The sequence below is a fragment of the Pseudomonas sp. MEJ086 genome (genome assembly GCF_030209025.1).
Classification (GTDB): Bacteria; Pseudomonadota; Gammaproteobacteria; order Pseudomonadales; family Pseudomonadaceae; genus Aquipseudomonas; species Aquipseudomonas fulva_A.
Genome location: NZ_JARVSV010000026.1, coordinates 222,697 through 280,367, shown reverse-complemented (window position 1 = coordinate 280,367; position 57,671 = coordinate 222,697). Strand labels below are relative to the sequence as shown.

General features: G+C 62.8%; 44 protein-coding genes (1 of these 44 running past the window's edge). 25 read left to right on the top strand and 19 right to left on the bottom strand.

The genetic code is table 11. The features are described from left to right. The 6 genes from QRN22_RS18330 to glpT all read left to right on the top strand — a co-directional run. On the top strand, positions 1-4,672 hold part of the coding region annotated (locus tag QRN22_RS18330; protein WP_285403610.1) for an Ig-like domain-containing protein (this coding region is incomplete at its 5' end). 7,558 nt of the annotated region lie to the left of the window's left edge; 4,672 of 12,230 annotated nt are visible. Beyond that, the gene (locus QRN22_RS18325) at positions 4,614-6,287 is read left to right on the top strand and encodes a tryptophan halogenase family protein (protein ID WP_197077061.1); all 1,674 of its coding nucleotides are present in this window, start codon (positions 4,614-4,616) and stop codon (positions 6,285-6,287) included. The genes QRN22_RS18330 and QRN22_RS18325, both read left to right, overlap by 59 nt. Positions 6,288-6,700: 413 nt before the next feature. Next, positions 6,701-7,525 (top strand): energy transducer TonB, encoded by an 825-nt coding sequence (locus QRN22_RS18320; protein WP_042556164.1) that lies wholly within the window; start codon positions 6,701-6,703, stop codon positions 7,523-7,525. A gap of 82 nt (positions 7,526-7,607) precedes the next feature. Beyond that, positions 7,608-8,333: a MotA/TolQ/ExbB proton channel family protein gene (locus tag QRN22_RS18315; protein ID WP_042556163.1), complete on the top strand. Its 726-nt coding sequence runs from the start codon at positions 7,608-7,610 to the stop codon at positions 8,331-8,333. A 1-nt stretch (position 8,334) separates the two neighbouring features. Next, on the top strand, positions 8,335-8,736 hold the full coding sequence (locus QRN22_RS18310; RefSeq protein ID WP_042556162.1) for an ExbD/TolR family protein: 402 nt from the start codon (positions 8,335-8,337) through the stop codon (positions 8,734-8,736). A gap of 274 nt (positions 8,737-9,010) precedes the next feature. Beyond that, complete coding sequence (gene glpT, locus QRN22_RS18305; RefSeq protein ID WP_042556161.1) at positions 9,011-10,357, top strand: glycerol-3-phosphate transporter; 1,347 nt, start codon at positions 9,011-9,013, stop codon at positions 10,355-10,357. 146 nt (positions 10,358-10,503) lie between these two features. Here the strand turns inward: glpT and QRN22_RS18300 are convergent, their stop codons facing one another. From QRN22_RS18300 to QRN22_RS18285, 4 genes are all read right to left on the bottom strand, one after another. Further along, on the bottom strand, positions 10,504-11,322 hold the full coding sequence (locus QRN22_RS18300) for an ABC transporter ATP-binding protein (protein ID WP_042556160.1): 819 nt from the start codon (positions 11,320-11,322) through the stop codon (positions 10,504-10,506). Then, complete coding sequence (locus QRN22_RS18295; protein WP_082045895.1) at positions 11,319-12,899, bottom strand: ABC transporter permease; 1,581 nt, start codon at positions 12,897-12,899, stop codon at positions 11,319-11,321. The genes QRN22_RS18300 and QRN22_RS18295 overlap by 4 nt, the downstream gene beginning before the upstream one ends. 156 nt (positions 12,900-13,055) lie before the next feature. Then, positions 13,056-14,108, bottom strand: coding sequence for an ABC transporter substrate-binding protein (locus QRN22_RS18290; RefSeq protein WP_042556159.1), 1,053 nt, complete (start codon positions 14,106-14,108; stop codon positions 13,056-13,058). A 279-nt stretch (positions 14,109-14,387) separates the two neighbouring features. Further along, positions 14,388-15,341 (bottom strand): LysR family transcriptional regulator, encoded by a 954-nt coding sequence (locus QRN22_RS18285; RefSeq protein WP_042556158.1) that lies wholly within the window; start codon positions 15,339-15,341, stop codon positions 14,388-14,390. A 191-nt stretch (positions 15,342-15,532) separates the two neighbouring features. Between QRN22_RS18285 and QRN22_RS18280 the strand changes: the two genes are divergently transcribed. Genes QRN22_RS18280 through QRN22_RS18270 form a run of 3 tightly spaced genes read left to right on the top strand, consistent with a single transcriptional unit; the run spans position 15,533 to position 21,011 of the window. Further along, the gene (locus QRN22_RS18280; protein WP_042556157.1) at positions 15,533-17,884 is read left to right on the top strand and encodes a TonB-dependent receptor; all 2,352 of its coding nucleotides are present in this window, start codon (positions 15,533-15,535) and stop codon (positions 17,882-17,884) included. Positions 17,885-17,894: 10 nt separating this feature from the next. Next, a complete protein-coding gene (locus tag QRN22_RS18275; RefSeq protein ID WP_042556156.1) occupies positions 17,895-19,217 on the top strand; it encodes an aryl-sulfate sulfotransferase in 1,323 nt (440 codons plus the stop codon). A 51-nt stretch (positions 19,218-19,268) separates the two neighbouring features. After that, positions 19,269-21,011, top strand: a complete 1,743-nt coding sequence (locus QRN22_RS18270; protein ID WP_042556155.1) for an aryl-sulfate sulfotransferase — start codon at positions 19,269-19,271, stop codon at positions 21,009-21,011. A gap of 31 nt (positions 21,012-21,042) precedes the next feature. Here QRN22_RS18270 and QRN22_RS18265 read toward each other — a convergent pair whose 3' ends face one another. Further along, the gene (locus tag QRN22_RS18265; RefSeq protein WP_042556154.1) at positions 21,043-22,044 is read right to left on the bottom strand and encodes an AraC family transcriptional regulator; all 1,002 of its coding nucleotides are present in this window, start codon (positions 22,042-22,044) and stop codon (positions 21,043-21,045) included. Between the two features lie 446 nt (positions 22,045-22,490). On the opposite strand from QRN22_RS18265, the gene QRN22_RS18260 reads away from it, so the two are divergent. Both QRN22_RS18260 and QRN22_RS18255 read left to right on the top strand, forming a co-directional pair. Beyond that, on the top strand, positions 22,491-23,291 hold the full coding sequence (locus tag QRN22_RS18260) for an EAL domain-containing protein (RefSeq protein ID WP_082045894.1): 801 nt from the start codon (positions 22,491-22,493) through the stop codon (positions 23,289-23,291). A gap of 97 nt (positions 23,292-23,388) precedes the next feature. Beyond that, the gene (locus QRN22_RS18255; protein ID WP_042556153.1) at positions 23,389-25,014 is read left to right on the top strand and encodes a methyl-accepting chemotaxis protein; all 1,626 of its coding nucleotides are present in this window, start codon (positions 23,389-23,391) and stop codon (positions 25,012-25,014) included. A 65-nt stretch (positions 25,015-25,079) separates the two neighbouring features. Here QRN22_RS18255 and QRN22_RS18250 read toward each other — a convergent pair whose 3' ends face one another. The 3 genes from QRN22_RS18250 to QRN22_RS18240 are packed head-to-tail and all read right to left on the bottom strand — an operon-like array spanning position 25,080 to position 30,842. Continuing rightward, complete coding sequence (locus QRN22_RS18250; RefSeq protein WP_042556152.1) at positions 25,080-26,522, bottom strand: efflux transporter outer membrane subunit; 1,443 nt, start codon at positions 26,520-26,522, stop codon at positions 25,080-25,082. Between the two features lie 4 nt (positions 26,523-26,526). After that, positions 26,527-29,661, bottom strand: coding sequence for a multidrug efflux RND transporter permease subunit (locus QRN22_RS18245; RefSeq protein ID WP_042556151.1), 3,135 nt, complete (start codon positions 29,659-29,661; stop codon positions 26,527-26,529). A gap of 14 nt (positions 29,662-29,675) precedes the next feature. Then, a complete protein-coding gene (locus QRN22_RS18240; protein WP_042556150.1) occupies positions 29,676-30,842 on the bottom strand; it encodes an efflux RND transporter periplasmic adaptor subunit in 1,167 nt (388 codons plus the stop codon). Positions 30,843-31,030: 188 nt separating this feature from the next. Between QRN22_RS18240 and QRN22_RS18235 the strand changes: the two genes are divergently transcribed. The 3 genes from QRN22_RS18235 (at position 31,031) to QRN22_RS18225 (ending at position 32,408) form a co-directional block, all read left to right on the top strand. After that, positions 31,031-31,588: a TetR/AcrR family transcriptional regulator gene (locus QRN22_RS18235; RefSeq protein ID WP_042556149.1), complete on the top strand. Its 558-nt coding sequence runs from the start codon at positions 31,031-31,033 to the stop codon at positions 31,586-31,588. 131 nt (positions 31,589-31,719) lie between these two features. After that, complete coding sequence (locus QRN22_RS18230; RefSeq protein WP_042556148.1) at positions 31,720-32,046, top strand: helix-turn-helix domain-containing protein; 327 nt, start codon at positions 31,720-31,722, stop codon at positions 32,044-32,046. Next, positions 32,043-32,408 carry a hypothetical protein gene (locus tag QRN22_RS18225; RefSeq protein ID WP_042556147.1) on the top strand — a complete coding sequence of 122 codons (366 nt, stop codon included), beginning with the start codon at positions 32,043-32,045 and terminating at the stop codon, positions 32,406-32,408. The genes QRN22_RS18230 and QRN22_RS18225 overlap by 4 nt, the downstream gene beginning before the upstream one ends. On the opposite strand, the gene QRN22_RS18220 is transcribed toward QRN22_RS18225, so the two are convergent. After that, positions 32,390-34,174 carry a bifunctional diguanylate cyclase/phosphodiesterase gene (locus QRN22_RS18220; protein ID WP_042556146.1) on the bottom strand — a complete coding sequence of 595 codons (1,785 nt, stop codon included), beginning with the start codon at positions 34,172-34,174 and terminating at the stop codon, positions 32,390-32,392. The two genes, QRN22_RS18225 and QRN22_RS18220, sit on opposite strands and share 19 nt — an antisense overlap. 241 nt (positions 34,175-34,415) lie before the next feature. Then, the gene (locus QRN22_RS18215) at positions 34,416-36,506 is read right to left on the bottom strand and encodes a carboxy terminal-processing peptidase (protein WP_179538652.1); all 2,091 of its coding nucleotides are present in this window, start codon (positions 36,504-36,506) and stop codon (positions 34,416-34,418) included. Between the two features lie 128 nt (positions 36,507-36,634). On the opposite strand from QRN22_RS18215, the gene QRN22_RS18210 reads away from it, so the two are divergent. Then, on the top strand, positions 36,635-37,603 hold the full coding sequence (locus tag QRN22_RS18210; protein WP_042556144.1) for an NAD(P)H-quinone oxidoreductase: 969 nt from the start codon (positions 36,635-36,637) through the stop codon (positions 37,601-37,603). A gap of 86 nt (positions 37,604-37,689) precedes the next feature. On the opposite strand, the gene QRN22_RS18205 is transcribed toward QRN22_RS18210, so the two are convergent. After that, a complete protein-coding gene (locus tag QRN22_RS18205) occupies positions 37,690-38,394 on the bottom strand; it encodes an SDR family oxidoreductase (RefSeq protein ID WP_042556143.1) in 705 nt (234 codons plus the stop codon). Between the two features lie 106 nt (positions 38,395-38,500). Between QRN22_RS18205 and gcvA the strand changes: the two genes are divergently transcribed. The 4 genes from gcvA to QRN22_RS18185 all read left to right on the top strand — a co-directional run bounded on the left by gcvA (position 38,501) and on the right by QRN22_RS18185 (position 43,524). After that, entirely contained in the window at positions 38,501-39,397 is an 897-nt protein-coding gene (gene gcvA / locus QRN22_RS18200) for a transcriptional regulator GcvA (RefSeq protein WP_042556142.1), read from the top strand. A gap of 175 nt (positions 39,398-39,572) precedes the next feature. After that, on the top strand, positions 39,573-40,697 hold the full coding sequence (locus QRN22_RS18195; RefSeq protein WP_042556141.1) for a beta-ketoacyl-ACP synthase III: 1,125 nt from the start codon (positions 39,573-39,575) through the stop codon (positions 40,695-40,697). A gap of 262 nt (positions 40,698-40,959) precedes the next feature. Further along, the gene (locus tag QRN22_RS18190) at positions 40,960-42,279 is read left to right on the top strand and encodes an OprO/OprP family phosphate-selective porin (protein ID WP_042556140.1); all 1,320 of its coding nucleotides are present in this window, start codon (positions 40,960-40,962) and stop codon (positions 42,277-42,279) included. A 120-nt stretch (positions 42,280-42,399) separates the two neighbouring features. Beyond that, positions 42,400-43,524, top strand: a complete 1,125-nt coding sequence (locus tag QRN22_RS18185) for a GNAT family N-acetyltransferase (protein WP_042556139.1) — start codon at positions 42,400-42,402, stop codon at positions 43,522-43,524. Between the two features lie 45 nt (positions 43,525-43,569). On the opposite strand, the gene QRN22_RS18180 is transcribed toward QRN22_RS18185, so the two are convergent. From QRN22_RS18180 to QRN22_RS18165, 4 genes are all read right to left on the bottom strand, one after another. Continuing rightward, positions 43,570-43,833 carry a DUF2790 domain-containing protein gene (locus tag QRN22_RS18180; RefSeq protein ID WP_042556167.1) on the bottom strand — a complete coding sequence of 88 codons (264 nt, stop codon included), beginning with the start codon at positions 43,831-43,833 and terminating at the stop codon, positions 43,570-43,572. A 196-nt stretch (positions 43,834-44,029) separates the two neighbouring features. Continuing rightward, entirely contained in the window at positions 44,030-45,865 is a 1,836-nt protein-coding gene (locus QRN22_RS18175) for an ABC transporter ATP-binding protein (RefSeq protein WP_042556138.1), read from the bottom strand. A gap of 155 nt (positions 45,866-46,020) precedes the next feature. Further along, positions 46,021-46,575: a peptidylprolyl isomerase gene (locus QRN22_RS18170; RefSeq protein WP_042556137.1), complete on the bottom strand. Its 555-nt coding sequence runs from the start codon at positions 46,573-46,575 to the stop codon at positions 46,021-46,023. Positions 46,576-46,668: 93 nt separating this feature from the next. Further along, positions 46,669-47,595: a LysR family transcriptional regulator gene (locus QRN22_RS18165; protein ID WP_285403586.1), complete on the bottom strand. Its 927-nt coding sequence runs from the start codon at positions 47,593-47,595 to the stop codon at positions 46,669-46,671. A gap of 76 nt (positions 47,596-47,671) precedes the next feature. Here QRN22_RS18165 and QRN22_RS18160 point away from each other — a divergent pair, with 76 nt between their 5' ends. The 4 genes from QRN22_RS18160 to QRN22_RS18145 all read left to right on the top strand — a co-directional run bounded on the left by QRN22_RS18160 (position 47,672) and on the right by QRN22_RS18145 (position 51,328). Beyond that, a complete protein-coding gene (locus QRN22_RS18160; protein WP_042554413.1) occupies positions 47,672-47,986 on the top strand; it encodes a hypothetical protein in 315 nt (104 codons plus the stop codon). A gap of 146 nt (positions 47,987-48,132) precedes the next feature. Beyond that, positions 48,133-48,732 (top strand): FMN-dependent NADH-azoreductase, encoded by a 600-nt coding sequence (locus tag QRN22_RS18155; RefSeq protein WP_042554412.1) that lies wholly within the window; start codon positions 48,133-48,135, stop codon positions 48,730-48,732. A 244-nt stretch (positions 48,733-48,976) separates the two neighbouring features. Then, complete coding sequence (gene rarD / locus QRN22_RS18150; protein WP_042554411.1) at positions 48,977-49,879, top strand: EamA family transporter RarD; 903 nt, start codon at positions 48,977-48,979, stop codon at positions 49,877-49,879. 96 nt (positions 49,880-49,975) lie between these two features. Then, positions 49,976-51,328: a DEAD/DEAH box helicase gene (locus tag QRN22_RS18145; protein WP_042554410.1), complete on the top strand. Its 1,353-nt coding sequence runs from the start codon at positions 49,976-49,978 to the stop codon at positions 51,326-51,328. Between the two features lie 53 nt (positions 51,329-51,381). Here the strand turns inward: QRN22_RS18145 and QRN22_RS18140 are convergent, their stop codons facing one another. Continuing rightward, positions 51,382-51,672: a hypothetical protein gene (locus tag QRN22_RS18140; RefSeq protein WP_042554409.1), complete on the bottom strand. Its 291-nt coding sequence runs from the start codon at positions 51,670-51,672 to the stop codon at positions 51,382-51,384. An 81-nt stretch (positions 51,673-51,753) separates the two neighbouring features. Then, entirely contained in the window at positions 51,754-53,529 is a 1,776-nt protein-coding gene (locus QRN22_RS18135) for a S8/S53 family peptidase (protein WP_042554408.1), read from the bottom strand. Positions 53,530-53,712: 183 nt separating this feature from the next. On the opposite strand from QRN22_RS18135, the gene QRN22_RS18130 reads away from it, so the two are divergent. Next, positions 53,713-54,120, top strand: a complete 408-nt coding sequence (locus QRN22_RS18130) for a hypothetical protein (RefSeq protein WP_042554407.1) — start codon at positions 53,713-53,715, stop codon at positions 54,118-54,120. 117 nt (positions 54,121-54,237) lie between these two features. Then, the gene (locus QRN22_RS18125) at positions 54,238-54,963 is read left to right on the top strand and encodes a substrate-binding periplasmic protein (protein ID WP_231570176.1); all 726 of its coding nucleotides are present in this window, start codon (positions 54,238-54,240) and stop codon (positions 54,961-54,963) included. Positions 54,964-54,979: 16 nt separating this feature from the next. Here the strand turns inward: QRN22_RS18125 and QRN22_RS18120 are convergent, their stop codons facing one another. Then, positions 54,980-57,196, bottom strand: coding sequence for an LTA synthase family protein (locus QRN22_RS18120; protein WP_156152716.1), 2,217 nt, complete (start codon positions 57,194-57,196; stop codon positions 54,980-54,982). A gap of 273 nt (positions 57,197-57,469) precedes the next feature. After that, positions 57,470-57,661, bottom strand: coding sequence for a PFL_1563 family small protein (locus tag QRN22_RS18115; protein ID WP_175154230.1), 192 nt, complete (start codon positions 57,659-57,661; stop codon positions 57,470-57,472). Positions 57,662-57,671 lie beyond the last annotated feature (10 nt).

The following is a 57,671-nucleotide window of genomic DNA, read 5'->3' as shown; positions in this document are numbered from 1 at the left end:
GGAAGCAGTGGTTGGTGTATTCGGCAGTGATACCACCACCAATGACACCTCACCGCTCTTGCAGGGCACCGTGTCCGGTCTGGTTACCGGCGATGAAGTTCGGATATACGAAAACGGTACCTTGTTGGGTACGGCAGCGGTGTTTGGCAGTTCGTGGTTCTACCAACTCGCGCAAGTCAGTGAAGGGGCGCATACCTACACTGCGATCCTCGCTGATGCGGCAGGCAACGAAGGCTTGAACTCGGCCGCTTTCACCTTGAATGTCGATACCACGGCGCCAAGTGCCGATGATGGCTATGCCGTTGCCATCACCGCCTTTGCCGATGTCGTCGAGGCGCAAGTCGGTGATTTCCCCAACGGCAGCAGTACCAACGATACCTCGCCGCAGCTCAAGGGCAGCGTAGCGGGCTTGGTCGCTGGTGATGTCGTGCGCCTCTACGAGGGTGCCAACCTGCTGGGTACCGCCACCGTTACCGACGGCGAATGGCTCTACCAATTGCAGGGCGTCAGTGAAGGCACTCACACCTACACCGCGATGGTGGTGGATGCCGCCGGCAACGAGGGGTTGCGCTCCAGTGAGTTCACCCTGACCGTCGACACCCGCGCTCCAAGCGTGGATGACGGCTATGCCGTAGCGATCATCGATTATGTCGACGACGTCGCGGCTCAGGTTGGCAGCTTCGGCAGTGGTACCGCCACCAATGATACTTCGCCGGTTCTGCAGGGCTCGGTCGCAGGGCTGACCACTGGCGATGTGGTACGCATCTACGAAAGCGGTACGCTCTTGGGCGTCGCGACTGTATCGGGCGACAACTGGAACTATGAGCTCGCCAGTGTCAGCGAAGGCCTGCATACCTACACGGCGGTGCTGGCTGATGCGGCGGGTAACGAAGGTGTCGTATCGAATGAATTCAGCCTGATCGTCGACACCACGGCGCCAAGTGCCGAAGATGGTTACTCGGTTGCGATCATCAGCTACACCGATGACGTACAGGCGCAGACCGGCATTTTCGGTAGTGGCACCAGCACCAACGATCTGTCGCCGGTGTTGAACGGTACCGTGGCCGGTCTGGCAAACGGTGATCTGGTGCGTATCTACGAAGGTACCCAATTGCTGGGGACTGCCACCGTCACGGCTGGAACCTGGACGTTCGAAGTGGTGCAGGCGAGCGAAGGCAGTCATACCTATACGGCGGTGCTGGCCGATGCGGCGGGCAATGAGGGGGTGGCTTCCAACGAATTCACCCTGACCGTCGATACGCGCGCGCCGAGTGCCGAGGATGGGTATGCGGTCGCCATCACCACCTTCACCGATGATGTGGAGACCCTGGTAGGTGATTACCCGAGCGGTACCTGGACCAACGACAACACGCCGCTGCTGCAGGGCACCGTTGAAGGTCTGCAGGCGGGTGATTACGTACGCATTTACCAAGACATGAATCTGCTGGGCAATGCCACTGTCACCGACGGCACCTGGGTTTATCAGGTCGCTGTCACCGCTGATGGTAGCCATAACTACGTGGCGGTGGTCGTGGATGGGGCCGGCAATGAAGGCCTTATATCCAATGTTTTCAACCTGATCATCGACACGGTGCCGCCAACCCAGACCGTCACCATCGACAGCTTCACCGACGATTTTGGTACCACCACGGGTAACCTGCCATCGGGGTCGACCACGGACGATGCCACCCCGGTGTTGAACGGCAGCCTGTCTGGCGCCATTGCGGCCAGCGATACCGTCAGCATCTACGAAGGCACTACCTTGCTGGGTACTGCCACGGTGACTGGAACTACCTGGTCGTTCGCGATTCCGCCAAGCACCCTCATAGGCGGTACTCTGCACACCTACACTGCAGTGATATCGGATCTGGCTGGTAACCAAGGTACGCCATCGAACGCGTTCAGCCTGACCAGCGTCGTCGAGGTCAACGTTCTTGTCACGCTGGATACCACACCTATCATCACCGGTCGTATTCCATACGCTCTGGTAGACGGTGCACGACTGCATGTCACCATCGATGGCAAGACCTACACCTCGGAAGATGGCACGGTCATGGTCGATAGTCTCAACTCGACCTGGTACATCCAGATTCCGAACGAGAACGCGCTTTCAGTTGGCACACACCCGGTTCTTGCCGAGATCATCAACGGCGACGGCAGCAACGGTGCCAGCGGCATCGACACCAACGAGCTGATCGTGGCTCCCATACCTGTAGCGAACTTCGGCGCGGCGGGTGGTGATGGCAACAACAAAGGCACCACGGTCACCATGAGCAATACCGGTGGCTGGGAGTTCTTCAGCAATCAGGTGGTATTCCGCAGTACCGGTACCGACAACTCGAGCGTTGCCGAATACGCGGGTACATCGCTGACCAGCAATACCGGCGGCGCCGGGTATGGCAACAACAACATGAACATGGTGCAGAACGCGACCTATATCGATATCAACCGCGATGGCCATATGGATATCGTGGGTATCGATAGCCGTTACAGCAACGGTCAGCAGATGTTCATCAACAACGGTGACGGTACTTACACCGCCCGGCAGATGGCCGATACCCGAGCGACCGGTGATGGCCTGGCCAACACCTACAGCTGGTACGGCGGTGTCATGGCCATCGACTTCCGCGGCGATGGTTACGTCGACGTCATCTTCGGTGACCAGACGCCGAACGACGCGGCTGCGATGGGTGGCTACAACTCCCAGTTCGTGCAGAACAATGCTGGGGTATTCATCAAGGACGCTGTCTATACCTACACGCTGGCGAACGGTGGCCTGAATACCGGTAATGCGACGCCGGATCAGGAGTTGTCTGGTGTCGACCTGAACAACGATGGTACGGTCGACGTGGTATTCCATGCCACCGCGGGCACCAACAAGATCGGTGCAGCTGACGCTACCGGCACGGCCACCAGTGGCAACACGGCACGTCTGGTCGTGGTGAAGAACAATGGGGCAGGTGGCTTCACCACCAGCCAGATCATCAACGACGCGGTGCTCTACACCGGTGACCCCAACATCGCCAACGAGCCGTCCATGACCTGGGCCGACTATAACGGCGATGGATACATGGATCTGTTCATGGGCAGGGTACATGGCACCACCGTGGCGGCTCAGAACAACAGCACCATCTTCTTCAACGATGGGGCTGGTAACCTGGCATCCACCAATACCGCCGGGGTTGGCACCGCTACCGGGACCTACAAGTTCAACGATACCGTCCGCGGCGGTGCGTCGCTGGCAGTGGACTGGAACGGTGATGGCCGCATGGACATCATCGAAGCACCGCAGATCGGAGAGGGCGCTGCTGCCGTCACCGGCACCGTCAATCTGTACACCAACCAGACCTCGGGTGGCACGGTAAGCTTCAATACCAGCTACCTGCAGACCGCTGGAGGTTTTGGCAGCGCTGCGGGGACGGCTCGGACCTTCAGTGGCGCGATCTCTGCGGCGGGCGTGGTAACCGGTAACCCGGTCACCGGGATGCTCAGTGTCGACGTCGACTATGACGGCGCCAAGGATTTGCTGCTGTTCACCAGCACCGGTGCCACTACCTACGTGCGCAACACCAATGTGATTGCCGACGGTACCAGCATGCACGTACGGATCGTCGACCCGCAGGGCATCACCACCTACTTCGGTAACACGGTGAAGTTGGTGAATTCCGCCGGGGTGGTGGTTTCCACGCAGATCATCAATCCGCAGGCCGGTGGGCAGACCAACGACAGCACCAGCATCGTCGACTTCTATGGCCTCAATCCCAATGAGACCTACAGCATCATCCTGTTGCGCAATATCAATGGGGTCACCAGCCATGTAGGGGCCAGTAGCAGTGTGGCTGGCTTCACCATCCAGCACGTCAACTCCAGCTGGGGTGGCTTGAAAGCTGGCGAAGCCGATTCGGCCTACGTGCTCACGGCGCAGGGTGAAACCGAGTCTTCCAATACCATCGGTGCAGGTGTGATCGGGACGGGTTACAACGACACCTTCTTCGCCACGCTTGGTACCAAGCGTTACGAGGGTGGTGGTGGTACCACCGAAGACTCCGATTACAAGACATGGAGCAACACCGGCGGGATGGACATCGTCGACTTCAAGCTGGCAGGCAGCACTGCGCTGACCATCGACATGAGCTTGAGCGGTGCGCAGAACACCGGCTGGAACACCGTGACCCTCAGCAACATCGAGGGCATAGCCGGGGCCGCAGGTAACGACACCTTCACCGACGACGCAGGCGACAACCTGTTCGAAGGGCGCGGAGGCAACGATACTTTCAACCTGATCAACGGCGGTCGTGACACGCTGCTCTACAAGGTGCTGGCCGGCTCCACTGCAGACGGAACGGGCGGCAACGGTACCGACACGGTCAACGGATTCAGCCTGGGTACCTGGGAAGCGAGTCCCAACGCCGATCGTATCGATCTATCGGAGCTGTTGGTGGGTTATACCGCCGGCGGCGGTGCCCGCTACATCAACGGTGTCGCCACCATCGCCAGTAACGAGACCATCGGTCAGTTCATTTCGGTGGCCACCAGTAACGGCAACACCACCGTGAGCATCGACCGGGATGGGAATGGCTCGGCCTACAGTTCGACAGCGCTGGTGACTCTCAATGGGGTCAGCACGGATCTGGCGACGCTGCTGGCCAACCATCAACTCGTCGTGGTCTGAGTTCTCCACGCTTCTACAATCAGGAAAGATAGAGAGGGCGAGTATTCGCCCTCTCTTTTTCACGACGTATCGCCAGATCAAGGGTACTCGAATGTTGAATATACGAAGCGCTCGCCGCCATGTGGTGGTGGGCGGTGGGACTGCAGGCTGGTTCGCTGCGCTGACTTTGCGGCGATTGTTCGATCCATCGATCGAGGTGCGGCTGATCGAGTCGCCCGACATCGGCATTGTCGGCGTGGGCGAGGGCGGGTTGATCAATCTGATCGAGGCGCTCAACCGCAACGGCATTCCCGTCAGCGATTTCATGCGTGAAACCGGGGCGGCGTTCAAGATGGGCTTCTGCTACGAGGGATGGCGTGGCGGCGGCGAGCAGGACAGGTTCTATCACCTGTTCGCCGACCCCAAGGCCGAGGAACTGGGCTGGTCGGAATTTGGTGGCTACCCGTTGATGGCAGCGCTGATTCACCACAACCACGCCCTGGATGGCGGTGTGCTGGGCTACAACGTCGGTTATGAAGCCGTCGTCAACAACCTGTCACAGATGGAGATGGCGCAGCTCCTGGTCAGCGGGCGCTCGGGGCTCTCCATGTCGCTGCATTTCGACAGCCACCGAGTGGCTGATTTTCTCAGGAAGGTCGCCGTCTCGCGAGGCGTTGTCCATCAACAGGGCAAGGTCGATTCTCTTGTACGAGATGAGCGCGGGTTGGTGCAGAGCCTGCGCGTGACCAACACCGATGGCAGCGCAGAAGCGCTCGACCTGGGCTTGATGATCGACGCATCCGGGTTCGCCCGTCTGGGGATCGGCAAGACAGAGGGGAGCAGGTGGCGATCGTTCAAGGACTACCTGTTGATGGACAGTGCCATTCCTTTCCACATGCCACACCCGCAGGCGAATCCATCGCTGGTCACCCGGGCCATCGCCATGGAAGCCGGATGGATGTGGCAGATCCCGCTGCGTGAGCGGGTTGGCGCCGGCTACGTATTCAGCAGTGCCCACATGGATCCTGAGCGCGCGGTCAGAGAGATCGAAGCAAAGGTCGGGCATGCCATCGAGCCGATGCGCACCCTGCGATTCGAGCCTGGGCATTTCGAGCAGGTATGGATGGGCAACGTACTGGCCATCGGGTTGGCATCCGGATTCGTCGAACCCCTCGAGGCTACTTCGATCGGGCAGATGCTGGAACAACTGAAGAACTTCGAGCGGGTGCTGGTGCAGAGCCAGGGCGTCGTTCTCGACAGCGTGATCGACGGCTTCAATGCGGCGAATACGCAGAGCTGGAGCGAGATCCGCGACTTCCTGCGCATGCATTACGACTGCCCGCGACGCGATAACCCGTTCTGGCGCGATGTGGCCGATTCCAACATGCCCGTTAGCTACCAGGACCTCAAGGCGTCGTTCGCCGTACGCACACCGCGTCTTATCGATATTCAGGGCAACTCGTTGCATGGTTGGGGAGCGATCTTTCACGTCATGAACTGGATGTTCGTCGCCCATCCCCTGGGGTTGCTGTCGCGTGAGGCGGCCCAGGCGGATGTCCTGGCCTTGCCTGAGGACAAACGCCAACGGGTGGATGCCTACATGGACAAGGTGCGCCAGGCGAGAACCGCTCGTTAGCTACGTCCGTAGCCTGCCTTCGTACTGCAGCGATACCCGGGTCAGTTATCCCCGTATCGCTGTTTCCAACCCGAGCCACGTACAGCGCATTGCCCCGCCTTCCAACCATGTCCCGCTAACTGGCCTGACGTTGAGCACAGCGACCCCCTCAGCGCTCTCCCGACCATCGATTGCATCCACTCCGACGGTTTTCTCTATCAGAGTGCAGTGAGCGCTCTCTGATGCTCAGGGCGCCCGGTTGATCCGACAAGAAACGGACGCTTGAAGGTATATGCAAATAAAGAATTAGCATTGATTAAAAAGTGATTTTACGAAATATAAGGAAACCTTCACTCTAGGCTCCACCAGACGACTGGAAATCTTGTTTGTGCTTAGACCGGCTCTAAGTCGGTATTTCCAGGAGTATCTTCGTAATGGGCAATCTTCAATCCTCTGCGCGCTCCGACGCGACCTGGCAACAGGCGCGTCTGCCCGGAGAGGTACTCGATCTTGGCGTTCCGCTGCGTCATGCACTGGGTACCCTGCGCCACAGCCCATCGGCTTCCAAACCTGTCCTTGGCCGTCGTGAAGCCATCCTGTTGGGTGTTTTCGCGCTGGTTCTGCACGGCGCCGTGCTGCACTGGCTGAGCCAGCGGCCCGAGCCGGTGCTGCCGGAAGTGCCGGTGGAAATCCCACCGATGACCATCGAATTCGCTGCCCCGACTCCGCCACCGGAGCCGGTGATCGAGCCGCCACCCCCCGAGCCTGTCGTCGAGCCGCCACCCCCACCGCCGGTGGTCGATGAGCTGGCGGTCAAGCCGCCGCCAAAGCCGGAGCCTCCGAAGCCCAAGCCGCAGCCGCCGAAACCCAAGCCGGAACCCAAACCCGTGCCGAAACCGGTCGAGCCCGCACCTGCGCCGCCCAAGGTCGAAGCGCCACCGGCACCGCCCGCGCCGCCGGCACCCAAGCCGGTTGCCGAGACGCCGCCTTCCGCCAACGCCGCTTACCTGCGCAATCCGGCGCCGGAGTATCCCTCCCTGGCCCAGCGCCGCGGCTGGGAAGGCACCGTGTTGTTGCGTATCCGCGTACTGGCCAACGGCAAACCCGGAGATATCCAGATCCAGACCAGCAGTGGTCGTGACGTACTCGACCAGGCCGCTGTGAAAGCGGTGCAGCGCTGGAGCTTCGTGCCCGCCAAGCGTGGCGATGTCGCTCAGGAAGGCTGGGTCACGGTACCGCTGGACTTCCGCCTGAACTGACGCGCGCAACACCTATTCCACGAGCCCGGAAGATCCGGGCCCGAACCCTGTCATCGACATACCGTTTTCCGAGGACCGCACCATGAACCTGCTAGTCGATTCCCCCCTGCAATCGGTCGAACATGCCGTCATCTGGCTGCTGATCGGCTTCTCCGTCGTCACCTGGGGCCTGGCCCTGATCAAGGGCATTCAGTTTGCCCGTCAGCGCCACCAGGACCGTAAGTTCCAGAAGCTGTTCTGGTCCGCCACCAGCCTCGACTCGGCCGCTGAACTGGGCCAGAACCAGTCTGGCGCGGTGGCTCACGTTGCCCAGGCCGGCTTCGCCGCCATTCAGGTGCCGGACGGCCAGCAACCGGGTGACCTTAGCCAGGCGATCAACCATCAGGACCGCCTCGAGCGCGCCCTGCGTCAGCAGATCCAGCGTGAGCGTCGTTCGCTGGAATCCGGCCTGGCGGTGGTCGCCTCCATCGGTTCTACCTCGCCCTTCATCGGCCTGTTCGGCACCGTGTGGGGCATCATGGAGGCGCTCAAGGGCATCAGCGCGGCGGGCAATGCCAGCCTGGAAACCGTCGCTGGCCCGATCGGTGCCGCGCTGGTCGCCACCGGTGTGGGCATCGCCGTCGCGGTACCGGCGGTGCTGGTTTACAACTACTTCCTGCGTCGCCTCAAGCTGACCGCCGCGGATCTCGATGACTTCGCCCATGACTTCTACAGCCTGGCGCAGAAGAGTGCCTTCAAGGTCATCGTCCATCCCGGCGCCAAGCGCGGCGGCATCGTCACCGGTCAACCTGTGAAAGAGGCGGTGTGACATGGCGTTCTCGACCCAGGACAACGACGAAGTACTCAGCGAAATCAACGTCACGCCGCTGGTAGACGTGATGCTGGTGCTGCTGGTGGTATTCATCGTCACCGCGCCGCTGCTGACCAACTCGATCCCGATCAATCTGCCGAAGACCGAAGCCGTGGCCCCAGCCGATCAGAAAGACCCGTTGGTGATCAGCATCGATGGTGATGGCAAGCTGTTCATCAACAAGGACGAGATCCAGCCGGAGCTGCTGGAAAGCAACCTGATCCAGGCCAAGGCAGACGACGCCGACCTGAAGGTGCAACTGCAGGCCGACGATCAGGTGGACTACGGTTCGGTGGCCAAGGCCATGGCCGCCATCGAACGGGCCGGCATCACCAAGCTGGCGGTGATCACCGCTCGCTGACCGAGCAATCGGGGTTCTCAAGGCGCGATTCGCCAGGCGGCGAATCGCGCTTTTTTCGTTGCAGTGCCGGTTTGATGGGCACCTCTCCATGCATCTGGTGAGGCTTGGCAGGTGAAGTTAAATCGCCCTTCGGTCCGAATAGCCCGGCTTAGTTCGAATTCCAACAGTTTGTTGGCTTTACCGCTTCAGTTGTGAGTGCTATTTTCGGTAATGAAAATGTCACATAACTGTCACATTTAAAGTGCGCAGCTAAAACAAGAACTGGAGTCTCAGGATGTTCGCCTTCTTCCGTCCCGCCCCTCATCGGGAAACCCTGCCCGAAGAACAGATAGACAGTACCTACCGCCGCCTGCGTTGGCAGATTTTCGCCGGGATATTCATCGGCTATGCGGGTTACTACCTGCTGCGCAAGAACTTCTCGCTGGCCATGCCTTACCTGATCGAGGAAGAGGGCTACAGCCGTGGGCAGCTGGGCTTGGCGATGTCCGCCATCGCCATTTCCTACGGGCTGTCCAAGTTCCTGATGGGACTGATTTCCGACCGCTCCAACCCTCGCTACTTCCTGCCATTCGGTTTGCTGGTGTCAGCCGGCGTGATGTTCGTTTTCGGTTTCGCGCCCTGGGCTACCTCCAGCGTGACCATGATGTTCATCCTGCTGTTCATCAACGGCTGGGCCCAGGGCATGGGGTGGCCGCCCAGCGGCCGAACCATGGTGCACTGGTGGTCGCAGAAAGAGCGCGGCGGCGTGGTGTCGGTCTGGAACGTCGCCCATAACGTTGGCGGTGGCCTGATCGGACCGCTGTTCCTGATCGGCATGGGGCTGTTCAACGACTGGCACGCGGCGTTCTACGTACCCGCGGCAGTGGCCTTGCTGGTGGCGGTGTTCGCCTTCATGACCATGCGCGATACGCCGCAGTCGGTCGGCTTGCCTCCCATCGAGCAGTACAAGAATGACTATCCGGAGGGCTACGATGCCAGCCACGAGAAGGAATTCAGTACCCGCGAGATCTTCGTCAAGTACATCCTGCGCAACAAGATGCTGTGGTTCATCGCCCTGGCCAACGTGTTCGTTTACCTGCTGCGTTACGGCGTGCTCGACTGGGCGCCGACCTACCTGAAAGAGGTCAAGCACTTCTCGGTCGACAAGACGTCCTGGGCGTATTTCTTCTACGAGTGGGCGGGCATTCCCGGTACGCTGCTGTGCGGCTGGATGTCGGACAAGGTGTTCCGTGGCAACCGTGGCCTGACCGGTGTGGTGTTCATGGCGCTGGTGACGGTCGCGACCGTGGTGTACTGGCTCAATCCGCCGGGCAACCCGATCGTCGACATGGCTGCGCTGTTCTCCATCGGCTTCCTGATCTACGGTCCGGTCATGCTGATCGGTCTGCACGCGCTGGAGCTGGCGCCGAAGAAGGCGGCAGGTACTGCAGCGGGCTTCACCGGCCTGTTCGGTTACCTGGGCGGTTCGGTCGCGGCAAGCGCGGCAATGGGCTACACCGTCGACCACTTCGGCTGGGACGGCGGCTTCGTACTGCTGATCGGCGCGTGCCTGCTGGCGATCGTCTTCCTGATCCCGACCCTGTGGCATAAACAGGCGCCGAGCGAAGCGCGCGCGTCCTGATCCAGATCGACCACCTCGGTCGCCGCGCCCTTTGGGGCAGGCGCCCGAGGTGACTCGCCAAGTCGGCAGGTGGGGCCGACGATGATTCGCTTCAGCCCACTCCCTTCATCACGCGGCCGACTTCCCTCTCTCTCGCTGCTCAACTGCTACCAGGCGATGGACGCCATGGGCAGGTCTTCCACCCGTGGCGGTGGAGCGCGGTATTCGCCATCTCCGGTCAGCTGGAACAGCAGCTCTTCGCGCAGTTGCTGGAACTCGTAGCCGTTGCGGTTGCGTGGATGCGGCAGCTCGATATCGACGATGCGTTTGATTCGTCCTGGTCGCGGTTCCATCACCACCACGCGGTCGGCAAGAAAGATGGCTTCCTCGACATCATGGGTCACCAGCAGGCTGGTGATGCCCGCGCGAGCACGGATGGTCAGCAGTTCTTCCTGCATCTGTTGCCGCGTCAGCGCGTCGAGTGCGCCGAACGGCTCATCGAGTAGCAGGATGCGCGGGCTGCATACCAGGCCGCGGGCAATTGCCACGCGTTGCGCCATGCCGCCGGAGAGCTGGTGTGGATAGGCGCGCTGGAAACCATCCAGGCCGACCAACTGAACGAATTCGTTGACCCGACGGAAACGCTCGGCCTGGGTCAGCCCCTCGTTGACCAGCCCCAGTTCGATGTTCTGCTCAACGCTCAACCAGGGGAACAGGCGGTGCTCCTGAAAGACGATGGCGCTTTCACTGCCAATGCCGTCGACTGCCTTGCCATCGATCTGGATGGTGCCGCGAAACTCGCGGTCGAGGCCGATCAGCAGGCGCAGCAGGGTGGATTTGCCACAGCCGCTGGAGCCCAGGATGGCGATGGATTCGCCTTCGCGGATTTGCAGGCTGAATTCGCGGATCGCTTCGAGTTCGCCGGCTTCGATTGGGAAGAACTTGCCGACTTTGTCGAAGCTGACGATTGGGGCTGAGGCGGTCATGCGTTTCTCCAGCGTGTGGCGCGCGCTTCGATCAGTTGTCCGAGATGGTTGAGCAGGGCGCCGGTAAGGCCGATCAGCAGCATGCCGGCCATTACCTGATCCATGCGGAATAGTTGCTGGGCACCGATCATCAGGCTGCCGATGCCGCCATTGGAGGGCATGAAGTATTCAGCGCCGATGGTGCTCAGCCAGGCGAAGATCAGGGCCAGCTTCAGACCGGCGAAGATCGCCGGGGCGGCACCCGGCAGAACCAGACGCAGCAAACGCTGGCGGCTGTTGAGGCGCAGCGCGCGGGCGGCTTCGTCGAGTTGTGGCGACAGGTTGGCGACGCCGCGCTGGGTGGCGATCAGTAAGGGGAAGAAGGTAGCCAGGCCGACGAATACCACTTTGGCCAGTTCACCGAGGCCGAACCAGGCCGTGAGCAGTGGCACCCAGGCGAAGATCGCGATCTGCCGCAGAGCGCTCAGGGTTGGCCCGAAGACCCGCTCGGCGGGTCGGCACAAGCCCAGTACCAGCCCGCTGAGCAGGCCAAGGGTGCTGCCCAGCACCAGCCCGCCGACAGCACGACCGAGGCTCTGCAGCATGGCCTGGATCAGGCTGCCGTCGACGAGGCCCTGCCAGGTGGTGCGCAGCACATCCAGCGGGGCGACCAGAATGCTCGCGTCTATCCAGCGTGCCATTACCGCAGCCTGCCACAGGGCAGCCAGCCCCAGCGGCAACAGCCAGGCCTGCAGGCGCGCCCAGCCCTTGGCACGACTGCGCAGGCGCAGCTCGGCGGTGGGCGGATGGGGCCAGTGGATCAGACGCGCATCGAGCCATTGCACACCGCGGTCGAAGACGATGCCGAACAGGCCGATGACCAGAATGCAGACGAACACGATATCCAGCATGAACAGCTGGCGCCCCCAGACCATCAGGTAGCCGATGCCCTCGCTGGAGGCCAGCAGCTCCACCGCCAGCAGCGACGACCAGCCGGTAGCCAGGGCCAGGCGCAGGCCAGCCATGAACGAGGGCAGGGCTGCGGGAATCACCAGGCGGGTGATGCGCAGGTGCCAGGGCAGGCGCAGCACGGCAGCCGCCTCGCGCAAGCGCGGTTGCGCATCACGCACACCGACCAGCGTGTGCACGGTGATCGGCACGATCACCGCCTTGATCAACACCACCAGCTTGAGCGCTTCGCCGATGCCGAACAGCAGCATGAACAGCGGGATCCATGCCAGGGTCGGCACCTGGGCGAGTGCGGCGAAGGTCGGGTAGATCAGTCGTTCGGCCCGGCCGCTGCTGCCCAGCAGCGTGCCCAGCAGGATGCCGGCCGCCACGCCGCCGAGCAGGCCATAGGCGAGGCGCTGCAGGCTGATGCCAAGGTTGAACCAGAGGTCGTCTCTAGCCAGCTCCAGCAAGGTCTGCCAGACCAGTACTGGGGTCGGCAGGATCTGCTCGCTCATCCAGCCGAAGCGGCTGGCCAGGTACCAGAGCGCAAACAGGCCCAGCGGCAGCAGCCAGGGCAGCAGGCGGCTGGCGGAGAAAGCCGTACGCGGACCCTGAACCTGAGAAATGGACAGAGGCGATGCGCTCATGGGAGCGCTCCGCCCGTACCAGGCTTATGACTGAATGTTATTTTTTGCATAAGTAAGTGAATATCAATTCTTTCGGGAAATAAGAGGCTGCATTAAAGGTGCCTCGCCGACGTGCGGCCAATGCATTCGCCACATATCTTCCATGCCCATGGCGCATCACTCCGCTGCACCCGAGGCATCGTAGCGCTGCCAGCGGTCCTGCAATTTCTGCCGTGCGATGGCCTGCTCGACGAAGCGTGGCTCGAACCATTGCTCGACGTCGAAGGTGCGGCGGATAAGCCCCAGGGTCTTGGCCTTGTCGATGCTGTCCTGATAGCTGTGACGCAGGAAGCTGTCGAGCAGCGGCGAGGCGCGAAACGCCAGGTCATCGTCCCGGTATTCTCGGGCGTAGAGCTCGGCGGGCACTGCGCTCTGTTGCGAGAGCAAGGAGATGTAGGCGTCCAGATTCTCCGCCCTGGAGATCCAGTCGGCATTGCTCACCAGTACGTCGACCAGCTTCTGGGTGGCCTCGGGGTAGCTTTCGATGAAGGCATTGCTGGCGATCACGCCGGTCTGGGTGGTGGCGGTAACCGGCAACTGCTTGGTGCTGACCGGGAACTCGATACCCTGTTTGCCCAGCGCCAGAATGCCCATGCCGGACCAGGCCGCATCGATCTGCCGGCCCGCCAAGGCGGCACGGGCAGCGCTCCAGTCCAGGCTGACGATTTGCAGGTCGCGCTCTTTCAGGCCGGCGGCGGCCAGCACCCGGGCGAAGGACAATTGATCCGCCGTGCCGCGGTATACCGAAACGCGCTTGCCCTTGAGATCCTCCAGGCTCTTGATAGCGGATTCGGGCGTGGCGGCGAGATACATATTGGCGCCACGGCCACCGAGGATCAGCCGCGTATCCAGGCCCGAAGCCCGACCGATGATCGCTGCCAGATCGCCAAGGCCGGCGAAATCCAGCTGGCGGTTGGCGAAGGCTTCGTTGACCGCCGGGCCGGCACCCTTGAAAAAGTGCCATTCGACCTTGATGCCATCCTCTGCGAAGGCGTCTTCCAGCTGTTTGCGGATATGCGCCAGGCCGAGCACGCCAGAGGCGAAGGGCTTGTCGCCGGCACCCTGATCGGGCGCACCGATGCGGATCACCGCCGGCTGTTCGGCAGCCTGAGTGGCGAGGGTTGTAAGCGCCAGCAGGGCGCTGCAAAGCAGAGAGGTCAGTCGTTTCATGGGTCGGTCTCGGCGAAAAATCGTGAGGGGCATTTCACGAAGCCCGTGCTGCGCTGACAAACGCAAAGCGGGAATACTTTGTATGCACGACATGCAACACGGGGCTGGCAGGCCGTTGAAAAACTAACTGCGTTGTCATCGCTGCGTTAAAAACAGCCTGGAGCGCCAGCCCGGTCGAAATGCTCATGTACTGCTCGTACGCTCCGCTTTCTCGCCTGTTTTTGCGGGACCACCATCGGCCTTGCGCTGCCTGCTCCGTCTAGGTTTTTCAACGGCCTGCTAGACCCCGACCTGTGCCAGCGGCATGCCGGCCATCTGGTCGGCCAGTCCGGCATCGCTGCGCTCTATCTGCTCGACCATGGCCCGGGCCAGCGGCGACAGCGCCCGGCCAACACGGCTGACGATGCCATAGCGGGTGTTGAGTTCTTCCAGGTGGCAGGGCAGGTCATGCACCTCGAGGATCTGCAGTTCTTCGCTGAGCAGGTAGTCCTGCAGATTGATCGGGTTGGCGATGCCGATGGCGTCCGAATGGCGCACCACGTTGAGCAGTGCATGGCTGTATTCGCATTCCACGGCGGGCGCGAAGTCACGGCGGCCGCTGTATTCGGTGAGCACCTTGCGGATGTTCGGCGGGCGAAAGGTGGTGGCCAGCGGATAACTGAACAGCTCCGCGCAACTGACGCTGGGTTTGCTGGTGAGCGGGTGGCCGATACGGCAGCAGAAATGCCATTTCTGGGGGCGCAGGCGGGTGATGCGGTAATCCGGATCGGCCTCGAAGCGGCGGGTGTCGGCGACGAAGAACTCGATCTCCTCGGCCACCAGGCGCTTGTTCAACTCCTGCCAGTTATCGACCTGAAAATGCACCCGCGCCTTGGGGTAATCACCAATGAAGCGCGCCACCGCTCGCGGAATCAGTTGCGCGGCAGGGGCCGGGCCGCAGCCGAACAGCAGGGCGCCGGTGCCCGCGTCGTTGAACCGGCTGATTTCGTTGTTCAGATCGTGGGCATCGCGCAGCAGGCGCCTGGCGTGCTCGAGCACCACCAGGCCCTGCTTGGTGGGACGCAATTGCTTGTTGGCCCGATCCACCAGCTGAAAGCTGGCCGCGTGCTCCAGTGCCTGGATGCTACGGCTGAAAGCGGACTGCGAGAGGCTCACCGCGTCGGCTGCGGCAACGAAGCTGCGGTGCTCGGCAAGGGCGACGAAGTGGCGAAGCTGGCGGAGATCGATATGCATTTTCTACATGGAAAGATTCGGTCGAATGCAATTGCTGCAACGGCTCGTGGCTCTTTATAAAGGTAAACGCTTATTACGAAAACTTCGAAGTAAGCATAAATAAAGATCCGTATCGAATATTAAAATTCCGTTCTACGCCCGATTCGCCTCCGCCATACGGCAGCGCTCGCCGCGACATCAAGGAGCAATACATGAACCTGAGCTACCCCGAGCGCGCTGCCGTCATATCGATTCCCTTGAAACCACTGGTTGCCGCGCTGTTGCTCGGCTCTGCCAGCTTGGCTCTGCAGGCTCGCGCCGACGAGCCGGCCCCTGGCCCTCAGCCTGCCGCGCAAGGTGGAGCGGCGTTGGGCACGGTGACCGTCAATGCCCGGCGCCGCGAAGAAAGTGCGCAGTCGGTGCCGACTCCAATCAGCGTGCTGGGGGGCGAGACGCTGGAAAATCAGCGCATCTACCGCGTGCAGGACATCCAGCAACTGGTGCCCAGCACCAGCGTTGCCTACGTGCATGCGAGGCAGTCGAGCATTTCCATACGTGGCCTGGGTAACAACCCGGCCAGCGATGGTCTCGAGGGCAGCGTTGGCGTGTACCTGGACAACGTCTACCTGGGCCGACCAGGCATGGCCGTATTCGATCTGCTGGACGTCGAGCAGATCGATGTGTTGCGTGGCCCGCAGGGCACGCTGTTCGGCAAGAACACCACCGCAGGGGTGCTCAACATCACCACCCGCAAGCCGACCTTCACGCCGGAGCGCAGCATCGAGACCTCGATCGGTGAAGACGGCTACTTCCAGACCAAGGGCAGTATTTCCGGGCCGTTGAGCGAGACCCTGGCCGGGCGATTCTCGGCTTACCGCACCCGCGACGATGGTTATGTCGACAACGTGCACAACGGTGACACGCTGAACGGCGGTGCTCGTCAGGGGTTTCGCGGGCAACTGCTGTTCAAGCCCAGCGAAACCTTCAGCCTGCGCTGGATCGGCGAGTACAACGAAGAGGATTCCAACAATGGCATCCTCTCGCTGTACAGCACCGGCCCCACCATCAATGGCGTCAATCGTTACGAGCAGCGCGCAGCAGCGGCTGGCGCGACCCAGGTGTATGGCAAGGATCGCAAGGTCAACTTCGATTCCGATCAACAGGTCACCGTGTTCCAGGGCGGCACTTCGGTGGAGGCCAACTGGACACTGCCCAACGATTTCACCCTGACCTCCATCAGCGCTTACCGCTGGTGGGATTTCACCCCGCGCAACGACGACGGCCTCAACGTTCCGGCATCGATCAATGCCGGCGTGGCCGTGCGTGACAAGCAGTATTCCCAGGAAATTCGCCTGGCATCGCCTACGGGTGGGGCATTCGATTACGTGCTCGGCGCCTACTATTTCAAGCAGGATCTGGATAACCGCTCGTTCAACCAGAACGGGCCACTGGCCGATGTGTGGAATGGCACGGCAGCAGGCGCTCTGGCCAACGTCAACAGTTTCGGCAATGGCCATATCGATACCGACAGCTATGCGCTGTTTGTCCAGGGCACCTGGCACCTGACCGACAAGCTGGATTTCACCGCCGGCATTCGCGGTACCTATGAGGAGAAGGACGCCTGGATTTCCCGTGATGCGCCGCAGGGCGGTGCCGCGGTCACTGGTGCCGCTGCGGCCCAGCGTCAGGGGCGTTACGGTGCCTATGACTCGGGCAATCTCAGCCAGCACAGCTTCAGCCCCTCCGGGCTCCTCAGCCTGAGCTACCAGTTCAACCCACAGTTGCTCGGCTACACGTCGCTGTCTCACGGCGAAAAATCCGGCGGGGTCAACCTGACCGTCGGTGCAGCGCCTACGGCAGGGGTCGATTCGCTGCTGGTCGGTACCGAGCGCGCCAACAACGCCGAACTGGGGTTCAAGAGCACGTTGCTCGACAACAGCCTGCTGTTCAACGCCAACCTGTTCTGGACGCAGGTCAACGGTTACCAGGCCAATGCTTATGACCAATCCACGCGCACGCAGTACCTGACCAATGCCGGCTCGGTTCGCTCGCGCGGCGTCGAAGCCGAAGCGACCTGGAAGCCGCTACGCGGGCTGACCCTCAACGCCAATGGCTCGTTCAACGATGTGCGCTACACCGATTACGAGAACGCACCTTGCGCGCCGGAAGTGGCCTTCCAGGCGGGCGCACCGGCCTCCTGCGATCTCACCGGCCATCAAGTGGTGGGTGCTTCGAAATGGATCGCCAACCTCAACGGCAGCTATCTGTGGGACCTGGGCAACGGGCTGCAGCCCTATGTAAACGCCAGTTATGCGTTCCGTTCCCGGGCCGTGGGCACCATCGACGACTCCGAGTACGGGCAGATCCCCAGCTATGCGCTGATCAACCTTTCCACAGGGTTGCGCGGCGACCTGGCCGATGGGCAGTGGGACGTTTCCCTGTGGCTGAAGAATGCCGGCGACAAGACCTATTTCACCAGCCTGTGGAACAGCGCCAACGGTGGTTACGCCGGTGTACTCGGTACCCCGCGCACCCTGGGCATGACTGCCCGTTACGACTTCTGAGGAGCAGCCCATGCGAGTTACCGCACTGACCATCGTCAGCCTGTTTCTGGCTGGCGCCTTACAAGCGGCGCCCAGCGTCTATCCCACGGGCGTCACGCGCTACGACCCGAGCAGGGCCTGGAACAACTATGTGATCTTCAGCACGCCGGACCAGCAGACGCGCTTGATCGACATGAACGGCAACCTGATCAAGCAGTGGCCTTACCGTGGTTTCCCCGCCGCAGTGATAGACCCGGCGAACAATGGCGGGCGCCTTGGCGAGGTACTGCTGCAGACGGCCGAGCGTGAAAAGAACGACCCGCGTGGCTTTGGCAACGGCATCAACAATCAGCGTATCAGCGTGCTGGGCTGGAATGGCGAAGTGCGTTGGCAATGGTCGCAAAAGGCGCCGGGCGGCGCATCGTTGCAGCACCATGACTGGCACCGTCTGGCCAATGGCAACACCTTGGTGCTGTCCAACCAGATCCACAAGATCGACGGCTTTCGTCTGGATGAGTCGATTGACGATGTGATCTATGAAGTCGACGCGCAGGGCGACGTGGTATGGCACTGGCTGGCGTCCGAGCACCTTGCCGAGCTGGGCTTTACCGATGAGCAACTGCAGTTGGTACGTGACAGTGACCAGGCCGACTTCCTGCACCTCAACAACCTCAAGGTGCTGGGCGCGAACCGCTGGTACGACGCTGGCGACAGGCGCTTTCATCCTGACAACCTGATCATCGATTCCCGGGAAGCCAACTTCATCGCCATCATCGACAAGCAGACCGGCAAGGTGGTATGGAGTCTGGGCCCGAACTACCCGAAGCTGGACCCACGCAGTACCAAGGTGCCGCGTCCGGTGGATCAGTTGGCAGGGCTGCATGATGCCAACCTGATCGCCAAGGGGCTGCCGGGTGCCGGCAACATTCTGGTGTTCGACAACCAGGGTGGCTCCGGCTATCCACCCGTCGCTGCCACGGTAGCCACCGGGTCGCGTGTCGTCGAGATCGACCCGATCAGCAAGCAGATCGTCTGGCAATACAGCGCGGCCGACTCCAACCAACCGCTGTGGGCCTTTCACAGTTCCTTCATCAGCAGCGCGCGGCGCTTGCCCAACGGCAACACCTTGATCGCAGAAGGCATGTTCGGGCGTTTCTTCCAGGTCACCCCGGCAGGTGAAATCGTCTGGGAGTACGTCAGCCCGTATGTGGGCCCGTTGTTCGGGTCCAAGGCCTCCAGCAACTGGTCGTACCGCGCCACCCCCGTCCCCTACGACTGGGTCCCGGCCGGCACGCCGCGCAGCGAGACGGCGGTCGAGCCGCCAGCCCTGAGCGCTTTCCACATTTCCCAATGACACCCATGGTGGGCGACGCCGTTGCGTCGTCCCGCATTCTCTGGAGCCCCTATGAGCAACCACCAGCAATCCGGCGATAACCAGGCCGAGGACGGCATTCCCGAGGGCGCCTGCCTGACGGCTGGCATCCCCGACACCACAGTCAGTCGTCTTGGCGCCATCGTCCTCAACCCCTATGGCATCGCGCCGCTGACCGCGCTGATCCGCGACGGCGGGCAGACCCTCAGTAATGCCCGTGTGCGAGTGTTGGGCCGTGGCGAGCAGGGTATCGATATCGATTACCCGGTGAGCGACAAGGCGCTGTGGACCCACGGCGGTATCCCGGTGTTCGGTCTGTACCCGGATCACCGCAATGAAGTGGAGGTGGCCTACACTTTGAGAGGCGAGCGCGTCCGCGAGCGTTACAGCGTCTATGCGCCAGCCGTGCGCCTGCCGGCCATCGCCGCGCAGGAAGGCGCCTTGCCCCTGGTCGAACCGGTCAAGGTCGATGCGTCCCTGAAGAAGCGTCTGTACCTGTTCAACCATCTGCTGACGGATGTCGCCGGCAGCAACCGTCAGTTGAAATGGAATGCCCAGGGTGGCGCCGCCGAATGGGATTCGGTGGGCATCAACTGGATCACCGACAGCAGGGGCGAGGTGCGCTGGTACCTGGACATCGAGCGTCTGCACGACTCGACCCGCGTCGATGGCCTGGGCGCCAGCATGGGCTTCCAGCAGACCGCCGATGGCAAGCTTATCTGGGGCCAGGGGCAGCGTTATTTCAAGCACGACCTGTTGGGGCGGCCGGTGTGGGAACGTCGCTTGCCGGGCAAGTTCGCCGACTTCTCCCACGAGATTCGCCAGACCGGTAAAGGCACCTACCTGCTGCGCGTCGGTAGCAGCGACTACCGGCGCGACGATGGCAAACAGGTGCGCTCGGTGCGCGACCAGATCATCGAGCTCGACGAGTCCGGTGAGGTGGTGGAGTTCTGGGATCTGGGGCGCATCCTCGACCCTTATCGTGCCGAACTCCTGCATACCCTCGGCAAGGCGGCGGTGTTCCTGCCGGAGGGGGCGAGCAAGGGCGACAGCCTCGCCGACAACGAGGCTCTGGAAGGCGACAACCTGCCATTCGGCGATGTGCCGGGGGTCGGTATCGGGCGCAACTGGGCCCACGTCAACTCCATCGCCCATGACCCGGTGGACGACGGCATTATCGTTTCGGCGCGTCATCAGGGCGTGGTGAAGATCGGCCGCGACAAGCAGGTGAAGTGGATCCTCGCCGCTCCCCAGGGCTGGCGTGCCGAGTTGCAGGGCAAGGTGCTGACGCCCGTGGATGCCCGCGGCGAGCCGCTGGCGCGGGATGAACAGGGGCGCTACGTCGACGGTTTCGACTGGTCGTGGACCCAGCACACGGCGTGGCTCAGCGGCAAAGGCACGCTGACCGTGTTCGACAATGGCTGGGGCCGCGACTTCGCTCCGACGCGCCTGGAAGGCAACTACAGCCGCGCGGTGGAATACCGCATCGATGAAACCAGGGGCACCGTCGAGCAGGTCTGGGAGTATGGCAAGGCGCGCGGTGACGACTGGTACAGCCCGATCACCTCGGTGGTGGAGTACCGCGCCGACACGGACACGCAACTGATCTACTCGGCTTCGGTGAGCTATCTCACCAAGGAGAAACTCACCCGTCCGGTGCTCAGCGAAGTGAAGTACGGCACTCAGGATGTATTGGCCGAATACCGCGTCACCAGCCGCCAGCCCGGCAACGTGGGCTATCGTGCTCTGGTGATCGAGTTGGAAAAGGCGTTCTGAGTCGGTCCAAGGTGCTGGGCAGCGTCCCTGCTCAGCACTCTTCCTGACGATTTCGGTACTGGCTCGGCGGCATGCCGAACCAGCGCATGCTCGCCTTGTGGAAGCTGCTCTGGTCGCGGAAGCCCAGGGTGGCAGAGATGTACTTCAGGCTGCGGTTGGAGTTGCGCAGAAAATTGTGCGCCAGCTTCAGGCGTGACTCTTCCTGTAACTGGGTGAAACTCACCGTCTCACGCTCCAGGGCGTGCTGCAGGCTGCGTTTGCTCACGCTCAGGGCATCGGCGATTTCGCTCAGGCTGGGGTTGAGTCCCTGGGTGAGCTGCTCCACCAGCAGCCTTACCACGCGGGCGGCGATGGAGCCATTGACCACGTCGTCGAGACGCGCCTGGGCATATTCCTGATGCAGGACATGCAGGGCCTCATCGGCCGTTGGCAGGGTGAAGGCACCGATTTCCTCGCGGAACGTCAGGCTGTTGTGCGGCGCCGAGAAGCGCAGGTTGTCGCCGAACAGTTGCTGCAGTCGTATGGTGCTCTCGGGTTGCGGGTAGGTGAACTCGGCAGCCAGCGGCATGGGCTTTTCGTGAGGCGTGAGCCAGTGGATCAGGCCAAGGGTCAATGCGGCGCCTGCATCGATGAACGCGCGAGGGGCTGGTACGGGGGCGGTGCCGACTTCCAGGCCGATCAGCTTCAGTGTGCCTTGTCGTTGTTCGAGAAGGATGTGCGAGCCATTGCTGGTCAGCGGGTGGAAGTCCGCCAGCAACTTGAGCGCGTTGCCCAGCGTCGGGCTGGACATGATCGAATAGCACTGCGCGCCCAGAATGCTCGGGTGAGCGTGGGCGTAGGTGGCGAGGCCGATATCCGGATTGTTCGCCTGCTCGGTCGCCTGGGAAAACAGGCCATAGACCTGTTCCAGCCTGATCGGCGCACCGCGGCTCAGCGCAGCGACCAACTCGTGATCCAGCGTGCTCGGATCGATGCCTTGTTCGAGCAGGGTCTTGGCCATCACCTGAAAACAGGTGCTCGTCATCGTGTACATCGGTTTTCCTGAGTCGCGGGCGGCTGTGAGTGATCGGATAAAGGCTGCCGGAAGGGGCGTGCGGACAAGAAACAGGTGCGCGGCAACACTATTCGAGTCTGTGCGGCGATGTAAACATAAGCGTGCTTATAAACACCCCTCCAGCCTATCTCTGTCTTTTTGCGACAAGCCGATATGACCGCGCCACGGTCGTCAGTCGGTGTAGATCTCCATCCTCGATCCATAAAACCAATAAAGCGTTTCGTGAACACGTTGCACACCCGAGCTGGCACAAGCGCCGTATCGGTGTGGCGGCGCGTCATCTCGATCCTGGGTTTTCTGGTCCATGCCAGGTTCGACGTCACGGGCCGCCGCTTTATAGCGGGGCATGCATCGAGCGAGCGACGAGGTGCGCAGGGGCAGCATATGGAATGTCGTGCAATGCAGAACTATTTTCGGGTAGCCCAATGATCCATCAGGCGCAGACGCCTGCCGCCGTCGCTGCCGTTGCGTCCACCGATGAAGCTCGAGCCCGTCATTTTTACGGGCAGTTGCGGCAGGGCCTCTTTCACCTCGCGTTTCAGCCCGTGGTGTCACCCGCGAATGCGCAGCGCGTGCTCTATCACGAGGGGTTGCTGCGCAGCACGGGTGAACCGCTTGGTTTCAACCCGTTCGCCGTTCTGGAGCGCCTGCAGTCCATCAGGCAGCTCGATCGCTGCGTGGTCAGCCGCGTGATCGCACTGCTACAGCGCCACCCGCGCATGACCCTGGGCTGCAACATATCGGCGCAGAGCACCAGGCTGGACCCGCACTGGGAACGCGTGCTGCAGCAGCTCGCGGACGATGCCGACCTGGCGCGACGGTTGGTCATCGAGATCACCGAAAGTTCGGCGCAGCCCAGCCATGAAAGGGCAATCGAATTCGTCCATCAATTGAGACGCACCGGCTGCCACGTGGCGATCGATGACTTCGGGTCCGGCTTCGCGACCCTCACCTTCATTCAGCAAGGGCAGCCCGATCTGATCAAGATCGATCAGGGCTACATCCGCCGTGCTCGGCAGTCATCCCTGCACGTCAAGACCCTGAAGCACCTGATCGGCCTGTGCAGCACCCTGGCCGCCCACGTCGTGGTCGAGGGCATCGAGACGGTCGAAGACCTGGCGATCGCCCAGGAGTGCGATGCGCAGTGGGTGCAAGGGTTTCTCTTCGCCCGGCCGAAGGCGCTGATCGATGGCCTCGAGGAGCCTTGCGTCATCGCCTTGAGATGACCGCACGAGCAGGCTCCCACTGCACGTAATTGATATGCCCTACAGGCCCGGCGACGTGTGCCTGAGCAGAATTTTTAGTGATCCAGGAGCAGGTGAGATGTCGTTCAGGAATGTGAAAATCGGTTTGCGCGCGGGTCTGTCTTTCGCCGCGCTGGCGATTCTCGTGGTGGTTCTGGGGGTTACTACCCTGGGGCAGATGAAGCGCATGGACAGCATGTCCGATGCCATCGAGTCGAAGTGGTTTCCCGCGACATTGGCGTTGAACGAATTGAGCACGGCGACGCTGCGGGTCAGGGCCCTGACCCTGCGTTTGTACGTCCTCGACGACGAGCAGGCGAGGCGCGACGCCCTGGCCTTCATCGATGCAGCCAAGGCCGACCTGGAGCGTGCGCAGACGCGCTACGCGGCATTGGTGGATTCCGAGGCCGAACGTGAGTTGTATCAGCGCCTGGTCGCCATCAAGGAGCGTTACATGAAACATCAGGTCGAGGTGGTCGATCTGCTACGTAGCGGGCAAGGTGAGCAGGCCAAGGCAGTGATCACCGGAGTGATGGCCGTAGAGGGCGACACCATCGTCCGCGAGTTGCAGCAACTGACCGAATTCAACCGCCAGGGCGCCAACCAGGCATCGGCCGAGAGCGAAAACGTATATGGCAGTGGTAACACCATCGTGGTGTCGGTGATGCTGGTCGCCACGTTGCTGACCATCTTCCTGGCCGTGTTGCTCACCCGCAGTATCGTCAGGCCGCTGAGCAAGGCGGTTGGCGTTGCGCAAACCATTGCCGCGGGCGATCTCACCCTCGCGTTCAGCGACGATGGACGCGATGAACCTGCCCAGTTGTTGCAGGCGCTGGCCGTCATGCAGCGCAGCCTGCGCGGGACTCTCCAGCAGATTGCCGACTCCTCGAACCAACTGGCATCCGCCTCCGAAGAGCTGCACGCGGTGACCGAGGATTCGACCCGCGGCCTGCATCAGCAGAACAACGAAATCGAACAGGCCGCCACTGCGGTCAACCAGATGACCGCTGCGGTGGAAGAGGTGGCGCAGAACGCGGTGAGCACCTCCGAGGCCTCCCGCGATTCGGACAGCAACGCACGCCGGGGGCAGGATCAGGTGCGGCAGACCGTCGATTCGATTCACTTGCTGGCCCAGGACGTCACCTCGACCTCCGACGAGGTCGGCAAGCTCGCTGGCAACGTGCGCAACATCAGCCAGGTGGTCAACGTGATCCGCGCGATCGCCGAGCAGACCAACCTGTTGGCCCTGAACGCAGCCATCGAAGCCGCCAGGGCCGGCGAACAGGGCCGTGGCTTCGCGGTGGTAGCCGATGAGGTGCGGGCGCTGGCGCATCGTACCCAGCAGTCGACCCGGGAAATCGAGCAGATGATCGAGACCGTCCAGCAGGGTACCGAGCACGCGGTCAAAGCGATGGAAAGCAGCACCCTGCGTACCGAGTCGACCCTGTCCCTGGCGCAATCGGCCGGTCAGGCGCTGGACGGCATCGTGCAGGCCATCGGCTCGATCAACGAGCGCAACCTGGTCATCGCCAGCGCTTCGGAGCAGCAGGCGCAGGTGGCCCGCGAGGTGGACCGTAACCTGGTGAACATTCGTGATCTGTCCCTGCAAACCTCCGCGGGTGCCAACCAGACCAGCGCGGCCAGTCAGGAACTGTCCCGTCTCGCCGTTAGCCTCAATGGCCTGGTGGCGGGCTTCCGGGTCTGACCGAAACGGGCTGCTGCTGAGGTGATGCACAAGGGCGTGTGGTGTTTGCCAACACGCCCTTTTTCTCAGCGCACCACGGGTGCCGGGGCATCCGCGCGTGCCACGCCATCGCCCGCCCAGCCACCGCCCAGGGTCCTGAACAGGTCGGCCAGGGCGAGTTGTCGCTCGGTGCTGATCTGGATCAGGGTGGTCTGGTCGGTGAAGCTGCTGCGTTGCGCGTCGAGGTAGCGCAGGTGGTCGTCCACACCGCCTCTGTAGCGCGCCTCGGCCAGGGTTTCCGCAGCCCGGCTGGAGTCGGCCAGTGCACGCCGCGCGGCTTCCTCGCGGCGTAGCGTGTCGGTGGCGGCGAGGGCGTCGGCGACTTCCCTGAAGGCGGTCTGGATGGTGCCTTCGTATTCAGCCACCGCAGCGTCCTGGCGGACTTCGGCGAGGTCCAGATTGGCACGGTTGCGGCCACCGGCGAAGATCGGCAGCGACAGGCTTGGCGCGAAGCTCCAGGCCCGCGAGCCGCCATCGAACAGCCCCGACAGCTCGGTGCTGGAACTGCCTACCGAACCGGTCAGGGTGATGCGCGGGAAGAACGCCGCACGGGCAGCACCGATATCGGCGTTGCGTGCCTTGAGGCGGTGTTCGCTGGCCAGAATGTCCGGGCGCCGCTCGATCAGCGCCGAGGTGGTACCTGGGGCGATGTCCTGCAGCACCATCAGGTTGTCGCGCGGTTTGGCGGGCAGCAGGCGCTCCACGTCCGGGGTGCCGAGCAGCAGCACCAGGGCGTTGTCCGCCTGGCGCAACTGACGCTCGGTACTCTCGCGCTCGGCCTTGGCCTGTTCGGCCAAGCCGACCGCTTCCTGGTAGTCCAGCGCCGTGGCGGTGCCGGCCTCGCGACGCCTGCTGACCAGATCCAGCGAGGCCAGGCGGCTGTCCAGCGTCTGCTCGACCAGCGCGATGCGGCGCAATGCGCCGTCGCGGGTCAGGTAGGCCTGGATCACTTCGGCGATCAGGCTGATCTGCGTGGCGCGGGTCGCTTCCTCGGTGGCCAGGTAGGTTTCCAGTGCCGCCTCGGAAAGGTTGCGCACGCGGCCGAACAGGTCGACTTCGTACTCTGCCAGGCCCAGGCCAACCTGATAGACGCTCGTCACCTCGGAGCGTCCGGTCTGCGACTGATCGGCCGGCAGCCGTTGGCGGTTACCGGTGGCGTTGGCGTTGATCGACGGCAGGCGATCGGCGCGCTGGATACGGTACTGGGCGCGCGCCGCTTCGATATCCAGCAGCGCCTGGCGCAGGCTGCGGTTGTTGCTCAGGGCGGTGTCCACCGCGCGGCGCAGGTCGGCATCGACGATGAAGGTCTGCCAGTCCAGCGCGTCGGCGCGGGTGCCGGCCGTGCTGGCGGCCCTCCATTGCTCGGCGACCGGTGCATCAGGACGCTCGTAATGAGGGGCCAGGGAGCAGCCGCCGAGGGTGATGGCCAGGGCCAGCAGGGCGGGGCGCAGCATGATGTGGGAAGTCATGGCATTACTCCGCTTTATGCAGGGGGTGATTGTCGGTCTGCTTCGGCTTGGTACGCAGCAGCGAAAGCAGCCAGACGAAGAAGATCGGCACGAAGATCACCCCGAGCAAGGTTGCGCTGAACATGCCGCCAAGTACCCCGGTGCCGATGGCGCGCTGGCTGGCAGCGCCAGCGCCGCTCGCGATCACCAGGGGGACCACGCCGAGCATGAAGGCCATGGAGGTCATGATGATCGGCCGGAAGCGCAGGCGTGCGGCTTCGATGGCGGCATCGCGCAGGGAATAACCGTCTTCCCACAGATCCTTGGCGAACTCGACGATGAGGATGGCGTTCTTCGCCGCCAGGCCGATCACGGTGATCAGGCCGACCTTGAAGTACACGTCGTTGGGCAGGCCGATGGCCGTCACCGCAAGTACCGCGCCGAGGGCGCCGACCGGCACGATGAGCATCACCGTCAGCGGAATCGCCCAGCTCTCGTAGAGGGCGACCAGCAGCAGGAACACCACCACGATGGCCAGGGCGAAGAGCATCACCGCCTGACCGCTGGCGACCTTCTCCTGGTAGGACAGGCCCGTCCATTCGTAGCCGATGCCCTCCGGCAGTTCACCGGCGATGCGCTCCAGCTCGGCCATGGCCTCGCCGGTGCTGACGCCTGGGGCGGCGTCGCCGGAAATGCGGATCGACGGGTAGCCGTTGTAACGGGCCACCTGGGTCGGGCCTTCTTCCCACTGGGTGGTCACGAAGGCGCTCAGTGGCACCAGGCTGCCGCTGTCGTTCGGTACGTGCAGCTTGAGCACGCTGTCCGGTGTCATCCGTGCGCCTTGCTCGGCCTGCACGACGACGCGTTGCTGGCGGCCGGCGTTGGCGAAATCGTTGATCACCGATGAGCCGAACGCGGTGGACAGCGCACTGCTGATCGACTCGAAGCTGACGCCCTGGGCACGTGCCTGATCGCGGTCGATGACCAGACGCAATTGCGGCGCTTCGGGCAGGCCTTCCATCATCCCGTAGAGGAACAGCGGATTGCCGTTGACCTTGCCCAGCACTTCGTCACGCGCTGCGAGCAGCGCTTCACGGCCAAGGCCGGCGCGGTCCTGCAGGCGCAGGGAGAAACCACCCGAGTTGCCCAGCCCTTCGATAGGTGGCGGTGGAACGGCCATCATGGCGCCGTCGTCGAGGTTGGCGAAGCGCCCGTTGACCGCAGCGGTCTCGGCTTGCACGGATTGCTCGTCGTTTCGTTCGGACCAGTCCTTGAGCAGCGGGAAGGCGATGGCGGCGTTTTCACCCATGCCCGAGAAGCTGAAGCCCAGCACCACGAACGAAGTAGCCACGGCCTCGCGGGTGGCGAGGAATTCTTCCAGTTCCTTGGCGGTCGTCGAGGTACGCTCGCGGGTGGCCCCCGGCGGCAGCTGGATGTCGACGATCATGTAGCCCTGGTCTTCTACCGGCACGAAGGATTCCGGCAGGCGCAGGTAGAAGAAACCCATCAGAATCACGATGCCCAGATACACGAGCATGAAGCGCCCGGCGCGCGGCACCAGCTTGCTGTTGAGCTTCGTGTAGCGGCCCGTCAGCCCGGTGAACTTGCGGTTGAACCAGCCGAAGAAGCCGGTCTTTTCGTGATGACCCTGGGGAATCGGTTTGAGCAGGGTGGCGCACAGGGCCGGGGTGAAGGTCAGGGCGAGGAAACCCGAGAACAGGATCGACACCGCCAGCGACAGCGAGAACTGCTGGTAGATCACGCCCACCGAGCCGGCCATGAACGCCAGCGGCAGGAACACCGCCGACAGCACCAGAGTGATGCCGATGATCGCTCCGGAGACCTGGCCCATGGCCTTGATGGTCGCCGGCAGGGGCTCCAGGCCTTCTTCGGCCATGATCCGCTCGACGTTTTCCACCACCACGATGGCATCGTCCACCAGAATGCCGATGGCCAGCACCATGCCGAACATGGTCATCATGTTCACCGAGAAGCCGAGCAGGTACATGAAGGTCAGCGTACCGAGCAGGCACACCGGCACCACGATCCCCGGAATCAGGGTGTAACGCACGTTCTGCAGGAACAGGAACATCACCAGGAACACCAGCACCATGGCTTCGATCAGGGTCATGATGACCTTGTCGATGGCCACGTCGACGAACCGCGAGGTGTCGTAGGGCGTGGAGAATTGCACGTTGTCCGGGAAGTTGGCCGACAGCTCGGTGAGACGCTGCTTGACCGCTTCGGCCGTCTGGATGGCGTTGGCGCCCGGCGCCAGCTGCACGGCGGCGGCAACCGCCGGCTTACCGTCCTGGCGTGAGCCGAAGTTGTAATCCTGGCTGCCGATTTCGATGCGTGCGACATCGCCCAGGGTCAGGCGCGAGCCGTCCTGGTTGGCGCGCAGCACGATGGCGGCGAACTCTTCCGGATTATCCAGAGTGCCCTTGACCGCCAGGGTCGCGGTCAGCTCCTGCTCCGCCGTACCCGGCGTGCTGCCGAAGGCGCCCGCCGGTACCTGTACGTTCTGGGCGCGAATGGCGTTGTTGACGTCGTCGATCGACAGGCCGTACCCGACCAGTTTCTGCGGGTCGATCCACACGCGCATGGCGGCTTCGGAGGCGAAGAACTGCAGCTTGCCGACGCCCGGCACACGGCGAATCTCGTTGTTGATGTTGCGCGCCGCATAGTCGGCCAGCGCCGTGGTGTCGTCGTTGGCGCTGCCGTCCTTGTAACTCAGCGCGTAGATCAGCAGAAAGCCGGCAGTGGCCTGCTCGGTCTGGATGCCCAGGGTAAGAACCGCTTGAGGCATACGCGCCTCGGCACGTTTCAAGCGGTTCTGCACGTCGACCTGGGCCAGCTCGGGATTGGTCCCGGGCTGGAAGGTCACGGTGATTTCAGCGATACCGTTGGCGTTGCTGGTGGACTCGAAGTACAGCAGGTTCTTCGCACCGTTGAGCTCTTCTTCGATCACGCTGGTGACCGAGTCGGTCAGCACCTGTGCCGAAGCGCCCGGGTAGGTCGCGGTGACGGTGATCTGTGGCGGCGCCACGTTGGGGTATTGCGCCACCGGCAGAAAGGGGATGGCCAGCAAGCCACCCATGGTGATGAACAAGGCGACTACCCAGGCAAAATTGGGGCGCCGGATGAAAAACAAGGACATGTCGTTGCTCCGGCTTATTGCGCCTGGGGAGTGGTGTCGTTCTGCGCTTCAGCGCCTGGCTGGCGCGGTACGACTTTGGCGCCCGGTCGGATTGCCGCCAGGGAGCTGGTGATGATCTGGTCGCCGGCTTTCAGGCCTTCGGTGATCTGCCAGCGCGCGCCTTGCATGGCGCCGGTGGTGACCGGTCGCACTTCCACGGTGTTCTCGGCGCCGAGCAGCATCACGCTGGCCTTGCCGTCCGCAGCGCGTTGCACGGCGCGTTGCGGTACCAGGATGGCGTCCTGATCGAGGCCCTGCGGCGTGCGCACGCGCACGTACATGCCCGGCAGCAACACGCCATTCGGGTTGTCGAAGCGTCCGCGCAGGGCGATCTGGCCTGTACTGCGGTCCACCGAGATATCGGTGAACAGCAGGGTGCCTTTGCTCTCGATATCGGTGCCGTCGACGCGCAGCGACAGCGTCTTGTCGCCGTCACCGGACACCTTGCCGTCGGCGATGGCGGCGCGCAGGCGCAAGGCGTCGGCGGCTGGCTGGGTGAAGTCGGCGTACACCGGGTCGAGTTGCTGGATGCGTGCGAGCAGGGTGGTTTCGCCCTGACCGACCAGCGCGCCCTCGGTGACCTGCGCACGACCGATACGGCCGGCGATGGGCGCACGCACCTGGGCATAACCCACGTCCAGCTTGGCGGTTTCCACATTGGCCTGAGCCGAGCGTTTGTCAGCCTGGGCGCTTTGCAGGGCCGCACGGGCGACATCGAAGTCCTGCTGACTGACCGCGTCTATCTTGACCAGCGGCTCGTAGCGTTTGACGGTGGCTTGAGCCTGGAACAGCTGCGCTTCGGCGCGGGCCAGTTCGCCCTCGGCCCGGGACAGCGCCGCCTTGAACGGGGCAGGGTCGATCTGGAACAGCAGGTCGCCTGCCTTGACGTCGGCGCCTTCCTCGAAGGTGCGCTTGAGTACGATACCGGCGACCCGGGCGCGCACTTCGGCGACGCGCACGGGCTCGATACGGCCTGGCAACTCGGCGACCACGGTGAAGGGCTCGGTCTTGACGGTCAGTACATCGACTTCGCGGGGAGGCGCTTCGCCCCAGCCTTGCTCGCCTTTGTCACAGCCGGCGAGGCTGATCGCCACCAAAAGGGTTATCGCCGAAAAAACGCAACGTTCGCGAATCCTGCTCATGCTTCACCTGGGGCGATGCCCCTCATTAGTTAGTTCTCGAAAGGCGCGAATGATCAGCTGATAATGCAAATGAGTCAATATTGACTCATTTGCATTTTTTGTGACTAAACTTGACCGTCCTTTTGAAGAAAAAGGTTTTTCCTGCACAATGGCGCGCCGCCACCACTGAATGAGTGAAGACTGTTTTGATGGATAAACCCGCCGCTGAAGAGAAATTGCTCAAGGCCCTGGCCGTTGCCATGGTCGAGCACCCGCGTGGCACCTTCAAGGAAATAGCTCAGGCCGCAGGGGTGAGCAAGGCCACCTTGAATCGTTTTTGCGGTACTCGCGACAATCTGATCGACATGCTCTTCGATTACGGCTCGGTGGTCATGAACACGGTCATCGCCGAAGCCGACCTGCAGAACTCGCCAGCGCCGGAGGCATTGCAGCGGTTGGTGGACGGCCATTTGGTTCACCGTGATCTGCTGGTATTTCTGATGTTCCAGTGGCGCCCGGACTCGCTGCATGAGTGCGGTGAAGATGCACGCTGGTTGCCCTATACCAACGCCCTGGATCAGTTCTTCCTGCGTGGGCAGCGCGAGCATGTATTTCGCATCGACATCGGTGCGCCAGTGCTGACCGAGCTCTTCGCCTCCCTGCTGTTCGGGCTCGTCGATGGTGAACGTCGTGGTCGGGTCGCACGGGCCAGCATGGGCACCTCGCTGATGCAGTTCTTCATGCAGGGCGCTGCCGCGGGGCGATGATCGCCGCGGCGGCGATCGTGTGACGAGCGCTGGGTGCGGGATCGCTGATAAGATGCGCGAACAACACGGCAGGCGCTATCGCCCAGGCCGGACCACGCAGAGGGACGCTGCGCCTCGCGGAGAAATTAAGCATGAATCTACAGGTGATCGAGCGCGACGGCGAACCCGAATACGCGGTATTGCCCTGGGCCGAATACCAGGCGCTGCTGCAGGCTGCAGGCAAGAGTGCGGCGGCACCGGCTACCGAAAAGCCCACCGCCGATGCCCCCAAACCCCTGGCCCAACTGGCCACACTGCGCGAGGGCAAGGGCTTGAGCCGTGATGAGCTGGCGCGCGCCGTGGGCATCAGTCCTCATTACCTGGGCATGATCGAAAGTGGCGAGCGGCAGCCCGATGCCGCGATCCTGCGTGCCTTGGCCTGGGTACTCGGCATTTCCGGCTGGGAGGCGGGTGCATGAGCGTGCGCATCAGCCGCGTGCACTGGGACGCCCTGCTGGCCGCACTGGACGATGCGCGGCGGCAGCGCCACCTGCTGACCTATCGCGCGCTGATCGAACGCCTGGCACTGCCGGCGCCCGCCATGCAGACCCTGACCGCGGCTCTCGAACACCTGGCCGCAATGGATGCCCGCGGCGAGCGCCCACTGCGCAGCGCGCTGGTCATCAGCCAGGGTGCCAGCCGCCTGCCGCGCACCGGTTTCTTCGAATGCGTGACCCGCCTGGGGCGCTTCGAGGGTGCCTCTGACGGCGTTGCGGCCGCCTCGTGGCACGCGTCCGAAGTGGCCCGGGTGTTCGAGTTCGATTACCCCGCGGAACCCTGAGTGAGCGCGCCCTGCAGGGTGTGCGTATCGATCACGTGCAGGCTGTAACCGGGTATCGCCTTGGCATGGCGCTTGGCTTCCGAGGCCAGACCAGCCAGCTCGCTGGCGTCCAGCAGCGTGCAGTGTTGCGGATGCAGATGAACGACGCCGAGTGACAGCGACAGCAGCGCGAACTCCTCCCGTTGCCCCTGGCGGTTGTGGCTGACGAAACAGCCAGCATCCAGATGCTCATCCAGATAGAACCGCCGGCACTGCCCCTGAAAGTCCTCCAGCAGCCGATTGAGGCGCGCACGCCAGTCCTTCGAGCCGAACACCAGCAGGAAGTCGTCACCACCGATATGGCCGACGAAGTCACGTGTCGGGTCGATCCTTTCGTTGAGGCAATGCGCCAGGCACAGCAGCACTTCGTCGCCCTTGGCGTAACCGTAGAGGTCGTTGAAGGGTTTGAAGCTGTCGATGTCGACATAGCAGACCACCGCTTCGCGGCTCTGCTGCAACAGCCGGGTCAGGCACTGCTGGATGGGCACGTTACCCGGAAGCAGGGTCAGCGGGTTGGCGTAACGGGCCTGCTGGATCTTCAGTTCGGTGATCAGCTTGAGCACGTCGATGACCCGACCGAGGCCAAGGTAGTGGCCGTCCACGGTAATCACGAAGTCTTCCTCGATACGCTGGCGCGCACGGCTGGTCAGCAGGCGGCTGACCTTTTGCAGCGACTGGCTGATTTCCACGGCAAGAAAGTCGTTGCTCATCAGGCGGCTGATCGGCTTGCGAGCGAACAGCTCGGTGGCGAAGGGTTTGAGCAATACCTCCGACAGCGAATGGCGATGCACGATGCCTACCGGTCGCCGATCCTCGTCCAGTACCGCCAGCGAGTTGAGGTTGGCCTGGGCACGGAAGGCTTCGAGCACATCGGCGGTGGGCGTGTTGATGGATACCGATGGGTGTTCGTTGAGCAGGGCAGTGAGGTCACTGCCTTCTTCGCTGAGCGAGGTCGGCGAGGAGCCTGGCTCGGGCAGCAGTGCACTGGCGTCGGTCGGTGGCTGGTCCTGAGGGCGACAGAGCAGGTAGCCCTGAAGCAGGTCCACGCCCATTTCGCAGAGCACCGCCAGCTCTTCCTCGAGTTCGATGCCTTCGGCGATCACCTGTGCCCGGGAGGCCTTGGCCATCTGCAGGATCGAGCCGACGAACTCGCGCTTGACCGCATCCTGATGGATACCATCGATGAAGTGGCGGTCGATCTTCACGTAATCGGGGCGCAGCTCCGACCACAGGCGCAGGCTCGAGTAACCGGCGCCGAGATCGTCCAGGGCGATGGAGAAGCCCATGTCCCGGTAATGGTGCAGGGCGGTGTCGAGCAGGTTGAAGTCGTCGGTGGGCGACTGCTCCGTCAGCTCGATGACCACCCGGCTGGGGGGAATGCCGTAAGTCTGCAGCAACTGCAGCGTTCGTCCCGGCTGGTGCCGGGCATCGAGCAGCGAATCCGGCGATACGTTGAGAAACAGCAGGCCGTCCAGTTTCAGTTCGCTGAAGCGTCGGCAGGCGCTCTTGCGGCAGGCCATTTCCAGCTCGTTGAGCAGGCCGGTTTGCCGCGCCGCGGCGAACAGCGTGATTGGCGAGTGCAGCGGGCTGTTGGACGGCCCACGGGTGAGCGCTTCATAGCCAAGAATGCGCCGCTCGGAGAGCGACACGATGGGCTGAAACAGGCTATGCAGGCCGCCGTGCGCGAGGATTTGGCCCAGCGCGCTCAATTGCTCGGTGACGGTCATGGCAGGTCTCTAGTGAAATCGGGGAGCGAACGAGCGGCGTGGCCACTCGCGGATGAATACTGCTGAATGCTCGGGATTTCACTACAGATTGATGACCGTTTAATGAAGGCTGAGTGCCATCAGTCAATCGGCCGGATAGCGTTACGCCCTTCGCTCCGGCGGCCATGAATCGGTCGCCATCGATGCGGGCACAAAAAAGGGCGTCGTATGCACGACGCCCTTCTGGGTTACCGCTTGCCGGTTACTGCTTGGCTAAACGCGTATTGAGCTTGAGGTAGTCGATCAGGATGTGGCCGGTTTCCGACAGGTAGGCGTCGTCTTCCGGTTTGGTCTTTTTCTCTTCCTCGCTCTGCGCCAGTGCGTCGTCCTCGTCTTCCTTCTTCAGCTCGGTCAACGGCTCTTCGCCCTTGGCGCTGCGGCGGGCGTTCTCGATCGCCAGTTGGCGCTTCTCGATATCGGCCTGCTGGGTGCGGCGCTTGGTTTCGTTGAGGCTGACGGTCTTCTCGGCCATCAGTTCACGGGACAGGGCCAGGCGTTCACGGGCGAAGTTGAAGTCCGGGTTGTCGGCGGTACGGCTGTCGTAACGATTCTTCAGCTCGGTGAGAAATGGCTTGATCGGGTCCAGTTCAGGTTTGATCGCCGGGCGGATGCTGTCCCACGGCATCGCTTCGGGAAGGGCGCTCTCGCCGATTTCCTTGTTGTCCATCACGTCAGGGTAGGAGATGTCCGGCACCACGCCGCGGTGCTGGGTGCTCTGCCCGGACACGCGATAGAACTTGGCCAGGGTCAGTTTCAGCTCGCCATGGTTGAGCGGCTGGATGGTCTGCACCGTGCCTTTGCCGAACGTCTGGCCGCCAAGAATCAGCGCGCGATGGTAGTCCTGCATGGCGCCGGCGAAAATCTCCGAAGCCGAGGCGGACAGGCGGTTGACCAGCACGGCCATGGGGCCCTTGTAGAAGGCGCCGTCCTGCTCGTCAGCCAGCACATCGACCCGGCCATCGCTGTTGCGCACCAGAACGGTAGGGCCCTTGTCGATGAACAGGCCGGTCAGTTCGGTGGCTTCCTGCAGCGAGCCGCCACCGTTGTTGCGCAGGTCGATGACGATACCGTCGACTTTCTCGGCCTGCAGCTCGGTGATCAGCTTCTTGACGTCGCGCGTGGTGCTCTTGTAATCCGGATCGCCAGCGCGGAACGCCTTGAAGTCCAGATAGAAGGCCGGGATCTCGATCACGCCGAGGGTATACGGGCGTCCGTCCTGCTCGACCTTGAGGATGGATTTCTTGGCCGCCTGCTCTTCCAGCTTGACCGCTTCACGGGTGATGCTGACCACCTTGCTGGTCTGGTCATTCGGCGCATTGCTCGCTGGAATCACTTCCAGGCGCACGCGCGAACCTTTCGGGCCACGGATCAGTTTCACCACCTCGTCGAGGCGCCAGCCGATCACGTCGACGATCTCGTCGTCACCCTGGCCAACGCCGACGATCTTGTCGGCAGGCGAGATCTGCTTGCTCTTCTCGGCAGGGCCGGCAGGCACCAGACGCACCACCTTGACGTGCTCGTTATCGCTCTGCAACACGGCGCCGATGCCCTCGAGGGACAGGCTCATGTTGATGTCGAAGTTTTCCGCGCTGTCCGGTGACAGGTAGTTGGTATGCGGATCGTAGGTCATGGCGAAGGCGTTGATATACGCCTGGAACACGTCCTCGCTGCGGGTCTGCTGCAGGCGTGCCTGCTGCGCCTTGTAGCGTTTGGTGAGCAGCTCCTGAATCGCCGCAGGCTCCTTGCCTGCCAGCTTCAGGCGCAGCACTTCGTCTTTCAGGCGTTTGCGCCACAGCTCGTCCAGCTCGGCGACGTCCTTGGCCCAGGGGGCTTTTTCACGATCGACCAGCAGGTCTTCGTTGACCGTGAAGTCGATCTTGTCGACCCCCTTGGCCAGCAGACCCTGAACGTAGGTCAGACGACCCTGCTGACGCTCGAGCTGACGCTTATAGATATGAAAGCCGGGTTCGAGATCGCCCTTCTTGAGCAGGTCGTCGAACTTGTCTTTCCAGCGATCGAATTCGGCGATATCCGCTGCGGTGAAATAGCTGCGCGCCGGATCGAGCATCTTCAGGTAACCCTGATAGACCTTCTCCGAGCGCGCATCGTCGAGCGGCGGCTTGCTGTAGTGGTGGCGCTGCAGCAGTTCGACCACGTTGAGACTGGCGATGACCTGATCGCGATCAGGCTGCAAGTATTCCCACGGATCGGCTTGGCTGGTTTTGGCTGCGAGGGGCAATGCGCCCAGCCCGAGAACGAGGGCCAGGGTGGCGCTGATGAGAGATCGCTTCATGCTGATTCGACGTGGGGACAGTTGATAACGCATATTAGGCCGTCTTTGAGGGCGCCAGGTTCCATCGGCGCAATGCAAAAGCCCAGCGGCGAGCGCTGGGCTAGGTTCAAATGCACTATGGAGGCAGCGTGAAAGCATTGCAAGGCGTTGAAGGGCAGGTGGAATGGGTCGATCGTCCCACGCCTGCCTGTGATGTAGGGGAAGTACGCATTCGCGTGGCGGCAGCGGGCCTGAACCGCGCCGATCTGTTGCAGCGGGCCGGCAATTACCCGCCGCCGCCGGGGGCCAGCGATACGCTGGGCCTGGAGTGTGCGGGCATCGTCAGTGAAGTGGGTGCCGGCTGCGATGACTGGCAGGTGGGGGATCGCGTCTGCGCATTGCTGGCTGGCGGCGGCGTGGCCGAAGAGGTGGTGGTCGATGCGCGCCATGTGCTGCCGGTGCCCGAAGGCTTGTCGCTGCACGAGGCTGCGGCTTTGCCGGAAGTGTACGCCACCGCCTGGCTTAACCTGTTCCAGCTGGCCGGCCTGAAACCCGGCGAAAAGGTGCTGCTGCACGCAGGTGCCAGTGGCGTCGGCTCGGCGGCCATCCAGCTGTGCAAGGCCTTCGGCAGTACCTGCTGGGTGACCGTCGGCTCGCACGATCGCCTGGCGTATTGCGAGAGCCTGGGCGCCAGTGGTGGGGCGATTCGCGACAAGGATGGGCTGAAGGTGCCGGATGATTTCGGCCCGTTTGAAGTCATCCTCGACCCGGTCGGCGCCAGCTACGCCTCTTTGAATCTCAAGCTGCTGGCGCTCGATGGCCGCTGGGTGAACATCGGTCTGATGGGGGGACGCAAGGCCGAGATCGACATGGCCCAGGTGCTTGGCAAACGCATCCAGCTGATCGGCTCGACGTTGCGCAACCGCGACGATCTGTTCAAGGCCGAACTGCTGCGCGACCTGCGCCAGCACGTGTGGCCGCTGTTCAGCGAAGGCCGGCTCAAGCCGCAACTGGCCCGCACCTTTCCGATTGCCGAGGCCCATGAGGCCTATTCGACCCTGGAAGGCAATCAGGTCAACGGCAAGCTGGTGCTGGTGATCGACGAAAGCCTGAGCTGAAACCCCGGCCACGAGCGCCCGGCGATGGTCGGGCCGCTCGTGGCTGTCATGTTTGGTTGCTAGCGGCTCATGCGTGATCCGGCCGATCAGACGGCGCGGGTGATGCCGCCATCCACACGGATGTTCTGTGCGGTGATGTAGGCCGCTCCCTCCGAGGCCAGGAATGCGATGGTCGCGGCCACTTCCTCGCTGCTGCCATAACGTTGCAGCGGCACGCTGGCTCTGCGCGCTTCGGTGGATGGCAGGCTGTCGATCCAGCCCGGCAGTACATTGTTCATGCGGATGTTGTCGCGGGCATGGGTGTCCGCGAATACCTTGGTGAACGACGCCAGGCCGGCGCGGAACACCGCCGACGTCGGGAACAGCTCACTGGGCTCGAACGTCCAGGCGCTGGAGATATTGATGATCACCCCAGCCTGTTGCTGCTGCATGATGGGGGTGACCAGGCGAGTGGGGCGAATCACGTTGAGCAGGTAGGTATCCAGGCCGCGATGCCAGTCTTCGTCGCTGATTTCCAGAATCGGCGCGCGCGGGCCGTGGCCGGCGCTGTTGACCAGCGCATCGATCCGCCCCCAGCGCGACAACGTGCCGTCGACCAGCCTGGCGAGATCCTCGGTGGACTGATTGCTGCCCGTCACCCCGAAACCGCCCAGCTCCGTGGCCAGTGCCTCGCCCTTGCCAGACGAGGAGAGAATGGCGACCTTGAAGCCATCCGCGGCCAGGCGACGTGCGGCCGCTGCACCCATGCCGCTGCCTCCAGCGGTGATGATTGCTACTTTTTCTACAGACATCGTATTGTCTCCGTTGCGGTCGTGGCGTTGGCTATAAGGCTAGCAGCCGGGGGGCGCAGGTAGAGAGGCAGTTCCGGTACCTTGACTCAGTAGAAAAACTACACTCATGTCTGAAGAATTCGGTCAGCTCCCGTCGCTCAATGCGCTGCGTGTCTTCGAAGTGGTGGCGCGGCACCTCAACTTCCGCCTTGCGGCTGAAGAGCTGGGCGTGACCCAGGGCGCAGTGGCCCAGCAGATTCGTGGTCTGGAGGCCGACCTGGGGCTCAGGCTGTTCGAGCGGCAGCCGCGCGGCCTGGCGCTGACCGAGAGCGGCAGAAGCTACAGCCTGAGCGTGCGCCGGGCATTCGAGCTGATCGCCGACGCCACTCAGGGGCTGCGGCCGGCGCCGCTGCACCTGACCGTGAGCGTGACGCCGACATTCGCTTCCAAGTGGCTGATCCCGCGATTGCCGGACTTCTCGATGCAGCATCCGCAGATCGACCTGAGAATCCTCGCCAGCGAGCGGCTTTCCAGCTTTCACAACGATGGCGTGGATGTGGCGGTGCGCTATGGGCGCCCACCGTTCGGCCCCGGGCTACAGGCTGAATTGCTGCTCGAGCAGGCGATCGTCGCGGTGATGAGCCTGGGGCTGCTCGAGCGCTTCGGACCACCGAGCGATCTGCAGGGATTAGCGCGCTATTCCTTGCTGCATGATGCGCACAACCTCTGGCCACGCTTTCTCGATCTGCTGTTCCCCGAGGCGCCACAGGCCACCGCCAGGAGCGTGCGCTTCAATCAGACTTCGCTGGCCATCGAGGCAGCCATTGCCGGGCAGGGCATTGCCCTGGCCAATCGCTTCTTCGTCGCGCGGGACATTCAGGCCGGTCGGCTGATCGACCCGTTCGACGCCACCCTCCAGGACGAGCGCGGGTTCTATCTGCTCAGCCCACGGCGAATACGCCAGCAGGCACCGTTCGCGGTGGTGCGTACCTGGCTGCTGGAGCAGACGCGCGACGATCGATAGCGGCGATGCGCCCGTCAGTTTGTCTGCCCAATGGGCGCGACCGCTGAGCCTGTGGCACACTTGAGCGCCAGTGATTACGGGTTATGAGGTGGCGTGTGTCGCCCGCCCGTGCACCGGTGCCGTCGGCTGTCTGCCACGGCCTGACCGGCAACAGCCCCGAACAAGAGGAAACAGCGTGCATAACGTCGTCATCAGCGGCACAGGCCTGTACACACCGGCCAACAGCATTTCCAACGACGAGTTGGTGGCGTCCTTCAATGCCTACGTGCAGCAGTTCAACAGCGAGAACGCCGAGGCCATCGAGCGGGGTGAAATCGAGGCGCTCAGCGAGTCGAACAGCGCCTTCATCGAAAAGGCCTCGGGTATCAAGAGCCGCTTCGTGATGGACAAGCAGGGCATCCTCGACCCGCAACGCATGGTGCCGTACATCGCCGAGCGCGATAACGAGCAGTGGGGCATTCTCTGCGAGATGGCCGTGGCGGCTGCCGAGCAGGCGCTGGCCCGTGCCGGTAAGACCGTCGCAGACATCGATGGGGTGATCGTCGCCTGCTCCAACCTGCAGCGCGCCTATCCGGCGGTGGCCATCGAAGTGCAGGCGGCGCTGGGCATCCAGGGCTTCGGTTACGACATGAACGTCGCCTGTTCCTCGGCCACCTTCGGCATTCAGGCGGCGGTCAACAGCGTGCAGCTGGGGCAGGCGCGGGCGATCCTGATGGTCAACCCGGAAATCTGTACTGGCCACCTGAATTTCCGCGACCGTGACAGCCATTTCATCTTCGGTGATGCAGCTACCGCAGTGATCATCGAGCGAGCCGATCTGGCAACGTCCGAGTACCAGTTCGAGGTGGTCGGCACCAAGCTGCTGACCCAGTTCTCCAACAATATCCGCAACAACTTCGGCTTCCTCAATCGTGCCGCGCAGGATGGCAGCCAGGCTGCTGGCGACAAGCTGTTCGTGCAGGAAGGGCGCAAGGTGTTCAAGGAAGTCTGCCCGATGGTGGCCGAACTGATCGCGGCGCATCTGCAGGAAAACCAGCTGGACGTGGCGGACGTGAAACGTTTCTGGCTGCACCAGGCCAACCTCAACATGAACCAGTTGATCGCCCGCAAACTGCTCGGTCGCGACCCTGAACCACAGGAAGCGCCGGTGATCCTGGACACCTACGCCAACACCAGTTCGGCGGGTTCGGTGATCGCTCTGCACAAGAATCAGGATGATCTGCCGGCCGGTTCGATTGGTGTGCTCAGCTCCTTTGGCGCCGGCTATTCCATCGGCAGCGTGATCCTGCGCAAGCGCTGATCGCCTCCCGGGCAGCATGCAAGGTGCTGCCCGTCGCTGTGCCTGAACCCCTCTAGAACGGCCCATACAGCCTGGTCAGTTACTTGGCCGGGGTGAGGCTTGTCAAGCTTTATATTCAAAGGAAGTAAAAAGTTCCCTTGTCATCAAATATTTATATATCAGCAACGGCGCTGAAATAAGCCGCCGCGAAGATTCCCCCAGCACGAACGAGCCCACAGCTCGGGTGTTTTTCAGCACTTAAGTTCAATTAGGGGAATTCTCGATGATCCGTAAGCACTTCGCCGGTTTCGCAGCCAGCGCCCTGGCTCTGGCCGTTTCCGCCCAGGCTTTCGCCGGCACCGTCACCACCGACGGCGCTGACATCGTAGTTAAAACCAAAGGCGGCCTGGAAGTCGCTACCACCGACAAGGAATTCAGCTTCAAGATCGGCGGTCGCGTACAGGCTGACTACAGCTCCTTCGACGGTTTCTACACCGTGAACGGCAACAAGGCTGACGCCGGTTACTTCCGTCGCGCTTTCCTGGAAATCGGCGGCGTTCTGTATAGCGACTGGGCTTATCAGGTCAACTACGACTTCTCCAAGAACTCCGGCGGTGACAACCGTGCCGAGGACGGTTACTTCGACGAAGCCTCGCTGGCTTACAACGGCTTCAAGCCGCTGTCGATCAAGATCGGTCGCTTCGACCCCGAGTTCGGTCTGGAAAAAGCCACCAGCTCCAAGTGGGTGACCGCTCCCGAGCGTACCGCTGCCTACGAACTGGCCGACTGGGCCAACAGCCACAACGGTGGTCTGGGCATCCAGGTTTCGGGTACCGCTGGTGATTCGATCTACGGTTCCGCTGGTCTGTTCGCCAAAGACGCGACCAACGCTGACGAAGACGGCGACAGCACCAAGCAGTTCAACCTGCGCGGCGTATTCGCCCCGCTGCATGAGGCTGGCAACGTGCTGCACCTGGGTTTCAACTTCGCCCAGCGTGACCTTTCCGACACCGCGTTCGATGGCCGTATTCGCAGCCGTCTGGGCATGCGTGGCGTGAGCACCGACGGTGGCCAGGATGCTGGTACCAACGGTAACCGTCTGCTGCTGGGTGGTGCCAACAACCTGCCGGCCGGTTCCTACGACACCGACCGTGCACTGGGTCTGGAAGCAGCCTGGGCAATGGGGCCTCTGTCCATCCAGGGTGAGTACATCACCCGCAAGATGAAAGCCGATGCAGCCAACCGTGAAGACATCAAGGCCAAGGGTTACTACGGCCAGGTCGCTTACACCCTGACCGGTGAAGCGCGTGCCTACAAACTCGGCAAGTTCGATTCGATCAAGCCGGCCAACAAGTCCATCGGCGCCTGGGAACTGTTCTATCGCTACGACCACATCGCGGTTGAAGACGATACCGTGGGTATCGATCCGACCGACGACGTGACCGGCAAGGTGCACAACCTGGGTGTGAACTGGTACGCCAACGAAGCGGTGAAAGTCAGCGCCACTTACGTCAAGGCCAAGGCCGACAACCAGGTCAACTCCGTAGCAGCCAACGATGACAGCGGTGACGGCATCGTTCTGCGCGCCCAGTACGCGTTCTAAGCAATACGTTTCAACGTGGTGCTCCTTTGAACCCCGCCTCGTGCGGGGTTTTTTATGGGCGGTCGGATCTACACGGCGCTTGGCGATATAGTGTGCGCTGATTGCCCGCGGATATTGCCGATGCCTGTCTACAGCCTGCACGCCCTCAACGAACTCGACGCCGCCACCTGGGACGGCCTGCTCAGCGGGCCCCAGCCGTTTCTGCGTCACGCCTTTCTTGCCTCGCTGGAAGACAGCGGCAGCGTCGGTGGCCGCAGCGGTTGGCAGGCTGCTCACCAGGTGCTGCTCGGTGCCGACGGCAAGCCGCTGGCGGCGCTACCGGCCTACGTCAAATACCACTCTTCCGGCGAGTACGTGTTCGATCACGGCTGGGCAGATGCCTGCCGTCGAGCTGGTATCGCCTATTACCCCAAGTTGCTGGGTGCCATTCCGTTTTCGCCGGTGACCGGCCAGCGTCTGCTGGGGACGGCCGAGTCGGCTGGGCAGTTGCTCGACGCCGTGACCGCGTCTCTGCAGGAACAGGGGCTGTCCAGCTTGCACGTGAATTTCACCGACACCGCTGGCGACGAGGTGCTGCAAGGACGTGATGGCTGGCTGCAGCGCCTGGGCTGTCAGTTTCACTGGCATAACCGCGGCTACCGGGATTTTCAGGATTTTCTCGACACCCTCAGCTCACGCAAACGCAAGCAGATGCGCAAGGAGCGCGAGCAGGTGGCGGGGCAGGGCATCCATTTCGAGTGGTGCGAAGGGCAGCAGTTGAGCGAGGCGCAGTGGGACTTCGTCTATCACTGCTATGCCAATACCTACCATGTACGCGGTCAGGCACCTTACCTGACCCGGGCCTTCTTCAGCCTGCTGGCCGAGCGTATGCCCGAGGCCATTCGCGTGGTACTGGCCTGTCGTGGTGCACAGCCGGTGGCCATGGCGTTCAGCCTGCTCGGTGGCGACAGCGTGTATGGGCGCTACTGGGGTTGCCTGGCCGAGTTCGATCGGCTGCACTTCGAGACCTGTTTCTACCAGGGCATGGAGCAGGCGATCGAGCTGGGTCTGCAGCGCTTCGATGCGGGCGCTCAGGGAGAGCACAAGCTGATTCGCGGCTTCGAGCCGGTCATCACCCATTCCTGGCACTACCTGGTGCACGACGGGCTACGTGATGCGGTGGCGGGGTTTCTGCAGGAAGAGCGGGAGGGCGTGCTGGCCTACGCTGAGCAGGCGCGCGAGATGCTGCCTTACAGGCAGGTCTGACCTGCGCGGTGGCGCGCTGCGGGGGAGCCGCAGCGCCGCGACTGGTCAGCCGTCGTAGCGGCCGCCCCACTCGAGGAAACGCATCTTGTGGGTTTCGCCCTGGCTGTCGGTGAACACCATGATCACCGGCACGACACCCCTCTTGTCGGAGACGTCGGTGCGATACAGGATTTTCTGCACATCGACTTTCATGCCGTAGTGATAATCCTCGGTCGGCAGGCCGGCACCGGGTTTGGGCTGAACGTCGGCGGCGAACACGGCAGGAGCGAGACTGGAAAGCAGGGCGGTAACGGCAGTTGCGATTTTCATGATGATGTCCTCGATCATTTCGATGTGAGGCAGCCTGACCGATCCAATCGGTTTCGTTGCCTCTTGGGACTTATATGACCAGCAATGTCGGCATCGCGGAAATTGATGCCTTTGCTAGTACACATCATGAAAAATGATGATGTTAGCAAGCTAACGATTGGCCTGGGCTTACTCAGCCTGGTGCCGCCTGCCAGCATCAATCGACGCCGACGAAGCCGCCTGTCTGGTGTTGCCAGAGACGGGCATACAGACCGCCACGCTCGATCAGTTCGGCGTGGGTGCCGGTCTCGATCACCTGGCCCTTGTCGATCACCACCAGGCGATCCATGCGCGCGATGGTCGACAGTCGGTGCGCGATGGCGATCACCGTCTTGCCATCCATGAGGCTGTCGAGGCTTTCCTGGATGGCCGATTCGACTTCCGAATCGAGGGCCGAGGTGGCTTCGTCCATCACCAGAATCGGCGCGTCCTTGAGCAGCACCCGGGCAATGGCGATGCGCTGACGCTGGCCGCCGGACAGCTTGACTCCACGCTCACCGACCTGGGCCTCGAAACCGAGGCCACCCTGGCTGTCGTCCAGCGTGCTGATGAAGCCATCCGCGCGGGCCTTGCGGGCGGCGGCCCAGAGCTCTTCATCGCTGGCATCGGGCCTGCCGTAGCGCAGGTTGTCGCGGATCGAGCGGTGCAACAGGGACGTGTCCTGAGTGACCACGCCGATGTTGGCACGCAGGGTTTCCTGGCTGACATCGGCGATGTTCTGGCCATCGATGAGGATGCACCCGCTTTCCAGGTCATAGAGGCGCAGCAGCAGATTGACCAGGGTCGACTTGCCGGCCCCCGAGGGGCCTACCAGGCCGATCTTCTCGCCGGGGCGAATGTCGATGGTCAGGCCGCTGATCACGCCGCCTTTCTTGCCATAGTGGAAATGCACGTCGTCGAAGCGTACGCCGCCTTGTCGTACCTGAAGCGGTTTGGCGTCTTCGTGGTCGAGCACCTGGCGCGGCTGAACGATGGTCTGCATGCCGTCCTGCACGGTGCCGACGTTCTCGAAAATGCCGTTGACCACCCACATGATCCATTCGGCCATGTTGTTGATGCGGATCACCAGGCCCAGCGCCAGGGCGATGGCGCCGGTGCTGATCAGCGCCTCGCTCCACAGCCACAGCGCCAGGGCGCCGGTACCGACGATCAGCAGACCGTTCATGCAGGTGATGAGGAAGTCCAGGCTGGTGATGGTGCGTGACTGCAGGCGGAATTTGTCGAGCAGTTCCTGCATGGCCTCGCGGGCGTAGGTTTCCTCTTCGCGGGAGTGGGCGAAGAGCTTGAGGGTGGCGACGTTGCTGTAACCATCCACCACCCGGCCCATGACCTTGGAACGCGCCGCGGAGGCAGCGGCCGAGCGCGCCTTGATGCGCGGCACGAAGTACCAGAGCGCGGCGCTGTAGCCGATGATCCACAGTGACAGCGGCACCACCAGGCGCAGGTCGGCCGCTGCGAACAGGTACAGTGCGCTGCCGGCGTACACCACCACATGCCACAGTGCGTCGATCACCTGCATGGCCGAATCGCGCAGCGATGGCCCGGTCTGCATGACCCGCTGGGCGATACGCCCGGCGAAGTCGTTCTGGAAGAAGTTCAGGCTCTGCTTGAGCACGTAACGGTGATTCTGCCAGCGAATCAGGTTGGTCAGCCCCGGGTTGATCGCCTGGTGGGTAAGCAGATTGTGCAGGCCGAACACCAGAGGCCGGATGATCAATGCCACCAGCGCCATCCACAGCAGTTCGTTGCGGTGTTCGGCGAAGAACGTGCGGGCGTCGGCAGTGGCCTGCGCCATGTCGATCAACTGGCCGAGAAAGCTGAACAGCGCGACTTCGATCAGCGCCGCGAAGAAGCCGATCACCAGCACGGCGATCATCAACGGCCATACCTGTTTGAGGTAGTGGGCGTAGAAGCGCAGCATGCCGTCGGGCGGTGCCACATCAGGGCTGGGTTTGAAGACGTCGATCAGATTTTCGAAGCGGCGGAACAACATGAGGCACAGTCTGCTCTGGCGAGTGGGCGGGTGTTTCACGTGTTGCTACCGACAGGCGTGACCGGCCGGCTGGAATGCCGAGAGGCGCGAGCGCTGGGCTCGGGGGGCAACCCGCATGCTCTGGCACGCGGGTCTACCGGCAAAGGGTAGCAGTATCAGAGGCGCTTGGCGTCGAGAATCACCACCGGGTCTACCGGCACGTTCTGCTGGCCGGCGCGGTTGGCCGTGCGCACCTGGGCGATACGGTCGACCACTTCCATGCCGCGGGTCACCTTGCCGAAAACCGCATAGCCGAAGTCCCGCGAGCCGTGGTCCAGAAAGGCGTTGTCGGTGTGGTTGATGAAGAACTGGCTGGTCGCCGAGTCCCGCGCCTGGGTGCGTGCCATGGCCAGCGTGCCACGCACGTTGTGCAGGCCGTTGTCGGCTTCGTTCTTGATCGGCGCGCCGGTGTTCTTCTGGCGCATGCTCTCGTCGAAGCCGCCGCCTTGCACCATGAAACCCGGAATCACACGATGGAACTGGGTGCCTTTGTAAAAGCCGCTGTCCACGTAAGCGAGGAAGTTCTTGGTGCTGATCGGTGCTTTCTGCTCGTCGAGCTGCACCTCGATTTCGCCCAGGCTGGTGGTCAGCAGCACGAGCGGATTTTCGGCCGCCATGAGCTGGGCGGTGAACAGCAGCGAGCAGGCGGTAAGGGCGAGTTTCTTCAACATCGTGTTCGAGTCCTGAGGTGAGGTGGCAGCAGTGTTTTCGACTTCATGGAGAAAGGCAAGCACGTGCGCTTGCCGGGGGCAGGCGAACCCTGATCAGGCCAGCGCCGGCGGCGAGGCGAAGGCCGCGTTGAGCGGCGCGGCATCGAAGCGTTGAATCAGGTCGGTGAGGATCTGCGTGGCAGGCCCCAGGGCCTTGTCCTTGCTGGCATAGAGGAAGAAGACCGGGCTGCGACTGCCGCCTTTTTCCAGCGGCAGGGGCTTGAGCAGGCCGTCGCTCAGTTCGCGCTCGATCATGTGGCGCGGTAACCAGGCGAAGCCCAGACCGTTGCCGACGAAGTTGGCGGCGGTGGCCAGGCTGCCCACCGTCCAGCGCTGTTCGGCGCCGAGCCAGCCGACATCGCGGGGCTGGTGGCGCCCGGAATCGCGGATCACCACCTGCATCTGGGTTTCCAGGTCCTGGAAGTTCAACTGTCGTTGCAGGCGGTGCAGGGCGTGATCGGGGTGGGCCACGGCGATGAATTCCACCGGGCTCATCTCCGAGCCCAGGAAGCCGGGAATGTTATAGCCACTGATTGCCAGGTCGGCGACGCCTTCCTTGAGTACTTCCTCGACACCCGACAGCACTTCCTCTCGCAGGCGTACGCGACAGCCGCGACTTTGCGGCATGAAGGCGGTGAGTGCGCGCACCAGGCGAGCGCTCGGGTAGGCGGCGTCGACCACCAGGCGAACCTCGGCTTCCCAGCCCTGCTCCATGTGGTGCGCGAGGTCTTCGAGCTGGCTGGCCTGCTTGACCAGTTGCCGGGAGCGGCGCAGCAGCACGTCACCCGCTTCGGTAAGCACGGCCTTGCGCCCATCGATACGCAATAGCGGCACGCCCAGTTGCTCCTGCATGCGTGCCACCGTATAGCTGACCGACGATTGCGAGCGGTGCAGCACCTCGGCGGCCTGGGCGAAACCGCCATGGTCGACCACCGCCTGCAGAGTGCGCCACTGATCGAGGGTTACGCGTGGGGCCTTCATTTCATCTCCTTCGCCGGTCCCTGTGCACGGGCAGGGTACTGGCCCTAAACTGACGGCCCACCATTGGAGGCTGGCCATGAGAAAACTCTGTTGTGCGCTGATCGCCTTGCTGCCGCTGGCAGCTCAGGCCTATCCCATCGAACTCGAGAAGCAGCTCAATGGCGCCGAGGTATCGGCCAGCCCCCAGGAAATCGACCACAACATGGCAGCGGTGCGGGTGCAGAACTACGGTGAAGCGGCGGCGTCCTGCAAAGCGGTATTTCGCAATGGCCCGGAAGCGCCAAGAGCACGTAGCGTGAACCTGGCAGCGGGGCAGAGCGGCAACCTGACGGTGAAATTCGCCCGCAGCATCATCCGTCTGCGCGTCCAGCTGACCTGCGAGCCACAGTGACCCGAGCTTCGAGCAGCCTAGGGGCTGCGGTGGAACAAATCAACTTCATCGATATTTAGTGGTGGATATTTACGCTTTATTATCGAACCTCGTTTATCTAGTCTCGCCTCCATCGTTTGATACCCGACTATCGATGGAGTGACCCCATGGCTCAGTTGCTGGTGATTGATAGCAGTGCGCGACAGCACGGCTCGGTTTCACGACAACTGACCGAGCGCTTTCTGGCGCACTGGCTCGGGAAGCGCCCCGGCGACGCTGTCTGCCGTCGTGATCTCGGCATCGAGCCGCTGCCCCATCTCGACGCCAGCCTGCTCGACGCCTGGATGCAGCCCGCTGAATCCCACGGCGCTGCCGAGTGTGCCGCGCTGCAACGTGCCAACCGGTTGGTCGGTGAGCTGGTGGCCGCCGATGTATTGGTGCTGGGTGCACCGATGTACAACTTCGCCATTCCCAGCACGCTCAAGGCCTGGTTCGATCACGTGTTACGCGCCGGCGTGACCTTTCGCTACAGCGAAAACGGGCCGCAGGGCCTGTTGCATGGCAAGCGGGCTTTCGTGATCACCGCCCGCGGGGGTATCTACGAGGGTGGTTGCCAGGACCACCAGGAATCCTATCTGCGTCAGGTACTGGCCTTCATGGGCATTCACGACGTCACCTTCATCCATGCCGAGGGCCTTAACCTCGGTGCCGAGTTCATGGCCAGGGGGCTGGAAGCCGCCGAGCTACGTATCAGTCAGGTCATCTGATCGCCGTCTCCACGCGCACCCGCCGCTCCTGGGTGCGACTTTTCAGGGAATCGCCTCGTTGATTCCTTTTTTTTGCCTGTGATTTGGCCGCGCGGGTGATTGTCTGTCTGGCAATGAACCGTTATGGTGCGCCGCCGTTCGCGCAGCGTCGCTGACGTGTCTGCCCGCGCCGTTTCGGCGCCGCCAATGCGGCCGCCTGATAGGCTGAATGGCGTGGGTGATCTTTCTCTCTTCGAGGTGCGCAATGACGCTTTCCGGACGTGGTGTGGTGTTCTCTGTCAGCGCCTCGATCCTGTTCGCCATGATCCCCGGGTACGTGCAGATGCTTACCCCGCTGGACGGTTTTCAGGTGTTCGCCCAGCGCGTGCTCTGGTCGATTCCGGCGGTATTGCTGCTGGTCACCGTGCTGCGCCAATGGCCGGTGCTGCTCGCCGTCCTGCAGCGCCTGCGCAGCGAGCCTTTGCTGTTGGCCGCCTTGCCGCTCTCGGCCGTGCTGATCGGGGTGCAGTGGTTTCTGTTCGTATGGGCACCACTCACGGGCCACATGCTGGATGTTTCGCTGGGTTACTTCCTCTTGCCGCTGGCCATGGTGCTGGTGGGGCGGGTGTTCTATGGTGAACGGCTGCGCCCCCTGCAGAAGATCGCCGTGGCCTGCGCCTTCGCCGGGGTGCTGCATGAGTTGTGGCGTTCCCAGGCGTTTTCCTGGGTGACGCTGGTCACCGCGCTGGGCTATCCGCCGTATTTCATGCTGCGCCGCTGGATGCGGCTCGATGCCCTGTCCGGGCTGATTCTGGAAATGCTGATGCTGGCGCCTCTGGCCATCTGGATGATCCTGCAGTGGGCGCCGGACAACGTATTCGGCGAGTTTCCTCGGTTGTGGTGGCTGGTGCCGGGCATGGCGCTGCTGGGCACCGTCGCCCTGGCCGCCATGATGGCCTCGTCGCGGCTGCTGCCGCTGGGGCTGTTCGGCATCCTCAGTTATGTGGAGCCGGTGCTGCTGTTCATGGTTTCTCTGCTGTTTCTGGGTGAGCGGTTCGACCCCGGCCAGTTCCTCACTTACCTGCCGATCTGGCTGGCAGTGGTGCTGGTGGGCTGGGACAGCGGACGTTTACTGATCAAACAATGGCGCATGCGGCCGGCCATCTGACAGTTTTCAACTATCCGGGCGGAGAAAGCATTCGGCCCCGGAGCGCGAACGCGGTAACCTATGCGGCTGATTTAGCATTTGCATCGAGGTTGCCCCGTGTTTGCCCAATTTGCCATGCATGAACGCCTGCTCAAAGCCGTGGCCGAGCTTAATTTCGTCGAGCCGACTCCGGTACAGGCGGCGGCGATTCCGCCTGCGCTGCAGGGCAAGGATCTGCGCGTGACCGCCCAGACCGGTAGCGGCAAGACCGCTGCTTTCGTGTTGCCGATGCTCCATCGCCTGCTCGGTGACGGTAATTCCAGGCAGAGGCTGAGCGTGCGCGCACTGATTCTGCTGCCGACCCGCGAGCTGGCCCAGCAGACGCTCAAGGAAGTCGAGCGCTTCGCCCAGTACACCTTTCTCAAGGCCGGTCTCGTGACGGGCGGCGAAGACTTCAAGGTGCAGGCCGCCATGCTGCGCAAGATCGACATCCTGATCGGCACCCCAGGGCGTCTGATCGAGCATGCCAACGCCGGCAACCTGCTGTTCGAAGACGTTGAAATGCTGGTGCTGGACGAAGCCGACCGCATGCTCGACATGGGTTTCGCCGAAGACGTGCTGCGCCTGGCGGAGCTGTGCGGCAGCGCGCATCAGACCCTGCTGTTCTCCGCGACCAGCGGTGGCGCCGGCCTGCGTGAGGTGATCGGCAAGGTGCTGCGCGATCCCGAGCACCTGCAGCTCAACCGAGTCAGCGAGCTGGCCGAGGGGACCCGTCAGCAGATCATTACCGCCGACCACAACTACCACAAGGAACTGCTGGTCGAGTGGCTGCTGAGTAACGAGACCTACGACAAGGCGATCATCTTCACCAACACCCGTGCCCAGGCCGATCGTCTGTACGGCAAGCTGGTGGCCAAGGAATTCAAGACCTTCGTGCTGCACGGCGAGAAGGACCAGAAGGATCGCAAGCTGGCCATCGATCGCCTGCGTCAGGGCGCCGTGAAGGTGCTGGTCGCCACCGACGTCGCTGCCCGTGGCCTGGACGTCGACGGTCTGGACCTGGTGATCAACTTCGACATGCCACGCTCCGGCGACGACTACGTACACCGTGTTGGCCGTACCGGCCGTGCTGGCAGCGAAGGCACGGCGATCTCGTTGATCACCCACGGCGACTGGAACCTGATGTCGAGCATCGAGCGCTACCTCAAGCAGCGTTTCGAGCGTCGCAGCATCAAGGAGCACAAGGGCGTTTACCAGGGGCCGAAGAACCTCAAGGCCTCAGGCAAGGCCGTTGGCCCGAAGAAGAAAAAGATCGATCCGAAGACCGGCAAGAAGCTCGCCAAGAAGCCTGCGGCGAAGACGCCGGCCAAACGCAACACGGTGAACAAGCCGAAGAGCGATGCGCCGACCCTGGTCAGTCAGGACGGGCTGGCACCGCTCAAGCGCAAGGCGCCTTCCGCCGACGCCTGACGCGCCAGGGCTGCTGACAGGCGCGCTGCATGCCGCGCCTGTCATCGCCAACCTCACTCCATCTGTTCCTCGACCTCACCGCCGATCTCCTCCAGTTCGCGCAGACGCTGGTCGTACGCGTCGCAATCGGTGCCCAGCTTGTCGGCTTCGGTTTGTGGCGCCGCGTCCTTGAGTTCCTCACGCAACAGGGCGGCCCGTTCGGGATCGCGCTGGGTGATCTCTTCGACCTTGGCGGCCAGTTCCTGAGCCTTGGCAGCGGCCTCGTCGGCCGTGCAGGCCTGGGCGTGGCCAGCGCCATACAACGCCAGGGCCAGGCCGCAGAGTGGCGCGATATGTTTGATCATCTCAATTCCTCACGCTTCGCAGGGTCATGTCTGCGATTGAGTGCCCGCCAAGCGTGAAGGTTCAGGCTTTCGGCCAGTGCGCTATTTCACGCTGTCCAGGCTGCGCACCGTCAGATCCAGGGCTTTTTGCATGTCCAGCCTGGCCGAACGGCCGATGTCCTTGTCCTTCAGATCGAAGCCGCGCTCGGAGGGCAGAATGGGGGCCGTCAGGTCGTCGGCATCGGTTGGCTCGAAGTCGAATTCCTCACCGATGGTCATGGCACTGCGGCGCAGCAGCATGCGCAGCTGATCGGGATGCAGCTCGGGGTTGATCGACATAAGTGAAGCAACCACGCCCGCGACAAGCGGCGTGGCATAGGAGGTGCCGCAATGCACGCTGCCCTGTTTGCCTTCTTCTGCGGTGGAGGCGCGCACGCAAGCGGCAGCGGTGATGTCGACACGGGTATCGACGTTCGACGAGCTGCGTCGGGTGACGTAAGCCGGGTCGTCGACCGCGACATCCTTGCGTTCGCTGCGCTGGTGACCGCCGACCACGAACAATTGTTCGGTGACGAAGGAGGAGGGCAGGCGGTAATCGTCGGCGCCGGAGAATGATGCACCGTTGCCAGCGGAGTTGATCACCACGACATCCGGGTGCTCGCGACGCAGCCACAGGAAGAACTCCTCCAGCAGTTCCTCGTAACCGCTCATGGCAATGCCCGAGCGCACCAGCGAATCGATCTCGTCGCCATGGATGTTCTTGGCGCCCACGCGGTGGATGCCCCAGCTCCAGTTCAGCACGCGAACACCGTCTTCGACCAGGTTGACCGAGGCCGCGATGTTGGCGGTGATGCCGGCATCCGAATTGCGGTCGACGATCACCTCGAAGCCCGGGCCGGCGCCATCCAGCCCACGCAGGAAGCCGGTATTGCCGCCGTTGTCCCAGCGCGCGGCGAGAATACCCGCCACGGTCGAGCCGTGCCCGTTGGGTTTGTCGGCGTCGCGGCTGTACAGGCGGGTGTGAGGGGTATGGCCCTCGCGTTCGGCGGCGCCGAGGTAGTCCTTGAAGTCCGGAGCGTCGAAGTCGACATTGCGCTCGATCAGCCCGATGCGTACCGGTTTGGTGTCGATGGGCGAGCGTTTCGAAGGGATGCGCCGCTGGTAGTAGTTCACCGCGTCGATGAAGCGGTTCGCCGCCCATTCCTCTTCATCGAGATGAGCATCCGCGGACTCGCCGGCCGGCGCCTCCTGCTCCTCCGCCGAGGACTCCTCGATGACCACGGCGTCCACGCTCAACTCGCTACCCAGGCGCAGCACCATGGCGTCGCGCTGGACAAGGTCCTTGGCCGGCAGGCGCAACTGGAAGGTATTGAGCGGGGGAATCGCGCCGACCACTTCAGCGCCGTATTTCTTCGCCAGAGCCCTGGCCGTGTCGAGACCCTTGGCGTCTTCTTCGATGACCACACTGACCAGGTCGACATAGGTGTTCAGGCCATCCATGTTCTTGGCCACTTCACCGGGCTTGGCTGCCAGCACGTGGCTGCCCGCCATGGACAGCCACACCGGATTGCTGACGGCGTCACCCTGTTGCAGCCATAGCGGGCCGCTGCGGTAAGCGTCTCTGTCCAGGCTGATGCGCAGGCCATCGCGGCGGTCCACGGCACTGGCGGGCAGCGGCTTGCCATCGAGCAGCACCTGCAGCTCGCCGTTGGCCATGCCTCGGGCATCGAGGCAGAAGGTCTGGCGCTGCCGATCCAGTACGTCTTCACAGCGGTACAGGTGCTTGAGCCGCAGCGGCTCGGCCGCCAGTACCGACGGCGCGATGGTCGCCAGAAGCAGGGCGCTGAGAACGGGGCGCAGCGGTGGCCGGCGGAGCATGGGTGAGTCCTTTGTGCGAAGGGGGAGATGCGCCTCAGACTGGCGCCGTTTGCCTTGGTTCAGGCTGCGTTCGAGCAGATAGGGCGAACCTTGCTCAGTGCAGCGACGTCACAGTTTTACAGGTGCCTGCGAGCGCCGCATCCGATAGTCCCATCGGGTGCCCGAATGCTGGGAGATGATGATATGACGACTCAGACCCAAACCCATAACTGGGATCTCATCGAGCGCATCCTGCACGATGTGCAGAACAGCGCTGGCCAGGCGTTCGTGCCGCGCCGCTGTGCCGAGGAGCTGGCCGAGGCGCTGCAGCAGGCCGGGCAGGAAGTGAAGGATGTCGACGGGCTCAAGGCTCAGGCCGACCGCTACGAAGCCACGCTGCTCGCTGGCGGCTTCATCGCCCCGCGACCGCAAAGCGAGGGTGGCAATGGCGAGAACTTCATTCTCACGCCGCGTGGCTCCCAGTTGCTGAGCATGATCGACAGTACCTTCCCGGGAGAACAACATCCCCGCGAGGTGCTCGATCGGCACGGTCTCGCGGCGCTCACTCCAGAGGTGTTCGATGGGCTGGGGCCGAGGGCGACGCTGGTTTGACAATCGGTAACTGACGCAGTCGTTGGTAAGCTGTGGCACGGGCGGCAATTTCCCGTGCTGGACAGCCTGATTCGACCCCGCTATACCAACTGACTACGGAGCCGATGAGTGGCAGCTATGCGCATGAAGTGGTGGGTGGTCGGGCTGTCGCTCCTGGCGCTTGACTGTGTGGCCGAGGAGCTGAAAATCGGCTTCGGCACCCACAAGCCGCCCTATGTCTTCGAACGAGAGAACAGAGGGCTCGAGTACGATGTGGTAATCGCCGCAGCACGTGCCGCCGGCTTTACGGTAAAGCCTTACTACTCGCCCATGGAGCGCCTGCATCGGTCGTTCAGCATGGGCGAGATCGACGCCATGACCACGACCAATCCGAAGGGGGGAGTGGCGCGTTTCTATTCGCAGCCTTACATCCACTATCAGAACGTCGCCATGTCGCTGGCCTCCCGGGGCTATCGCATCGAAAGCATCGCTGATCTTCGCCACTACTCGGTTCGCGCCTTCCAGCGTGCGCGCTTCCTGCTCGGCGACGACTTTCGGCAGATGGCCGAGAGCAATCCGCGTTATCACGAAGAAGCCCAGCAGGTCGCCCGCAATCGGCTGCTCTACAGCGGGCGTGTGGATGTGGTGATCGGTGACCGGCGCATCCTGCATTACTTCAATCGCGAGGTGTATGCCCAGGTCGATGTCGGTCAGCCAGTCACCGAACACCTGCTGTTTCCGGCCACGGCCTACCACCTGGGGCTGCATGACGAGGCGTTGCGTGATCGCTTCGACCGCGGGCTGGCCGCCATTCGCGCGAGCGGCGAGTACGCAGAAATCGAACGGCGCTACGCGATTTACTGAGCCCGACGCGCGTCGCTCACTGGGCCAGCTCTTCGCTTTCTTCCTCTGCCTGGGCAGCCAGCAGTTCGGCTTCCATCGGCCGCGTCTCGACGCTGAAATCGGTGATCTCGATGGAGCCCTTACCTTCACCCACCAGGTGGAAGGAAAATGCCTTGCGCGTATCGAGGTTGTCGAAGGAGAAGCTGAGCTCCAGTGGCTGGCCCTCCCTGAGCAGCGGAATCTCCGGGATGTTGATCAGCACGTCGCGATCGAACTCCTTGGTCTTCAGGCGCAGCGTGGCGCCCGACTTGGCCATCTTCAGCGCATTGACCTTGAGGGTCACCGTGGTTTGCGTGCCCTTCGGCAACTCCAGGTACTGGGCGCCGATCAGGTTGTCGGCCCAGTCGTCGCCCGGTGTGGTGCGCAGGCGAATGCGTTCGTTGCTGGCGAACTGCAGCAACTGGTTGCCCTGACCATCACTGAGCGAGCGATCCAGCAGCTCGGCGCGCTGACTCACCAGGCGCGCCGGTTTGCCACTGACGCGACCCAGGTAGTCGGCGTGATCGGCGATGAAACCCGGGCTGGCATAACGGCGGCAGACCTGCTGGAAGTTGCACTCGGTGAGCGTGCCGTGGCCGTCGTGTTCACGCAGCAGGCCATTGGTATAGGAGATGATTTCGCGGCCCTGGGCGTAGTCACGCAGCATCGAGCGGCCAGCGATATCCGCCGGCAAGGGCAGGGCGAAATAGTCGAGAACCGAGGCGGTCAGGTCGACATGCCCGTAAACGCCGCCCTTGATCGATGGCAACTGGGCCTGCTCCGGCGCGAGCATGAGGTTGAAGCCCCAGGCTGAAGCCAGGCGTACGTTCTCGATGCCATGGGACTCGTCGGAGGTGACGATCACCAGGGTGTCGTCGAGTACGCCACGCGTGTCGAGCGCCTCGAGAAACTCGCCAACGGCGTCGTCCAGGTAGGCGATGGCGGCCTGCTTGGCGCTGGGGTGACGGTCGAGGTAGTCGGCCGGGGCGGAGTAGGGCTGGTGGGTGCCGACGGTGAGCAGAGTCAGCATCCACGGCGCTTTCTGCTTGCGCAGGCCGTCGACGTAGGTCAGCGCGCCTTCGAAGTAGGCTTTGTCGTCCATGCCCCAGGCGAAGTCGAGATACGGTGTGTTGCGGAACCAGTCGCGGCCGAGGGTCTTGTCGAACCCCATGCGTGGCATGATCTGGTCCTTGGCCATGAAGCGCAGCCCGGCTCCCTGCAGGAAGTGCGTGCTGAAACCCTGTTCGCGCAGTTGCGCGGGCAGACACTGAGCGCTGCGCTCGGCATTGGCCAGCAGCTCGATGCCTTTCGGCGTGCCCGACGCGAGCTTGTCGTAGTCACCACAGAGCATCGCGTAGAGCCCGCGAATGGTCTGGTGGCCGTGCAGCACGTAATCATGGGTCAGCATGCCGCGCTCGGCCCATTGGCTCAGGCGCGGCATCGGATCGGCCTGGTAGCTGCTGCCGATGGCCTGGCGACTGGCGGCGATGTAGGCGCCGGGAATGCCCTCCAGGGTGATGATCAGAACATTGCGCGCGCGGCCTGGCTCGCTCAGCAGCGAGGTGCCGTCCATGTCCAGTCGGGTCAGCCCGGTCACATCTGGCGGGCTGCTTGGCTGCCCCCTGGCGATCCAGTTTTCGACACCGATCTGCGCGGCGCTGATGCCTTCCGCCAGCCACTTGTGTGGCAGGTTGAATTGCAGCCACTGGTCCGCTTCGCTGGGGCTGCGGTACTGATAGATACCATGAGCGGCGAGCAGGCCGAGCGGCAAGAGCAGCCAGGCGGGCGAGGGTTTGCTGGCGCGCTGTTTGCGGCCGATGGCCAGGAGCACGAAGAACGCCAGGGCAGTCGCGATCAGCCCGGCAGCCAGCCAGGGATGAGTGAGGCCGCCGCCTTGGGTCGAGTGGCTGAGGAACTGTGCATCGGTCAGGTAGTGCAGGTCTGCCGGCTCCGGCATGCGGCCGACGGCACTGACCAATTCCACTGTGCCGAGGTTGAGCGTCACCCAGCCGATAATCAGCGGGATGCCCAGCAGCAGGCCGCGGCGCATGACCAGCCACAGCAGCAGGCTGCCGATGGCCAGGTCCGAGAGGTAACCGAAGGGGTGTGACCAGCCCAGGGTGTAGCGGCTGACAAGCGGAAGAGCAATGAACAGGACAACCAGCGCCGTCAGAGCACTGACAGGCCGCTGCAGCCATGGGCTGAAAAAACGCACTTATATTCCTCGGGGAGTTGCCAGTGATCGACATGCCCGCTCGCGCTCTGGCCCATCGGTTCACTGCATGGCAGGCGGACACGACGCCGAGTCGGTAGCAACCGACCGCGCTGAAGGCGGGTGTCATCATTCTGAAACATGCGTGTGCTCATCGCCAGCGACAAGCGGCGAAGACGAGAAATAAGTCGTTCAAATCATTGCCCGGACGGGCGAGGGGAGGGTTGCCGACCTGGCGCCTGGCACGCAGACGCTACAGGCCGATACAGACCGGTATTACTTCTTGGCGATAGTAATGTGGCGGCTAGCTGGACCGTTGGTCTGGCCACTCACGCCTTTGGCGATTTCCTGGATCTTGCCACCGGACTGAAGAAACGCCGCTATCTGGGCGTTGATCGATTCGCTGGTTTCCACCGCTGGGGCGGGTTTAGCTTTGCTCTGGGATGCTTTGACGCGCATGACGGCCATTTAACCTACT

Coding starts and splice junctions, on each gene's coding strand:
- QRN22_RS18285 (WP_042556158.1), bottom strand. CDS start 15,341: ATGCATATCGATCTCCGCCAGCTTCGCCACTTCGTCGCCCTTGCCGAG.
- QRN22_RS18250 (WP_042556152.1), bottom strand. CDS start 26,522: ATGACTTCCCACATCATGCTGCGCCCCGCCCTGCTGGCCCTGGCCATC.
- QRN22_RS18235 (WP_042556149.1), top strand. CDS start 31,031: ATGGATAAACCCGCCGCTGAAGAGAAATTGCTCAAGGCCCTGGCCGTT.
- QRN22_RS18290 (WP_042556159.1), bottom strand. CDS start 14,108: ATGAAACGACTGACCTCTCTGCTTTGCAGCGCCCTGCTGGCGCTTACA.
- QRN22_RS18280 (WP_042556157.1), top strand. CDS start 15,533: ATGAACCTGAGCTACCCCGAGCGCGCTGCCGTCATATCGATTCCCTTG.
- QRN22_RS18220 (WP_042556146.1), bottom strand. CDS start 34,174: ATGACCGTCACCGAGCAATTGAGCGCGCTGGGCCAAATCCTCGCGCAC.
- QRN22_RS18315 (WP_042556163.1), top strand. CDS start 7,608: ATGAACCTGCTAGTCGATTCCCCCCTGCAATCGGTCGAACATGCCGTC.
- QRN22_RS18265 (WP_042556154.1), bottom strand. CDS start 22,044: ATGTACACGATGACGAGCACCTGTTTTCAGGTGATGGCCAAGACCCTG.
- QRN22_RS18135 (WP_042554408.1), bottom strand. CDS start 53,529: ATGCTCCGCCGGCCACCGCTGCGCCCCGTTCTCAGCGCCCTGCTTCTG.
- QRN22_RS18260 (WP_082045894.1), top strand. CDS start 22,491: ATGATCCATCAGGCGCAGACGCCTGCCGCCGTCGCTGCCGTTGCGTCC.
- QRN22_RS18155 (WP_042554412.1), top strand. CDS start 48,133: ATGGCTCAGTTGCTGGTGATTGATAGCAGTGCGCGACAGCACGGCTCG.
- QRN22_RS18255 (WP_042556153.1), top strand. CDS start 23,389: ATGTCGTTCAGGAATGTGAAAATCGGTTTGCGCGCGGGTCTGTCTTTC.
- QRN22_RS18325 (WP_197077061.1), top strand. CDS start 4,614: ATGGGGTCAGCACGGATCTGGCGACGCTGCTGGCCAACCATCAACTCG.
- QRN22_RS18300 (WP_042556160.1), bottom strand. CDS start 11,322: ATGACCGCCTCAGCCCCAATCGTCAGCTTCGACAAAGTCGGCAAGTTC.
- QRN22_RS18215 (WP_179538652.1), bottom strand. CDS start 36,506: ATGAAGCGATCTCTCATCAGCGCCACCCTGGCCCTCGTTCTCGGGCTG.
- QRN22_RS18165 (WP_285403586.1), bottom strand. CDS start 47,595: ATGAAGGCCCCACGCGTAACCCTCGATCAGTGGCGCACTCTGCAGGCG.
- QRN22_RS18230 (WP_042556148.1), top strand. CDS start 31,720: ATGAATCTACAGGTGATCGAGCGCGACGGCGAACCCGAATACGCGGTA.
- QRN22_RS18190 (WP_042556140.1), top strand. CDS start 40,960: ATGATCCGTAAGCACTTCGCCGGTTTCGCAGCCAGCGCCCTGGCTCTG.
- QRN22_RS18130 (WP_042554407.1), top strand. CDS start 53,713: ATGACGACTCAGACCCAAACCCATAACTGGGATCTCATCGAGCGCATC.
- QRN22_RS18320 (WP_042556164.1), top strand. CDS start 6,701: ATGGGCAATCTTCAATCCTCTGCGCGCTCCGACGCGACCTGGCAACAG.
- QRN22_RS18170 (WP_042556137.1), bottom strand. CDS start 46,575: ATGTTGAAGAAACTCGCCCTTACCGCCTGCTCGCTGCTGTTCACCGCC.
- QRN22_RS18310 (WP_042556162.1), top strand. CDS start 8,335: ATGGCGTTCTCGACCCAGGACAACGACGAAGTACTCAGCGAAATCAAC.
- QRN22_RS18270 (WP_042556155.1), top strand. CDS start 19,269: ATGAGCAACCACCAGCAATCCGGCGATAACCAGGCCGAGGACGGCATT.
- QRN22_RS18160 (WP_042554413.1), top strand. CDS start 47,672: ATGAGAAAACTCTGTTGTGCGCTGATCGCCTTGCTGCCGCTGGCAGCT.
- QRN22_RS18225 (WP_042556147.1), top strand. CDS start 32,043: ATGAGCGTGCGCATCAGCCGCGTGCACTGGGACGCCCTGCTGGCCGCA.
- rarD (WP_042554411.1), top strand. CDS start 48,977: ATGACGCTTTCCGGACGTGGTGTGGTGTTCTCTGTCAGCGCCTCGATC.
- QRN22_RS18185 (WP_042556139.1), top strand. CDS start 42,400: ATGCCTGTCTACAGCCTGCACGCCCTCAACGAACTCGACGCCGCCACC.
- QRN22_RS18115 (WP_175154230.1), bottom strand. CDS start 57,661: ATGGCCGTCATGCGCGTCAAAGCATCCCAGAGCAAAGCTAAACCCGCC.
- glpT (WP_042556161.1), top strand. CDS start 9,011: ATGTTCGCCTTCTTCCGTCCCGCCCCTCATCGGGAAACCCTGCCCGAA.
- QRN22_RS18140 (WP_042554409.1), bottom strand. CDS start 51,672: ATGATCAAACATATCGCGCCACTCTGCGGCCTGGCCCTGGCGTTGTAT.
- gcvA (WP_042556142.1), top strand. CDS start 38,501: ATGTCTGAAGAATTCGGTCAGCTCCCGTCGCTCAATGCGCTGCGTGTC.
- QRN22_RS18205 (WP_042556143.1), bottom strand. CDS start 38,394: ATGTCTGTAGAAAAAGTAGCAATCATCACCGCTGGAGGCAGCGGCATG.
- QRN22_RS18175 (WP_042556138.1), bottom strand. CDS start 45,865: ATGTTGTTCCGCCGCTTCGAAAATCTGATCGACGTCTTCAAACCCAGC.
- QRN22_RS18125 (WP_231570176.1), top strand. CDS start 54,238: ATGCGCATGAAGTGGTGGGTGGTCGGGCTGTCGCTCCTGGCGCTTGAC.
- QRN22_RS18240 (WP_042556150.1), bottom strand. CDS start 30,842: ATGAGCAGGATTCGCGAACGTTGCGTTTTTTCGGCGATAACCCTTTTG.
- QRN22_RS18275 (WP_042556156.1), top strand. CDS start 17,895: ATGCGAGTTACCGCACTGACCATCGTCAGCCTGTTTCTGGCTGGCGCC.
- QRN22_RS18180 (WP_042556167.1), bottom strand. CDS start 43,833: ATGAAAATCGCAACTGCCGTTACCGCCCTGCTTTCCAGTCTCGCTCCT.
- QRN22_RS18295 (WP_082045895.1), bottom strand. CDS start 12,899: ATGAGCGCATCGCCTCTGTCCATTTCTCAGGTTCAGGGTCCGCGTACG.
- QRN22_RS18245 (WP_042556151.1), bottom strand. CDS start 29,661: ATGTCCTTGTTTTTCATCCGGCGCCCCAATTTTGCCTGGGTAGTCGCC.